General features: G+C 66.6%; 48 protein-coding genes and 1 other RNA gene (1 of these 49 cut by a window edge). 22 read left to right on the top strand and 27 right to left on the bottom strand.

The window, feature by feature from the left end; genetic code table 11:
- A protein-coding gene (locus NM961_RS15950; RefSeq protein WP_255915406.1) for a DUF6923 family protein crosses the window boundary here: on the bottom strand, window positions 1-905 show its 5' portion. It extends 13 nt beyond the left edge of the window; the window shows 905 of its 918 coding nt (coding positions 1-905); its start codon is at window positions 903-905; the stop codon falls past the left edge of the window.
- 290 nt (window positions 906-1195) lie between these two features.
- Between NM961_RS15950 and NM961_RS15945 the strand changes: the two genes are divergently transcribed.
- Entirely contained in the window at window positions 1196-3535 is a 2340-nt protein-coding gene (locus NM961_RS15945) for a DNA internalization-related competence protein ComEC/Rec2 (protein ID WP_255915405.1), read from the top strand.
- 202 nt (window positions 3536-3737) lie between these two features.
- Here NM961_RS15945 and NM961_RS15940 read toward each other — a convergent pair whose 3' ends face one another.
- The gene (locus tag NM961_RS15940; protein WP_255915404.1) at window positions 3738-4634 is read right to left on the bottom strand and encodes a LysR substrate-binding domain-containing protein; all 897 of its coding nucleotides are present in this window, start codon (window positions 4632-4634) and stop codon (window positions 3738-3740) included.
- Window positions 4635-4733: 99 nt separating this feature from the next.
- Here NM961_RS15940 and NM961_RS15935 point away from each other — a divergent pair, with 99 nt between their 5' ends.
- Both NM961_RS15935 and NM961_RS15930 read left to right on the top strand, forming a co-directional pair.
- A complete protein-coding gene (locus tag NM961_RS15935) occupies window positions 4734-5936 on the top strand; it encodes an MFS transporter (RefSeq protein WP_255915403.1) in 1203 nt (400 codons plus the stop codon).
- 104 nt (window positions 5937-6040) lie between these two features.
- The gene (locus NM961_RS15930) at window positions 6041-6535 is read left to right on the top strand and encodes an MgtC/SapB family protein (RefSeq protein ID WP_255915402.1); all 495 of its coding nucleotides are present in this window, start codon (window positions 6041-6043) and stop codon (window positions 6533-6535) included.
- Between the two features lie 61 nt (window positions 6536-6596).
- Here the strand turns inward: NM961_RS15930 and NM961_RS15925 are convergent, their stop codons facing one another.
- The gene (locus NM961_RS15925) at window positions 6597-7301 is read right to left on the bottom strand and encodes a DUF72 domain-containing protein (RefSeq protein ID WP_255915401.1); all 705 of its coding nucleotides are present in this window, start codon (window positions 7299-7301) and stop codon (window positions 6597-6599) included.
- 112 nt (window positions 7302-7413) lie between these two features.
- On the bottom strand, window positions 7414-8934 hold the full coding sequence (locus NM961_RS15920) for a choice-of-anchor Q domain-containing protein (protein ID WP_255915400.1): 1521 nt from the start codon (window positions 8932-8934) through the stop codon (window positions 7414-7416).
- Between the two features lie 213 nt (window positions 8935-9147).
- Between NM961_RS15920 and NM961_RS15915 the strand changes: the two genes are divergently transcribed.
- Complete coding sequence (locus NM961_RS15915; RefSeq protein ID WP_255915399.1) at window positions 9148-10689, top strand: hypothetical protein; 1542 nt, start codon at window positions 9148-9150, stop codon at window positions 10687-10689.
- A 223-nt stretch (window positions 10690-10912) separates the two neighbouring features.
- Here NM961_RS15915 and NM961_RS15910 read toward each other — a convergent pair whose 3' ends face one another.
- From NM961_RS15910 to NM961_RS15880, 7 genes are all read right to left on the bottom strand, one after another.
- Window positions 10913-11974, bottom strand: a complete 1062-nt coding sequence (locus tag NM961_RS15910; RefSeq protein WP_255915398.1) for a hypothetical protein — start codon at window positions 11972-11974, stop codon at window positions 10913-10915.
- Between the two features lie 197 nt (window positions 11975-12171).
- Entirely contained in the window at window positions 12172-12786 is a 615-nt protein-coding gene (locus NM961_RS15905; RefSeq protein ID WP_255915397.1) for a hypothetical protein, read from the bottom strand.
- Between the two features lie 44 nt (window positions 12787-12830).
- A complete protein-coding gene (locus tag NM961_RS15900) occupies window positions 12831-14000 on the bottom strand; it encodes a pesticin C-terminus-like muramidase (RefSeq protein ID WP_255915396.1) in 1170 nt (389 codons plus the stop codon).
- Window positions 13997-14380 carry a hypothetical protein gene (locus tag NM961_RS15895; protein WP_255915395.1) on the bottom strand — a complete coding sequence of 128 codons (384 nt, stop codon included), beginning with the start codon at window positions 14378-14380 and terminating at the stop codon, window positions 13997-13999. The genes NM961_RS15900 and NM961_RS15895 overlap by 4 nt, the downstream gene beginning before the upstream one ends.
- The gene (locus tag NM961_RS15890) at window positions 14374-15018 is read right to left on the bottom strand and encodes a DUF4123 domain-containing protein (RefSeq protein WP_255915394.1); all 645 of its coding nucleotides are present in this window, start codon (window positions 15016-15018) and stop codon (window positions 14374-14376) included. Before NM961_RS15890 ends, NM961_RS15895 begins: the two co-directional genes overlap by 7 nt.
- Window positions 15015-15362 carry a PAAR domain-containing protein gene (locus NM961_RS15885; protein ID WP_255915393.1) on the bottom strand — a complete coding sequence of 116 codons (348 nt, stop codon included), beginning with the start codon at window positions 15360-15362 and terminating at the stop codon, window positions 15015-15017. The genes NM961_RS15890 and NM961_RS15885 overlap by 4 nt, the downstream gene beginning before the upstream one ends.
- A gap of 59 nt (window positions 15363-15421) precedes the next feature.
- Entirely contained in the window at window positions 15422-17983 is a 2562-nt protein-coding gene (locus tag NM961_RS15880) for a type VI secretion system Vgr family protein (protein WP_255915392.1), read from the bottom strand.
- Between the two features lie 637 nt (window positions 17984-18620).
- Here NM961_RS15880 and NM961_RS15875 point away from each other — a divergent pair.
- Complete coding sequence (locus tag NM961_RS15875; RefSeq protein WP_255915391.1) at window positions 18621-19076, top strand: hypothetical protein; 456 nt, start codon at window positions 18621-18623, stop codon at window positions 19074-19076.
- Between the two features lie 65 nt (window positions 19077-19141).
- Here NM961_RS15875 and NM961_RS15870 read toward each other — a convergent pair whose 3' ends face one another.
- Window positions 19142-19843: a hypothetical protein gene (locus tag NM961_RS15870; RefSeq protein WP_255915390.1), complete on the bottom strand. Its 702-nt coding sequence runs from the start codon at window positions 19841-19843 to the stop codon at window positions 19142-19144.
- An 817-nt stretch (window positions 19844-20660) separates the two neighbouring features.
- Here NM961_RS15870 and ssrA point away from each other — a divergent pair.
- Window positions 20661-21013, top strand: a transfer-messenger RNA (tmRNA) gene (gene ssrA / locus NM961_RS15865).
- 233 nt (window positions 21014-21246) lie between these two features.
- Window positions 21247-22419 (top strand): DUF3375 family protein, encoded by a 1173-nt coding sequence (locus NM961_RS15860; RefSeq protein ID WP_255915389.1) that lies wholly within the window; start codon window positions 21247-21249, stop codon window positions 22417-22419.
- Between the two features lie 170 nt (window positions 22420-22589).
- On the opposite strand, the gene smpB is transcribed toward NM961_RS15860, so the two are convergent.
- A complete protein-coding gene (gene smpB / locus NM961_RS15855; protein WP_255915388.1) occupies window positions 22590-23084 on the bottom strand; it encodes an SsrA-binding protein SmpB in 495 nt (164 codons plus the stop codon).
- 153 nt (window positions 23085-23237) lie between these two features.
- Between smpB and NM961_RS15850 the strand changes: the two genes are divergently transcribed.
- Window positions 23238-23669, top strand: a complete 432-nt coding sequence (locus tag NM961_RS15850; protein ID WP_255915387.1) for a type II toxin-antitoxin system RatA family toxin — start codon at window positions 23238-23240, stop codon at window positions 23667-23669.
- Window positions 23662-23979: an RnfH family protein gene (locus tag NM961_RS15845; protein WP_255915386.1), complete on the top strand. Its 318-nt coding sequence runs from the start codon at window positions 23662-23664 to the stop codon at window positions 23977-23979. Before NM961_RS15850 ends, NM961_RS15845 begins: the two co-directional genes overlap by 8 nt.
- Before the next feature lie 24 nt (window positions 23980-24003).
- Here NM961_RS15845 and NM961_RS15840 read toward each other — a convergent pair whose 3' ends face one another.
- The gene (locus tag NM961_RS15840; protein ID WP_255915385.1) at window positions 24004-24417 is read right to left on the bottom strand and encodes an outer membrane protein assembly factor BamE; all 414 of its coding nucleotides are present in this window, start codon (window positions 24415-24417) and stop codon (window positions 24004-24006) included.
- A 249-nt stretch (window positions 24418-24666) separates the two neighbouring features.
- Between NM961_RS15840 and fur the strand changes: the two genes are divergently transcribed.
- Together fur and NM961_RS15830 are read left to right on the top strand one after the other, a co-directional pair.
- On the top strand, window positions 24667-25074 hold the full coding sequence (gene fur, locus NM961_RS15835) for a ferric iron uptake transcriptional regulator (protein WP_255915384.1): 408 nt from the start codon (window positions 24667-24669) through the stop codon (window positions 25072-25074).
- 22 nt (window positions 25075-25096) lie between these two features.
- Entirely contained in the window at window positions 25097-25498 is a 402-nt protein-coding gene (locus tag NM961_RS15830; protein ID WP_255915383.1) for a hypothetical protein, read from the top strand.
- Window positions 25499-25724: 226 nt separating this feature from the next.
- On the opposite strand, the gene NM961_RS15825 is transcribed toward NM961_RS15830, so the two are convergent.
- Both NM961_RS15825 and NM961_RS15820 read right to left on the bottom strand, forming a co-directional pair.
- Window positions 25725-26468 (bottom strand): class I SAM-dependent methyltransferase, encoded by a 744-nt coding sequence (locus NM961_RS15825; protein ID WP_255915382.1) that lies wholly within the window; start codon window positions 26466-26468, stop codon window positions 25725-25727.
- On the bottom strand, window positions 26455-27648 hold the full coding sequence (locus NM961_RS15820) for a BtaA family protein (protein WP_255915381.1): 1194 nt from the start codon (window positions 27646-27648) through the stop codon (window positions 26455-26457). The genes NM961_RS15825 and NM961_RS15820 overlap by 14 nt, the downstream gene beginning before the upstream one ends.
- Before the next feature lie 158 nt (window positions 27649-27806).
- Between NM961_RS15820 and NM961_RS15815 the strand changes: the two genes are divergently transcribed.
- The 4 genes from NM961_RS15815 to NM961_RS15800 all read left to right on the top strand — a co-directional run bounded on the left by NM961_RS15815 (window position 27807) and on the right by NM961_RS15800 (window position 32545).
- Window positions 27807-29051, top strand: coding sequence for an ATP-binding protein (locus NM961_RS15815; protein ID WP_255915380.1), 1245 nt, complete (start codon window positions 27807-27809; stop codon window positions 29049-29051).
- Window positions 29048-29575: a response regulator transcription factor gene (locus tag NM961_RS15810; protein WP_255915379.1), complete on the top strand. Its 528-nt coding sequence runs from the start codon at window positions 29048-29050 to the stop codon at window positions 29573-29575. Before NM961_RS15815 ends, NM961_RS15810 begins: the two co-directional genes overlap by 4 nt.
- A 413-nt stretch (window positions 29576-29988) precedes the next feature.
- The gene (locus NM961_RS15805) at window positions 29989-32013 is read left to right on the top strand and encodes a TonB-dependent receptor family protein (protein WP_255915378.1); all 2025 of its coding nucleotides are present in this window, start codon (window positions 29989-29991) and stop codon (window positions 32011-32013) included.
- A gap of 154 nt (window positions 32014-32167) precedes the next feature.
- Complete coding sequence (locus NM961_RS15800; protein ID WP_255915377.1) at window positions 32168-32545, top strand: VOC family protein; 378 nt, start codon at window positions 32168-32170, stop codon at window positions 32543-32545.
- A gap of 81 nt (window positions 32546-32626) precedes the next feature.
- Here the strand turns inward: NM961_RS15800 and glmS are convergent, their stop codons facing one another.
- The 3 genes from glmS to NM961_RS15785 all read right to left on the bottom strand — a co-directional run bounded on the left by glmS (window position 32627) and on the right by NM961_RS15785 (window position 37106).
- Window positions 32627-34462 carry a glutamine--fructose-6-phosphate transaminase (isomerizing) gene (glmS, locus tag NM961_RS15795; RefSeq protein WP_255915376.1) on the bottom strand — a complete coding sequence of 612 codons (1836 nt, stop codon included), beginning with the start codon at window positions 34460-34462 and terminating at the stop codon, window positions 32627-32629.
- A gap of 246 nt (window positions 34463-34708) precedes the next feature.
- Window positions 34709-35716, bottom strand: coding sequence for an NAD-dependent epimerase (locus tag NM961_RS15790; RefSeq protein ID WP_255915375.1), 1008 nt, complete (start codon window positions 35714-35716; stop codon window positions 34709-34711).
- A 94-nt stretch (window positions 35717-35810) separates the two neighbouring features.
- A complete protein-coding gene (locus tag NM961_RS15785; protein WP_255915374.1) occupies window positions 35811-37106 on the bottom strand; it encodes a nucleotide sugar dehydrogenase in 1296 nt (431 codons plus the stop codon).
- A gap of 195 nt (window positions 37107-37301) precedes the next feature.
- On the opposite strand from NM961_RS15785, the gene NM961_RS15780 reads away from it, so the two are divergent.
- On the top strand, window positions 37302-37673 hold the full coding sequence (locus NM961_RS15780; RefSeq protein WP_255915373.1) for a hypothetical protein: 372 nt from the start codon (window positions 37302-37304) through the stop codon (window positions 37671-37673).
- A gap of 123 nt (window positions 37674-37796) precedes the next feature.
- Here NM961_RS15780 and NM961_RS15775 read toward each other — a convergent pair whose 3' ends face one another.
- The 7 genes from NM961_RS15775 to NM961_RS15745 form a co-directional block, all read right to left on the bottom strand.
- Window positions 37797-39833 carry a M20/M25/M40 family metallo-hydrolase gene (locus NM961_RS15775; protein ID WP_255915372.1) on the bottom strand — a complete coding sequence of 679 codons (2037 nt, stop codon included), beginning with the start codon at window positions 39831-39833 and terminating at the stop codon, window positions 37797-37799.
- A 422-nt stretch (window positions 39834-40255) separates the two neighbouring features.
- Window positions 40256-43333, bottom strand: coding sequence for an efflux RND transporter permease subunit (locus tag NM961_RS15770; protein WP_255915371.1), 3078 nt, complete (start codon window positions 43331-43333; stop codon window positions 40256-40258).
- Window positions 43330-44442: an efflux RND transporter periplasmic adaptor subunit gene (locus NM961_RS15765; RefSeq protein WP_255915370.1), complete on the bottom strand. Its 1113-nt coding sequence runs from the start codon at window positions 44440-44442 to the stop codon at window positions 43330-43332. Before NM961_RS15765 ends, NM961_RS15770 begins: the two co-directional genes overlap by 4 nt.
- A gap of 110 nt (window positions 44443-44552) precedes the next feature.
- Window positions 44553-46319, bottom strand: coding sequence for an ABC transporter transmembrane domain-containing protein (locus NM961_RS15760; protein WP_255915369.1), 1767 nt, complete (start codon window positions 46317-46319; stop codon window positions 44553-44555).
- Between the two features lie 297 nt (window positions 46320-46616).
- Complete coding sequence (locus NM961_RS15755; RefSeq protein ID WP_255915368.1) at window positions 46617-47213, bottom strand: IMPACT family protein; 597 nt, start codon at window positions 47211-47213, stop codon at window positions 46617-46619.
- 379 nt (window positions 47214-47592) lie between these two features.
- Window positions 47593-49002 carry a hypothetical protein gene (locus NM961_RS15750; RefSeq protein ID WP_255915367.1) on the bottom strand — a complete coding sequence of 470 codons (1410 nt, stop codon included), beginning with the start codon at window positions 49000-49002 and terminating at the stop codon, window positions 47593-47595.
- A complete protein-coding gene (locus tag NM961_RS15745) occupies window positions 48999-49550 on the bottom strand; it encodes an RNA polymerase sigma factor (RefSeq protein WP_255915366.1) in 552 nt (183 codons plus the stop codon). The genes NM961_RS15750 and NM961_RS15745 overlap by 4 nt, the downstream gene beginning before the upstream one ends.
- A gap of 635 nt (window positions 49551-50185) precedes the next feature.
- Here NM961_RS15745 and NM961_RS15740 point away from each other — a divergent pair.
- Genes NM961_RS15740 through NM961_RS15720 form a run of 5 tightly spaced genes read left to right on the top strand, consistent with a single transcriptional unit; the run spans window position 50186 to window position 55716 of the window.
- Window positions 50186-52729 carry a type VI secretion system Vgr family protein gene (locus tag NM961_RS15740; RefSeq protein ID WP_255915365.1) on the top strand — a complete coding sequence of 848 codons (2544 nt, stop codon included), beginning with the start codon at window positions 50186-50188 and terminating at the stop codon, window positions 52727-52729.
- Between the two features lie 5 nt (window positions 52730-52734).
- Window positions 52735-53880, top strand: coding sequence for a DUF2169 family type VI secretion system accessory protein (locus tag NM961_RS15735; RefSeq protein ID WP_255915364.1), 1146 nt, complete (start codon window positions 52735-52737; stop codon window positions 53878-53880).
- Complete coding sequence (locus tag NM961_RS15730; RefSeq protein WP_255915363.1) at window positions 53877-54224, top strand: PAAR-like domain-containing protein; 348 nt, start codon at window positions 53877-53879, stop codon at window positions 54222-54224. Before NM961_RS15735 ends, NM961_RS15730 begins: the two co-directional genes overlap by 4 nt.
- A complete protein-coding gene (locus tag NM961_RS15725; RefSeq protein ID WP_255915362.1) occupies window positions 54224-55309 on the top strand; it encodes a hypothetical protein in 1086 nt (361 codons plus the stop codon). Before NM961_RS15730 ends, NM961_RS15725 begins: the two co-directional genes overlap by 1 nt.
- Window positions 55306-55716: a hypothetical protein gene (locus tag NM961_RS15720; protein WP_255915361.1), complete on the top strand. Its 411-nt coding sequence runs from the start codon at window positions 55306-55308 to the stop codon at window positions 55714-55716. Before NM961_RS15725 ends, NM961_RS15720 begins: the two co-directional genes overlap by 4 nt.
- A gap of 29 nt (window positions 55717-55745) precedes the next feature.
- Here the strand turns inward: NM961_RS15720 and NM961_RS15715 are convergent, their stop codons facing one another.
- Window positions 55746-55868, bottom strand: a complete 123-nt coding sequence (locus NM961_RS15715; RefSeq protein ID WP_255915360.1) for a hypothetical protein — start codon at window positions 55866-55868, stop codon at window positions 55746-55748.
- 40 nt (window positions 55869-55908) lie between these two features.
- On the opposite strand from NM961_RS15715, the gene NM961_RS15710 reads away from it, so the two are divergent.
- Window positions 55909-56964 (top strand): RHS repeat domain-containing protein, encoded by a 1056-nt coding sequence (locus tag NM961_RS15710; RefSeq protein WP_255915359.1) that lies wholly within the window; start codon window positions 55909-55911, stop codon window positions 56962-56964.
- The last annotated feature ends 172 nt before the right edge of the window (window positions 56965-57136 follow it).

The following is a 57136-nucleotide window of genomic DNA, read 5'->3' as shown; positions in this document are numbered from 1 at the left end:
AACGATTGCAGCGAAACCGGCGTCGTCGCGCCTTCGTATTCGCCGGCGAGCGGCGTGGCCACCGTGGTCGCCGCACCGGTTGCGAGATCGATCGTCGCGAAGCGGTTGACGCCGCCGCCTTCATACAGCCACGCATAGAGCACGCCCGTGGTCTTGTCGAACTCGATGCCCTGGGCGAAGTTGGCGGCGACGCCGGTGGCGCCGATCAGCGTGGCTGCGCCGGTCGCGGTATTGATCGAGTAGATGCTGTCGGTGCCGATGTCGTGGCCGTACATCTGGCCCGAGGCGTTGATCGCGATATCGATCATCAGGGGCGTGCCGGTGTTGCCGACCAGGGTGGCGACGCCGGTGGCCGGATTGAGCGTGTAGATCTGCGAATCGGTGCCGTTGGAGGTCGAGATGTAGTACGGCGAGGAGGGCGTCTGGAAGGCCAGGCCGGTGATCGACTGGCCCGAGGCGAAGCCGGTCATCGTGACGCTCGGCGTGAACACGCCGGTGGTCTTGTTCAGTTCGCCGAACTGGAGCAGGTCGCTGACCGCATAGATGCGGCCGGCTACGTTGTCGTATTCGAGGCCGTACAGGTTGCCGGTCTGTGGGCCGATGATGGTCGCGGTGTTCGCATTGGGCAGCAGGAACGACTGCAGTGAATCGCCGCCGGTGCCGCCACTACGCATGTTGAACTGATACGTCGTGTCGCCGAGATTCTTCGGCATGGCTGCAGCCTGCGCGTCCTTGGGACTGAGGGCGCCGTAGGCGTGGCCGAGGCATTTCTGCGAATACCACTCGGGCTCGCGTTTGAGGCTGTTCTTCCAGGCGGCGCAATCCTGAGTGCCGTCGTCCGCCGCAAGGGCGGGCAGTGCCGTCAGGCCGGCGAGAATGATCCCGGCAAGCTTCAATACGTGCATGTCATCTTCCCCATCATCGGATGGCCAGCCGGGCAGCTGGCCTTTCGTAGATAACGTGTTTTGCGGCCAGGCTCAAGCGCCGCCGCGGCGGCGTCCCAAGTAGCGGACGCTGCATTAGGCGGCACCCGGTGCGATTCCGGCCGCTTGATGCGCCGCGCCGGAGACGCGCACCCGCAACAGCCGCAGGCGCCGGCCGGAGATTTCCTACGCGCAGGCGCGCCGCACGCCGCTGCCTCGACGCGGATGCAAGGCCCAGGCTGTAGTCCTCAGCGAAGGACAGCAGGGAAGCCATGCCGGCAGTCATTGCCATCGGCCAATTCGCCGCGCTGCTGCGCCGGATCGCGCGCCATCCGCTGGCGCCCGGCGCGGTGCTGGCGCTGCTCGCCGGCAGCGTCTCGCTGCAGGCGCTGCCGCGGTTGCCGCCGCTGAGCTGGCTGCTGGCCGGCGGCCTGCTGGCATCGCTGCTCTGGCGCTGGCCGCTGGCGCGCCTGCCGGCCTTGTTCCTGCTCGGTGCCTGCAACAGCGGCCTGCGCGCCGAACTGGCCCTGCGCGAACGGTTGCCGCCGGTGCTGGAAGGCGTGGAACTGGAACTGCGCGGACGCATCCTCGACCTGCCGGACCGCCGCGCCGATGCGACCCGCTTCGATCTGGTCCTGCACAGCGCCAGCCGCAACGGCGAGGCGCTGCCATTGCGCGGCCGCGTGCGGCTGTCCTGGTACGGCACGCCGCCGCGGCTGCGGCCCTGCGCCAGCTGGCAGCTGCGCGTGCGCCTGAAGCGCCCGCGCGGCCTGAGCAATCCCGGCGGTTTCGACAGCGAGCGCCAGGCCCTGCAGCTGGGCCTCGTCGCGGTCGGCTATGTGCGCGAGGACGGCGCCAACCGCGAGCTGGCGCCCGCGCCCGGCTGCGTCGCCGCGCGGCGGGAACGCATCGCCGACGCCATCGCCGCCGAGTTCGGCGACACGCCAGTCGCGCACCTGCTGCGCGCGCTCGCGGTTGGCGATCAGCGCGGACTGGACGCGGCCGAATGGCAGGTGCTGCGCGCGACCGGGGTAGGGCATCTGATCGCGATTTCGGGGTTCCATGTCGGCATGCTGGCCCTGGCCGGCGCCTGGTGCGCGCGCCGGCTGTGGCGCTGCCGGCCGCAGCTGGCGCTGCGCTGGCCGGCCGCCGTGCTGGAGGCGCCGCTGGCGCTGGGCTGTGCCACGGCCTATGCGGCGCTGGCCGGCTTCGGCATCGCCACCGTTCGCACCTTGCTGATGCTGGCCGTGGTCATGCTCGCGCGCACTCTGCGCCGGGAGCTGCCGCTGCGCCAGGCGCTGGCTTTGGCGCTGGCTGCGCTGCTGCTGGCCGACCCGCTGGCGCTGCTGGCCGCGGGGTTCTGGCTGTCCTTCGCCGGCGTGGCGCTGCTGGTCTACAGCTTCGGCAACCGTCCCGGGCTGGCCTGGTGGCGCGAACTGGTGCCGGCCCAGGTGGCGATGAGCCTGGGATTGCTGCCGCTGAGCCTGTGGTTCTTCGGCCACAGCTCCCTGGTCGGGCCGCTGGCCAACCTGGTTGCCGTGCCCTGGATCAGCTTTGTGGTCGTGCCGCTGACGCTGGCCGGCGTACTGACTGCCGCGCTGCTGCCGGCAGCCGGTTCGCTCATTCTGGACATTGCGGCTTTTGCGCTGGAAGGGCAGTGGCGCCTGCTGGAATGGCTGTCCACCTGGCCGCTGGCGCAGTGGTATTTCGCCGAGGCCACTGCCGCCGCCTATGGGCTGGCTGGTCTGGGCGTACTCTGGCTGCTGCTGCCGCGCGGCGTGCCGTTGCGGGGCGTAGCTGCGCTGCTGTTGCTGCCGCTGCTGTGGCCGCCGGCGGCGCGTCCGGTCCGGGGCGGCTTCGATCTCAGTGTGATCGATGTCGGTCAGGGCCTGGCGGTGCTGCTGCGCACCGAACGGCATGCGCTGCTGTACGACACGGGTTCGCGCTTCCCCTCGGGATTCGACCAGGGCGAAAGCGTGGTCGCGCCGGCCGTGCAGGCCCTGGGCGTGCGCCGGCTCGATACGCTGGTCATCAGCCATGCCGACGGCGACCACGCCGGCGGCGCGGCCGGCGTGATCCGCAACCTGCACCCGCGGCGCATCTTCGCCGGCGAACCGGTGCCCGGCCTGGATACGGCCCAGGCCTGCGAATCAGGTCTCGCCTGGCAATGGGACGGCGTCGACTTCCGCGCGCTGCACCCGCCACCCGCGGGCGGCGGCCGCGGCAATGCCAGTTCCTGCGTGCTGCTGGTGCAGAGCGGCCAGGCCCGGCTGCTGCTCAGCGGCGACATGGTCGCGGCCGACGAGGCGCGCATCGCCGCGGCCGCGGGCGCGCAGCCGCTGGTAGTGCTGGTGCCGCACCACGGCAGCAGGACTTCATCCAGCAACGCGCTGCTGGATGCGCTGCCGATACAGGCCGCCCTGGTCTCCGCCGCTTATCGCAGCCGCTTCGGCCACCCGCATGCGGAAGTCGTCGCGCGCTATCGCGAACGCGCCGTTCCTTTGTGGAATACCGCCGATTCCGGCTGCCTGCGCTGGCGCTTCACGCCGGCCGCGCCGCCCGAACCGATCGAGTTTTGCCGGCAGCGGCGCCGGCACTACTGGAGCGAGTGAGCGCGACGGAAGTTTCTGTTCCTGCGGCTCGCAGGATGCTTCTGGCCGGCGCTGCCTCGCGCGCCGGGCGCGAGACCCCGGACATGGCGAAAGCCTCTCCCATCGCGCCCGGACCAAGCGCGCCCGGACACGGAGCGGATGATGCGCGGAATTCCCGCCAGTCATTGCTGCAACGGAAGCGCACGAAAAAGTACGCGCGCTTTCAACGCCAGCCTTCTCCTATCCGCTCGGCCAGGTAATCCAGGAAACAGCGTATCCGCGCGGCCAGCGCCGTATTGCGGTAATACACCGCATTGATCGGCTGGCGTACCTCCACCGTATCGCGCGCCAGGACCTGCACCAGCTCGCCGCGTGCGCGGTCGCCTGCCGTAAGGAAATCCGACAGGCTAGCGATTCCGGCGCCCGCCAACGCCAGGTGGCGCAAGGTCTCGCCGCTGGAAACGAAAAGATCGGGCTTGACATGCAGGCGATCGCCGCCGGCATGCCGCAGCGGCCAGTGGTTGAGGGATTCGGGCTGGCTGAAGCCGAGCAGGCTGTGGCGGGCCAGTGCCTTGACCGTGGTCGGCCTGCCGCGGCGGGCGAGATATTCCGGACTGGCGAGCAGGCGCAGGCGGCTGGTGCCCAGCGGCCGTGCGTGCAGGGTGGAGTCGCGCAGCGCGCCTATGCGCAGGGCGACGTCGGTGCGATGTTCGAGCAGGTCGGTGATCAGGTCGCTGGTGTTCAATTCCAGGGTGATCTCCGGATAGCGTTCGCGGAAGCCGGCCACCAGCGGCACGACCACGTGCAGCATGAACGGGGCGGACGTGTCCACGCGCAGGCGGCCGGCGGGTTTCTGCCGGCGCTGGGCGAGTTCATCCTCGGCCTCCTCCATCGCATCCAGGATGCGGCGCGCGCGCTGCAGCAGCAGTTCGCCTTCCCCGGTCAGCTCCAGCCGGCGCGTGGTCCGCCGCAGCAAGGTGGTGGCGAGTTTTTCCTCCAGCCGGCTCAGCGTGCGGCTGACACCGGAAACCGTCTGGCCCAGGCGCTGGGCCGCGGCGGTGATGGAGCCGGTATCGACCACGGCGGTGAAGACCTGCAGCTCGTCCAGCGTGCTTTTCATTCTTGCATCCGGCGCAAATATCTTCTGCCGGAACTCTAGTTTTTCTCAACAACGCCGGCAAGCAGACTGCGCCCCTTCCACACTGCGCAGGAACCTGCCATGCCTCTCGCCTTGCTCGCGCTGACCATAGGCGCGTTTGCCATAGGCACGACGGAATTCGTCATCGTCGGCCTGATTCCCACCATTGCCGCCGATCTCGGCGTCACCCTGCCTTCAGCCGGGCTGCTGGTCAGCCTGTACGCCCTGGGCGTTGCCGTGGGCGCGCCGCTGCTGACCGCGCTGACCGGCCGCCTGCCGCGCAAGACGCTGCTGCTGGCGCTGATGCTGCTGTTCACCGCCGGTAACCTGCTGGCCTGGCTGGCGCCGGGCTATGCGGCCCTGGTGGTCGCGCGCGTGCTGACCGGACTGGCCCACGGCGTGTTCTTCTCCATCGGCTCTACCATCGCCACCAGTCTGGTGCCGCGCGAACGCGCGGCCAGCGCCATCGCGATCATGTTCAGTGGGCTGACTGTAGCCCTGGTCACCGGCGTGCCGCTGGGTACCTTTCTCGGCCAGCATTTCGGCTGGCGCGCGACCTTCCTCGCGGTTTCCGCGCTCGGCCTGGTTTCCTTCATCGCCAGCCTGGCCTTCGTGCCGCGCGGACTGGCACAGTCGGCGCCGGCCTCGTTGCTGGCCCAGGCCCAGGTGCTGCGGCGGCCGCGCCTGCTGCTGGTCTACGCCATGACCGCGGTGGGCTACGGCGGCTCCTTCATTGCGTTCACCTTTCTTGCACCGCTGCTGACCGAGGTCACCGGCTTCAGCGCCGGCGCGGTGAGTCTGGTGCTGCTGGTCTACGGCGTGTCCGTCGCGGTAGGCAATATCTGGGGCGGTCGCCTGGCCGATCGCCTGGGAGCGCTGGCGGCGCTGCAGCGCATCTTCCTCGGCCTGGCCGCGGTGCTGGCGCTGTATAGCCTGGCCGCGCCGCACGCACCGCTGGCGCTGCTGGTGGTGCTGCTCTGGGGCGCGGTGGCGTTCGGCAATGTGCCGGGGCTGCAGGTCTACGTGGTGCAGCAGGTTGCACGCCAGGCGCCGCAGGCGGTGGATGTGGCTTCCGGGCTGAATATCGCCGCCTTCAATCTGGGCATTGCCGGCGGCGCCTGGGCCGGCGGGCTGATCGTGCAGCGGCTGGGTTTGGTCCACACCGGCTGGATAGGCGCGATCGTGGTACTGGGTGCATTCGCGCTGACGCGCTGGAGCGCGCAGCTGGATCGCCGCGACCCGCAGCCGGCGCCGGTGCTGCCGGTGGCGGTGGCTGGGCATTGATGCGCGCCGCCGGCCCGCATCGCCAGGGCAGACGTGATGACGCGGCGGCGGCCGCAGACCAGGCATTGACGTGCCATTGACGCATGCGCCGGCACTTTCGGCGCATGGATATTCTCAGCCAAGGGTGGGTGGTCGCGGGCACGGCGTATGCGATGGTGCTCGGCGGCGTGATCGGCTACGAGCGCGAGCTGAAGAATCGCCCGGCCGGATTCCGCACGCATATGCTGGTGGCCGGCGCGGCCACGCTGCTGATCGAGATTGGCGAGCTGCTGATGGCCGATACGCGCTACCGCAGCGCGCAATTCCTGACCATAGATCCGCTACGTCTGGTCGAAGCCGTGGTTTCCGGCGTCGCCTTCATCGGCGCCGGCACCATTTTCGCGACGCGCTCGGGCAACAGCGTCGCCGGCATCACCACGGCAGCGTCGCTGCTGATGGTGGCCATCGTCGGCGTTGCAGTGGGTTTCGGTTTCTATGTGCTGTCGCTGGCGATCACGCTGCTGACCTTGCTGGTACTGGCCGTGCTGAACTTCGCCGAGCGGCGCCCGCGGGCGATGGCGGAGAAGAAGGCGTCGGCGCAAGGCACCGGGGAACAGTAGCCGTACAGGCATGGCGCGCTGCGTTGGCGCATGCGGCGCCGGTGAAAATTCGTTTGCAATTTCAGTGCGCCGCCAGGGCCGCCAGCAGGGCGGCATAGGCCGGCGCCGTGGGCTCGTGCATGAAATACACGTAGACCTTCTCCCAGCGCGTGGCGCGGATGCGCGCCAGCCATGCCGCCAGCGCGGCCTCGTCATACTGTTCCAGGCGCAGGCGCAGATATCCCCAGGCGGCGGTTTCCACCAGCGGCGGCGGCGTGGCGTCCTCGCGCTCGGACACACACAGTGCGGCGCCGGCCTCGCGCAGACGCGCGTAAACCGCGGCATCGAACCAGCTGTCGTGGCGGAATTCAAACGTGGCGCGGTGATCCGGCGGCAGGCGTTGCAGGAAGGCTTCCAGCCGCGGCAGATCCTGCTTCAGGTTCGGCGGCAGCTGGAACAGCACCGGGCCGCGCTTGTCGCCCAGGTGTTCCAGCACGGTGTAGAACGCAGCCAGCATGTCGTCCGCGTCGGGCTTCAGGCGCGATTTGTGGGTGACGGCCGCCGGCGCCTTGACCGCGAAGCGGAAGGCATCCGGTACCGTCTGCGCCCAGCGTTGCAGGCTTTCGGCCTTGGGCAGGGCGTAGAAGCTGCTGTTGATCTCGACCGTGGGCAGGCGCTCGCCGTAATACGCCAACATGTCGGCGGCGGCCAGCCTGGCCGGATAGAACGCGCCTTTCCATTCCTTGAACGAATAGCCGCTGGCACCGGCGAGGATCTGTTGCGACATGGGGGCGGTTTCCGCGGGTTCGGTGGCGATTCGCCTCATGGTGGCGCAGCGCGCGCGCCTAGGCGAGCGCAAGCGCAGCAGGACCGGCGGCAGGTACGGCCGGGGCAGGTGCTTATGCTTCCACCGCGTCGAAACCATCGGCAAACAGGGCGTCGCCGCGCTCATACGCGCCGATGTCGCACCGCGCCTTGCCATTGCCGTCGCCATCCTGGGGCCGCGGCTGGCCGCGCTGGTCGGTGGCAGGGCAGTGGACGGACAGCGCGGCATCTATCGCGCCGCTGCCGGCGAGCAGGGCGTGGCTGCGGGCGAAGCCGCCGTTGCCGGCGAGCGGAGCAAGCCCGGCCTCAGTCGCGACGATATCGCCGGCGCCGGCGCGCAGGATGCAGGCATCGCCCGGCGCATGCAGCGTGCCGCCGCCGGAGACGATCACATCGTCGAACACGGTATTGCACTCGCGGCCGGCAGCCTGTGTGTTGCCCAGCACGATGCTGTTGATCAGTTCGATCGGAATGAAATCGCCGAATGCGCGCCCGCGCACGTCGAGAATCGCGCCGCCGCCGTTGGCGCCGGCCGCGTGGTTCGCACTGATGGTGCTGTGTTCCAGGCGCAGTTCGTTCTGCCCGTCGCCGAAGATGGCGCCGCCCGCATCGGCTTGGTTGCCGCTGAGCGTGACATTGCGCAGCAGCCATTGGCTCGCGCCGAGATTGGCGTGGATGGCCCCGCCCATGCCGGCGCGGTTGCCGCTGAGCAGGCAGCGCTGCAGGGTGATCGCGGTCGCGCTGCCGTCGCTGAAGATCGCGCCGCCGTGCAGCGCCGCGTTGCCGCTGATCTCGCAGTCCTGCAGCTGGACCAGGCTGGCGCTGGGCGCTATGTACAGGCCGCCGCCTATGCTGAAATCGTCCGGGCCGCGATTGTCCTCGACGCGAAGGCGTTCGCCCTGCAGGCTGCCGAATACGGCCAGGCCCTGGCCGTAGCGCACGGACGAATTGCTGCGCACATCGACGCGCTGCAGCACGGCTGCGCCGCCGTCGCGGACGAGCAGGGCGCCGCCGCTGATCTCGGCCGTATCCGCATGGCTGAACAAGGCCTGGTGGCCGTGCTGCAGGCGTAGCCGCTGCGCGGTGAGATGGCCGCCGGCGGCTACATCGAAGAGACGGTCCCGCGCGTCGCCGTCGATCACGCAGGCATTTTCGCCGCTGCCGTGGATGCGGATTTCCGAACGCACGTCCAGATCGCCGCTGGCGGCGGCGTCTTCCTGTGCGCCGGCCAGGGTCAGCGCGAAGGTGCCGGCGCCCAGCGTGATCTCGTCGGCACCGGGGAGCGCGTTGGCTTCCTGGATCGCGGCACGCAGCGAACAGCGGCCGCTGTTGTCGCGGCACAAGCCGTCGCCGGCGGTCTGATCCGTCGTGTCCGCGGTGGTGTCCACCGCAAATGTTGCCGCGGTGGCGGGCGAGAGCAGGCAGGCGACGGAAAGCAGCGGCAGCGCGCAGTACAGCGCAGCGCGCTCCGGCCAGCGCAGCGGCGGCCGCCTGTACCGCCCGGAGCGGCTTTTTCTCCACGCAGCTGCCTCATTGCTGTCGGGCTTGCTGCCTTGTCCACAACGGTGCATGGCCGGCATGGGCAACCTCGTCATTGGGCGCGGATCCGGCTGTGTGCGCCGACCCGGGCGAAAAGGTTGCATTGCCGCTGCAGCAGCCGCGGCTGTACCTTCCATTGTTGCCGGAATGGCGGTCTGGACCGGGTGGCCATTTCCGCGTCCTGGTTCGCTTAGGGGATTCTTCGCGCTCCGACGTTATCACCAATGCCGCTGCCGGCGGCCTTGGACATTGCGTGGAAAAGGAGCGTCATGAAGATTCTGCGGACCCTGCTGGGCTGCTTCACCTTGCTGCTGGCCGGCCTGGACGATGCGGGCGCGGTAGTGCTCAATTCCCGCGGCGAAGGCCAGCTGCTGATTTTCCCGTACTACAGCACGGCCGCCGGCAACAGTACGTTGCTGACACTGACCAATTACCGCCAGCAGCCCAAGGTGTTGCGCGTGCGCATCGCCGAAGGCGAGAACGCACAGGATGTACGTTCCTTCCATGTGTACATGGCGCCGTACGATGTATGGACCGGAGTGCTGTTCGATCGCGGCGATGGCGCCGCGCCGGGTCTCACCACCAGCGACGCCTCCTGCACCGTGCCGGCGCTGCGCGAGTCAACCAGCCTGCCGCAATTGCCGGGCGGACTGCGCTACGTGCCGCTGCAGGACGGGCTAGCCGACGCCGGCAGCGCTGATCCGGCGCGGCTGCGCGAAGGCTTTGTCGAAGTGCTGGAAGTCGCCAGCATCCGCCAGCCTTCGCTCACCGCCAGCGCGGTAACGCCCCGCGGCGACCGGCTGCGTGACTGCGCGGCGCTGCTGGCGGCCTGGGAGGCGCCTGGCGGCTACTGGCGCGCCGATCCGCTGAAAGACCTGGCCAATCCGACCGGGGGCATCGGCGGGGAAATATCCATCGTCAATGTGGCGGCGGGCACGGTGTTCGGGCTCGCACCGGTGGCCATCGACGATTTCCGCGTCGATCCGGCGGACCAGCCGCGCGGCAGCTTGTCCAGCGTGGCGCTGCATGCGCAGCTCATTTCGCGCGAACCGCCGCTGTCCATGCTGGCGCTGACCGATCCCGCCCGCAGCATCGTCAGCGCGGATGTGATCGCCGACGGCCGGCCGCGGCGCCTGAGCTATCCCGCGCCGCAGCGCGCCGTGGATGCGGTCAGCGCGGTACTGATGCTCAGCCGCGCCGAGGCCGTATTCGAGCAGGATGCGGCGATAGGTTCGCGTACCTCGTACGTGCTCACTTACCCGACGCGCCCGCTGTATACCGATGTGCAATACACCGGTCAGCAGACCGGCGTTGCGCCGTTCCCTGCGCGTTTCCAGGGCCGCGTACCGCTGGATCGCACTCTGGGCATGCGCTTCAACCTGCTCAATCGCGAATCGTATATCGAGGTACTCGGCGGACCGCCCGATGACGGCTGCGGCTTCACCTGTCCGCCGCCGCTGCAGGCACGCCTGCCGGGCACGGCGGTGGAAGTACTCGCCCCCGGCGGCACGCCGGATCCGCAACTGGGCACACGTCTGCACGCCGATATCGGCTACGGCGCCAACCCGCTGCCGACCGCAACGAACGGCTGGCTGCAACTGCATGCCGACCGCTTCGGCGGCCAGCACAACCAGCTGCGTCCCTCGCTGGAAGGCTACAGCCTGCGCGGCCTGCCGCTGATCGGTACGCGGGTGATCACTTACGTCAATGACGATATCGGCGGCGGCGTGCGCGCGAATTATTCGACGGCGCTGCCGATGAGCGGCTATACGCAGTGCGTGGATGCACAGGCGCAGCCTTGCGCGCCTTGAGTGCCCGCCGGAGTGCAGAAGGCATCGCATGTCGTGCGCGCTGTCTGGAACAGACCTGTCTGCGCAAAACCGGCGGGCATTGGCAGGGTGGCTGATGCCCAGGAGAGACGTCGATAGGCGCGCTTCCGGTGGCGCTTTCACACGCCGACGGCCGATGGCACGATCCATCTATCCCGATAGGGAAATGGTGCTGTGATCTGCGGTGCAGCCGGTAGCTCGTACGTCACGGAAGCGCGCTGTGGCGCGTGAGTTCTTCCAGCATGGCCAGCCTCATTCCGATCAGGTGCGCATCGACCGCGTGCCTGCCGATCTTCGGATACTGTTGTGCCGCGAACGTCAACCAGGCCTTGCGGTGTGCTTCCCAGGCGGTCTGGACCTTTTCTATGCCGGTGAAGGTCACGGAACCGGCAACGCGCACTTCCTCTTCGTCTTTTTCTTCTTCTTTTTTGGCATCTGCGACAGAGCGAAGCGAATCGAGCAACGCGCGCAGCCGCGCTTCGGCCGCGGCGGCGTCGCGCCCGGACGCGAGCGGAATCTTGCCGGCCTGGAATTCGGTCACAAGCCCGTAGTAGTGCGCAGAATTCAAATCGATGGAACGGTACTGCAACAGGACGAGCGCGTTCGCCATCGTTTCGTCCCATTCGAACTGCAGCGCCGCATCAATGAACGCCTTGGTGGCTGGAACCACGTTTTCGGCATATTGCTTCCGCGCCGCCGCGCTCCAGCTAGCCTGGTCGCGCGTGAGCGCGCGCTGGCCGTTCCGTTCTGACAGCTCCATCTCGAATTCACGGCACTCCCGGTCGCGGTTCCATCCGTCCTCGTAGTCACCCAGCGTTTTCTGCCCGCGCGGAAATGGCCAGCCGCATACGTCCAGCAGATCGGTGGAGCGCGGATCCTTCTCGATCGCGTCGATCTGTTGCAGCAGGACCGGCAGGTCTTCAGGTATCAGCGATTCACGGACTTCACAGATGAACGCACGCGCCAGCGGCAGATTGCGCTTAACACCGATGCCGTTGGCATAGATCATCGCCAGTATCGTGCTGCCTTCAAGCACGGAGTCGGATGAAGCGGATTCCCGTTCGGCAAATGCGCAATGGCGCATGGCGTCGTCGTTGCGCGCTTCCGCCGGGCCGTAGTAGTCGAATCGTGACTCGCATACGTCGGTGACTTCGGTATCCAGGTTGGCCGCTACCAGGTCCGACGAGATGTCGAAAACCGCAAGTGCCTCGCATGTGTCCTGAGCGTCGTTCGCCTTGAGCGTCGTGCTGGCAAGGCTGCAGACCAAGCACGTGGCGATCGCGTGCCAGCGGAGGCTACAGCTGCGGACTCCCGATCCGGCATGTTGTACCGGCGAGGCGGGAGGGCTGTGCGCTACAGCTACCGGTCTGGTGATTTGCCTGGGTATGGCGATGCTTAAGCAGGGCCGTAGAAGCGCCGGGCAGGTCGTCGATGGGCCGGGGTAGGCCGGCGTATCAATGTCGTTCACTTGCCGTCCGGCTTGGCTGGCGGTTTGCCGACGCGCTTGAGGATGACCATGCCGTCCATCCCCTTGTCCTTGGCCAGCACCTTGTCGAACACTACGAACGGGAAATACAGCGTGTCGGGATCGCGCATCTGCAGATACACGTAGATGCTGCGCGGTGCGCTGTCCTCGAGGACCATGTTGTAGCCGTCCGGAGCCAGCTTAGGCCAGAAACTGCTCAGCTCACGGTAGCGCGGGACGAAGAGTGGCTCCACCAGCACGGTGCGTTCGATGGGGCGCTTGGGCGCGACGTAGCTGTCGTCCGGCCCATGGTCGCAGTGCGACCTCCAGGCGTCGTTGAGACAGACACCGGGCTGTATTGGTTCCAGCAGCGTCATCAGCGGTGGATCGTCATTGCCGCGGTCGCGGAATTCGAGGGTTTGGTTGACCGGCAGGACACCCGGATCGTTCAGCAGCTCCTGCCAGCCGGATAGCGATTGGATAGGAACTTCGGCCGGAAGCTTTGGAACCTGGATGGCATCTACCCGCCAAGTACCCGAGAGTTCGTGGCCGGGGACAGGAAAGGTTGTTTCTTGCGCGTGCGCTGCGAATGGCCGTAACAGGGACAACAGCATAAGGCTCAGCGCTCCTGCAATGCGGAATGAAATCATCGTTGTGCTCAGGGTTTCGGAGGTGGCGTAGCCGTGCCAGCGGAGGGCGTTGCAGGTGCCGTTGACGCAGGTGGTGGTGCGTTGCCCAGCGCGGCCAGAAAGGGCCGTTCTCTCTTAGGGTCGAAGGATGTCGAGGCTGTTGCATAGTTGCCGGCCGCAAGATTGTCGAGGACCGCTTTGTCGGGGATTCGGCCGGACTGATAGGCGCGGCTGAGGATCACCGTCTGTGCTTCCGGCGACAAAGCGCTTAGGTCGTTGCCGGTCTCCTTCTTGTAGATAGTCGTCGCCTGCTTCATCGCCTCTTTTGCCGCACGATAGTTCAGCAGATCCGCCTCTTTCTGCGTGATGGACAGCGGATTTGCGCGCAGGTAGGCACAGGCTGCGGCTCTGCGCAGGCCGAAATAAGGCCCCAGCTTTGTCTTGAGCTGTTCGAGTTCCTCGGGCGTGAGAATTTTCGCCTGCTTGTTCAGCTCGACCAGCTCGCTCAGGAACGGATCTTTGTTTTGCGGCCCCAGGTCTACGCCCTTGGCGATGGTGACACCTGAGGCGTTCGGGTATTTGGTTCCCTTGACAATGGGGCCTTGCAGGTAGGTGCCGTCTTTGGACAGCGCCGCACTGTAGCTGCCGTCGGCATTGCGCGTCAGATCGGGAAACCAAGGCTGATAGGCATTCAGATGCACGCCGCCTTCCCACTGGCTGATCTTTGCCAGATCGACAGAAGTGCCCGCCTCCTTGTTGATGATCTTGGTTAGGTCTTCGCTCATCGTGCCCCTGGGGGGCTTGTCCGCTGGCACGCAGGCGATCCGCCCCTCTTCCAGTTTGCATTCGCGCACGGAAGTCTTGGGCTTGGGCTTTTTCTTCGGATGCTTCTTGCTCTTGTCATTCCAGTCGGCATCGATCTGCGCCTGTTCCTCGTCGCGCCTGGCCTGGTCGGCCTGGGCCTGTTCCTGGCATTTCGCGTAGCGGGCTTCGCGCTCGGCGTACTTGGCGCGGTAGTCGGCCAGGATGTCGCGGTCGGCGGGGGTGAGCTTGTCTTCCGGGCCTGCCGGCGTGGCCGGCGCTGGTGCCGTTGCCGGCGGCGGTATCGGGCCTTTCGTTTGCTGCGGCAGCAGCGGCGACGGCGCGGCCGGCGGCGTGTTCCACGGCATCGGTAGCAGCGGTGTCTGCGGATCGCTCATCGGCCTGCTTCCTCGAACGCGCATTCGGCCAGATACAGGCGCCGGTCTATCCAGTCGTGCGCAAAGGCAGGCCTGGTCTGCACCCAGGTGACGAGGAAACATGCCAGCCCCTGCAAATAACTGCGCGGCTGGCCTATCCGCGCCGCGCGCCACAGATGGAAGGTGAGGCGGATGCGGTCGCCGTCGTCGCTGAAACCGTGCTGGTCGGCGACGCGCCAGGCTTCGCGTGCAAGCTGTTCGGTCTGTTCGCGCGAGAGACCAGGCCCAGGCAACGGGAATGCTTCGATATAGGAAAACCAGTGCGGCGTCATGCGCTGCACATAGTCTTCCTCGTCCAGCCGGCGCAGGTCGGCCAGCTGGCTTTTGTCGAGACTCAGCATAGGGATTCCCGCAGAGGGACGTGTGGATCGGAGCCGTGCTGGTCTTGTCTGCGCAGATTGTCTGGGACAGGCGCGATCAGCTCATGCATATAGATATCCACCGCGCGCGGCAGGCCCAGCAGCCGGTTGCCTGCTGTCGCGGCGCCGATCTCGACCGTCATCATCCGGCGGCCGCCGTCGATCTCGCAGTGCACGGCGCGCACGCAGTCACCGAAGAAGGTATCCATCTGCGCCTGCGTGGCGATGCGGCAGAACTGCAGCCAGGCGCGCGGATCGTAGTAGCGCAGCAGTCCGATGCGCTTGTCCGGCAGCATCACCTGCAGGGATTTCTTCAGATGCAGCCGCATGGCTTCGGGCTCGGCGTCGCCGGAAACGAAATAAAGGCAGCTGCGCGACCAGAAGCGGGTGGCCAGTTCCTGCCAGTGCACGGCGTGCTCGGGCAGATAAGTCAGCAGGTACGGTGCCAGGTGACCCAGGGTGCGCTGGCGTATCCCGCCGTAGAGCGAGCTTGAGGGAATAGGGCGCTGCCGCAGCCATGCCAGCACATTGGCCGGCTGGGCCGCATCGGCGATGGCGTAGAGCGGGATATCGGCCGAGCACAGCGTCGGCAATATCCGCTGCGTGAAATGCGGGCTCATTCTTCGATGGAGGATTCCGGCACCACGACCAGCGCCCCCTGTTCAGCCGCGGCCTGCAGGCACTCGGCATCGCGGGTTTCGCCGATGAAGGTGCGGCGTGCGCCATCCTGGATCACGCCACCGCAGCCGTGCGCATCGCCTACACGGGCGGCCGGCTGGTTTTCGATCAGTACGCTGGGCTCGCCTTCCAGGATGGCGTCCTGGCCGCTGCCGCAGCTGGCCGTGTCGCCCAGCCGGGCGGCGAGGCGGCCTTCGATATGGACGCGCTTGGCCGATCCGGTAACCGGACCGCCAGTGCCGGGCCGCACATGGGGATCGCCGATTCTTGCCGCAGGTGCAGGCATGCATCATTCCTTGACGAATTGGCTGCGAGCGATCGCCGCCGCCGTTGAAAACCGGCCGTTCATTGCTTGCCGACCATGCCGGCCACGGTCTGTACCGCCCCCAGCGCCTGGCCTGCGCCGCCGAGAAAGCCCGCGCCGCCGGCCATCTGCGCGATACCGTCGAGCTGCCGCACCACGCCGAGCACGCTGCCGGCCTTGTCCATCAGATTGCCCAGCGCACCCATCACGCCGTCGCCGGCGGCGGCTTCGGCTGGCGCCGCCGCGGCTTCCTTTTCTTCCTCCGGTGGCGGTGCTGCCGGCGCGGATTGCGCCTTGCCGCAGTTGATGTAGACGTCACCGCCGTCGGCGTTCACCTCCGCGCTGCCCAGCAGATGGATCATCTTGCCTTCGAGGTAGATGGTGCCGTCGGCCTTGAGCACTATTTTTGAGCCGCCGCAGACCAGTTCGAAATGCTCGCCGACTTCGATGCGGTGGACTTTTCCCGTCTTGTCCTCCCGCCTTTCGCCGACCGTGGTTTGCAGCTGCTTGCCCACATCCAGCGTGCTTTTCTTGCCGATGCGGGTGCTTTCCTCGCTGCCGACGAAGGTGTTGCTCTTGTTGCCGACCGCGGTATTCATCATCAGCCCCACATTCAGGCTGTAGGCCATGCCGATAGTGCTCATGCGCGCCAGGCCCACCGATTCGATATTGGCCAGGCCTATGGTCTCGGTCTTGAGGCGGCCGACCTTGATCGCCCAGTTCTTGCCGATCTTGTCGTTCTCGCTCTTGTTCACTTTCTTGCTGCGGTTGCGGCGCACCGTCACCGTTTCGTTGCCGTCGACGCTGCGCGTGCGATTCTGGTGCACGGTCAGCGTTTCGTTCTGATCGACCGTCCCGGTCCGATTCTTGTGGATGGTGATGGTTTCGTGGCCATCCACCGTCTCGTTACGGTCCTTGTGAATGGTGATGGTCTCGAAGCCGTCCACGGTCTCGGTGCGGTCGTTGTGTACCGTGATGGTTTCGTTGTGGTCGACGGTTTCCGTGCGGTCGTGCTTCACATGCACGGTTTCATCGTGGTCGATGGTCTTGGCGCGGTCGTGGCCGACCCAGTGCGTCTCGTCGTTTTCGACTTCGATATCCTGGTTCTTCTCGGCGTGCAGCCAGACCTGTTCCTCGCCTTTCTTGTCCTCGAAGCGGAAGGCATTGGCATTCTGCGAATGGCCGCCCATGGAACTGCGCGACAGGAAGCCCGATTGCGTGGCGTTGGCCGGCAGGCCCCAGGGATGCGGGTTGTTCGTGTTGTAGACGCGGCCGACGATGATGGGCTGGTCCGGATCGCCGTTCAGATGATCGACGAGAACCTCTTGCCCGATGCGCGGGATATGCACGCCGCCGAAGCCCGTGCCGGCCCAGGGATGCGATACGCGGATCCAGCACGAGGAATTTTCATCCTTCTTGCCGTAACGGTCCCAGTGAAATTGCACCTTCACCTGGCCGTGTTCGTTGGTGTAGATCTCCTGGCCTGCAGGCCCCGTCACCACCGCCGATTCCGGACCCATCGTATGCGGCTTGGGTGTGCGCCGTTCCGGCCGGTACGGCTGGTCGGTCGGATGCACTTCCGCGGCAATCGTCAGGCGGTGTTCGGTACTGTCCTCGTTGCCGTCGTAGTCGTTGTCGCTGAAATCGTATTCGGCGCCGACGACCAGGTATTCCTTGTTGTAGTCGCCGACGACGTGCTTCTCCAGCGTGAACAGCCGACCCGGCGCGAGACCGCGTGCGCGGCCCTGGCCGTGGCTGCGCTTGTGGCTGGCCTGCAATTCCTCCAGGCGCACGCGCGCGTAAGGATCGCCTTCGCCCAGCGTGGGATAGCTGCCGGGATAGTCGAAAATGTCGTAGCTCGCATGTGGATGGCCGGCGGGGCGCACGCGCTGGGTGGTGAGATCCGCGGCGGGCATGACGAAGTTGTAGTCGCGGGCGAAATACTTGCCGCTTTGCACCGTGCCGGCGGCGGCCCAGCCGTGCAGGTGATCCTTGTCCGGCACGGTGGTGTCGTGCGGATAGAACGGAATCTTCGCGTAGCCCGGGTAGGGGCTGGCCAGGCCGATGTCGTCGGTCAGCACCAGCGTGTGCTCGCCGGCCGAATGCTCGAACCAGAACCAGATGCCTTCGTGCTCGAGCAGCCGCTGCACGAAATTCGCATCGGTTTCGCGATACTGCACGCAGTAGTTCCATTTGCGGTAGCTGCGCGACAGCAGCCACTTGGTCGGAAACGGATACATGGCCAGCACCTGCCTGACGATCTCCGGTGTGGTCTGGCCCTGGAAGATGCGGTAGTCGCTGCGTCGCGTGGCGTACCACAGCCAGGGCCGCAGCTGCGCGGCATACAGGTGCTGCTTGCCGCGGCGGCCGGCGGAGCGGAAGTGTATGCACTGGCCGTTGAGATGCCGTCGCGCGCCGCCTTCGAGTTCCAGGTCGACCGTGATCGGCCGGCCGAGCAGGTCGTCGGCGGAAAGGCCTTTTTCCTCGCTCTTCAGCGTCAGCTGGAAGTCGAACAACTGCGACAGTGCTTCGCGCCCCTGCAGGCTGTCGAAGCGCAGCACTTCCGGACCCAGCGGGGTGGTGACATTCAACGCACGATTCATGACGATTCCCTTCGAAACGGCGAGTGTGGCTTCACCGGGTTCGTGGCGCTGCGTAGCGGCGCCTGCCCGATATCCCCGCTGCATTCCTCAAATCGCAGGTTAGCAAATGGAAATCCCGTCGTTCCGGGATTTTTTTCACAGCTTGCCTGCTGCGATCGGACGGAACGTATTCGTGTCCTGCCTTGCGTCCCTTTGCGTGAGACTTGGGATGGAGTGTGCTTTCCGCTGTGCGACCGGAAGGCCCTTGGGTTTCCGCGGCGTACGTGCAGCTGTTCGAAGCCGGCGCAGACGCTCATGTGCCGGCATTGTGCAAATTCGTCTGATCCTGTTTTTCGCGATTTCACGATTTGGGGATAGGCGGGATCACTGCCTGTGATTTTCGTTGCGCGCACGGCAATTTGTTTGCAGGCATGGAAGGCCGATCTGGCTGCAGCACGCGGTTCGCCGCGGCCGGCCGGCGTGCATCTGCGCGCAATCCGTGGCGGAGCGCCTGGTTGCGGGTGGACGGCGGCGGTTGTCGACCTGCTTCCGTCTCAGCCAGTTCCGCATTCGCTGCGGATCTTTAGCCGACGCTTGCGGGCAGGGTAATGCCAGGTTGTCCTGGCGGGCCTGGACGGATTTGCCGGATAATTCCGCCGTGCATCTGCTCTGGCGCACTATCAGCGCGTATTCCGACGGCGCTCTTTGTCTGGGCGTATTCCGCCAGCTCGAACTGGCCGAACAGGCGAAGCGCGATTACAGCGCCGCCTTGCGCAACGGGGAAATCGCCGACCGCTGGGCGGAACAGGCGTATCGGCCCGGGATCGATGTCGATGCGGACCTGCGCACCGTTTCTGACTTGCGTTGTCGCGAAATTCTGCCATCGCAGAGCAAGGTGCTGGTCGTCAGTCATGTCGAGGAGGCTTTCGGCCAGACCCATCGCTGTTTCGTTGCGATCTGCGGCACCGGGGCGGCGGCGCAACGCGAAGAGCGGCAGATCAATGCGCAGCGGCAGGCATTCCCGTACTACGTGGATATCGAATGCCTCAGGCTGGACGAACTGGTGCTGCAGCCGGTCAGCGCCGGCGACCGGCTGCGGTACCCGGGATCATGAAAAAGCGCTGAGGGTGCCGATGCGGCTGCCGCGGTCCTGCTGCAGCGCCGCGTATCGCGCCCAAGTCAGGGCGCCCAGTCCGCATCGCAGGACAATGCCATCTGTTCCTTGCCCGGAATCGGCAGCGCTGCCAATTTTTCCTGTAGCGGTGCGACGGCGGTGCGGAAAGCCTGTTCGTCCGCGGCGGCGATGCTCGCTTTCCACGAGACTTCGATGAGTGCGCGCGTTTCCGCGGACCTGGGTTTGAATGTCCAGTATTCGATTTTCAGATCTTCCTTTGCGCCGGCGGCGGCCGTCGGCCCGTCCAGCTTGTAGCGTGTCATCGAGATTGCACAGGGCCGTGCCGCCGAGGTGGGCGCGAATGCCGCGGGCAGTGGAGAAATTTTCCGCGGATCCACACTGCAGCTGATCCCGGCGTTGCGCACATTGTTTTCCGGATTCAGCGCCAGGGCGATATCGGTTTCCTGCTCCGTCCCGATCTTGTTGCAACTGCAGGCGCGGACTTCCGGCAAGGCGGCCGGCAGCGGCGCCGGGCCGCGTACCTTGTAGGTGAGTTCGGTTTCGACCTCGCCATCTTTTTGCTGCAGCCGCTGGCGCAAGCTGGCCTTGTACTTGTCGGGCCAGTCGTTCTCGGCGACAGCGTAGTAGCTGACGGTGAACTTCCTGGCCTTGGGCAGCTCGGCCAGCGGCGCGGCGCTGTGCTGCAGGCGGCCCAGCACTTCTTTCAGCTCGCGGTCGGCCTGTTCCAGGCTGGTGCTGGAGGTCATCCAGCGCAGTGTGTACTCGGCAGCGCCTGAGGCAGGCGGGGAAGGGCTGGATGGTGCGGGCGCTGCTGCAGGCGGCTTCTGCGTCGGCGTTCCTTCACATGCGGAGGTATCTGTCTTGCAGCCGCTCAACAGCAAGGCCAACAGACAGATATTGCCGAGTAGGCGTTTCATGCGGCCTCCGTTGTGTTCCTGCGCTGCGGTCGTAGCGGGTGGATGGGCGCGCCGGTCGGCGGGCGCGTATTCGGCAATGCGTGACCAGATGGGCTGGATCGGGCTACCGATAGCGTCCACAGCGATCCAGATGCCGTGCTCCGGAAAAGCCTTGTCGTGCTGGTTACCGAAGTAGCGCGGGAATTTTCCGCGCGGATCGGGTTTCCAGCCAGTTCACAGGTACAGGTGTCGCTCGAAGCGGATTTCTCCCAGTGGAAATGCACAAAGGGAGTTTCCCGGCCAGTGTGAATGGCAACCCGGGTCTGGTGATGGTTGGGTCTGGCAGGGAAACCGGGTGTGTTCGGTGCTGCCGGTGGCGGCGGCGTCGGAACTGGATGCGGAGCGAGATTCCATGGGTCTCATGGTCTCGACCGCCGGGAGCCCCGGGGGATCGAATGCGATACGTCGGGGAATGTCGCCTCTGCGGGCCTGGCCCCGGGCTCTCCGCCAGCCGTTGCGGGCATCATGAACCGGTCCGGCGCGAACGCGCCGCTGCGGCCGCCCGGGCGCGAACGCCTTTCCGGTCGCAGCAGCCGGCCTTGAAATCCCGCCAGTCTGTCATCACATCGCCATCGACGCTGGCATCGTGCTAGCATCGCCTTTCCCCGGGGGTGTCACGGCTTCGACGGGGGTAGTGAGATAGTTGGGTGCATGCCGAGGGGGCAGCTTTCCTCGTTAATCCAGCGGCAAAAATTCAGACGCCAACGACGACGTCTACGCTCTGGCCGCTTAAGGCCTAGCCCCGAACCCACTTGTGCCTGTGCTCGTGGATGTAGGGTCATTATCACAGGATCGCTGGGACCCGCCGCCTGTCGGTGCCCGGCTAAAACTTACAGGCTGGTCCGACGGTGCGCCTTGCGCACTGTGCTGCCGGCGGACGAGACCCAACAGTGAGCTAAGCATGTAGTACCTGGCGTCAAACGCCTTCGGACGCGGGTTCAATTCCCGCCACCTCCACCATTTGCCAAGGCCCGGATGACCTCCGGGCCTTTTTCTTGGCGCAAGCGCTGCTGCACACGGCATTGATCGTGCTTTTGGCGCAATGATGTGCGGGACGTCCGCAGGCTGCCGGGGAGGAGGGACGGGGCTCCCTCATCATGGCTGTCGTGGTAGCTTGCGGGTGCGCGTCGTTCAGTGGTTTTTTCCCGAGGCTGCCGCATTTGAGACGCTACTGAAAGCCAGGCTCTTCCGCCATGAACCACGCAACCCTTGCCGCCTTGCGCGAGCGTCATCCCGCCTGGCGGCTACTGGCTTCGCCGCATGCGCCGCTGGTGGCCAGCTTCCTGTATCGGAAGTTCGTTGCGCCGAATGTGCGCGTGATGAATGAAGCGGATCTCTCAGAAGCCTTGGAAGACGAGCTGTTCGCGCTGCGCGAACAGCTGGGAGAGGAGGCTTATCCCAAAGGTGCGTCGGAGTATCTGGGCGGCTGGTGCGCATCTGACAAGGGCTGGCTGCGGAAATTCTACAAGCCGGGCACCGATGAAGCGCAGTTCGATCTGACTCCTGCTGCCGAGAAAGCTATTGCCTGGCTGGTTTCGCTGACCGAGCGGCCGTTTGTTGGCACCGAATCGCGTCTCTTGACGCTTTTCGCGCTGCTGGAACAGATCAGTGCCGGCACCGAAGCCGATCCCGTCAAACGAGTCGAGGAACTGCGCAGGAAGCGCGCGGAGCTCGATGCCGAAATTTCCCGCACCATGGCGGGCGAAGTGCCGCTGCTGGACGACACGGCAGTCAAGGACCGCTTTCAGCAGTTCCAGCAACTGGCGCGCGAGCTGCTGGCTGACTTCCGCGAGGTGGAGCACAACTTTCGCCAGCTCGACCGCAAGGTGCGTGAGCGGATTGCGTTGTGGGAAGGTGGCAAGAGCGCGCTGCTCGACGAGATCATGGGCGAGCGTGATGCCATCGGCGATTCGGACCAGGGGCGCAGTTTTCGCGCCTTCTGGGACTTCCTCATGTCCAGCCGGCGGCAGGAACAACTCTCTGAGCGCCTCGACCAAGTTCTTGCACTGCCTGCCGTCGCCGCACTGAATCCCGAACCCCGTACCCGTCGGGTACATCACGACTGGCTGGAAGCCGGAGAACATGCGCAACGCACAGTGGCGCAACTGCACTACTGGGGCGACATCGACACGCATGGTTTCGCGATTCTCGACCAGTTTCGCGCCCACTTTCCCCAGGCGGCGTCGTTGCTGATGGACCAGGAGATGCTTCGCGCTCATCGCCTGCACTGGAGCGAAGAGCCCGAGTCCCGGCATCACGACCTGCTGCGCCAGACGCCGGATGAGGTGGCGCTGTATGACGATCTGCGCTTCGATCGTTTTCAGTCCAGGCTGAGGCTGGAGCAGGAGCGTGTCGGTTTCGGCTGATTGAACGAGACGCTGCGGGGATTGCCGTGACGAGGTGAGAGAACCGCCTGGGCTGCGCACCCTGCGGATCCTTGCCGATCTGTGCCAGCAGCAAGCGCGAGGCGAAAGCATGCCGTGCAGGATTTCGTGCGCGGATGCGTTCGCGCGCCGGCCCGGATCCGCACTGCCTGTCAGGCGTCGCGGTTATGCGCCCGCATCGTCCGCTGCTTCTCCCGGTTCCAGTCCCGGTCCTTTTCGGTCGCGCGCTTGTCGTGCTCCTGCTTGCCGCGGGCCAGGCCCACTTCCACCTTGACCCGGTTGTTCTTCCAGTACAGCGCGGTCGGGATCAGGGTGTAGCCCTTGCGTTCCACTGCGCCGATCAGCTTGTCGATCTGCTCGCGGTGCAGCAGCAGTTTGCGGGTGCGGCGGTCGTCGGCGACGACGTGGGTGGAGGCCTGGATCAGCGGGGTGATCTGGGCGCCGAACAGGTAGAGTTCGCCGGCCTTGATCAGGGCATAGGCATCGCCGAAATTGACCCTGCCGGCACGGATGCTCTTGACCTCCCAGCCCTGCAGCACCAGGCCGGCTTCGTAGCGGTCGTCGATGTGGTAGTCGTAGCGGGCGCGCTTGTTCAGGGCGATCGTGCCGCCGCCGTCCTTGTCTTTCTTGTCCTTGGGCTTTGCCATCTTCGGTAGAATCCGCCGCGCTCCGTCACGGGGCGCTTTGTTGTATGTGTGAGTGAACGCCTGACATGCGCCTTGCGGCGCAGAGTTCAAGGCGGCAGCCGCTGACCGCCGCCGCGGGCAGCGCGGCCAGTTGCCCGACGCGAGACCGCCGATTTGATCCAGATCCGACGCAGCGCCCTGGTGCGCTACAGCCCCGCCCAGATGTTCGACCTGGTCAACGAGGTGGAAGCATACCCCAGGCGTTTCTCCTGGTGCGTCGGCGCCGAGGTGCTGCAGCGCGACGAGGCCAGCCTGACCGCGCGGCTGCAGGTGCGCGTGGCCGGGCTGAGCCAGAGCTTCACCACGCGCAATACCCCGGTGCGTCCGGAACGCATCGACATGCAGCTGGTCGACGGCCCGTTCCGTGCCCTGACCGGCGCCTGGACTTTCGCCCCGCTGGGCGAGGTCGGCTGCAAGATCGCCCTGGCCATGGATTTCGAGTATTCCGGCGCCCTGATCGGCTCGGCCCTGCGCCTGGGCTTCCAGGGGCTGGCCGACCGCATGGTGGACGAGTTCGTGCGCGAGGCGGCGCGTACCTATGCCTGAGACCGCGGCCGGCCTGCTGCGCGTGGAAGTGGCCTATGCCGAGCCGGGCGCGCAGTTCCTGCAGGAATTGCGTCTGCCGGCCGGCGCGACGGTGGCTGATGCACTGGCCGCGAGCGAACTGGCGCGCCGCTTTCCGGCGCTGGACCTGGCGACAGCCAGGATTGGCGTTTTCAGCCGGCCGGCGGCGCCGGCGACCGTGTTGCGCGACGGCGACCGGGTCGAGGTCTACCGGCCGCTGCAGGTGAATCCGAAAGAGGTGCGGCGCCAGCGCGCCGAGCGCAATCGCGCCAAGCCCGCGCGCCCGGGCTGAGACCGGGCGCGCGGCGCGGGTTCATCAGCCGCCGCGGCCCTGCTTCTTCTCGTCGGGGCGCTTCTCGTCGGGGAACTGGACGCGGTATTTCTTGGCGTCCTTGATCAGCTGGGCCGGGTCTTCGGGGAAGTAGTCGCCTTCGATGCGCGCCAGGGCGTCGTTCTCGAAGGTGAGGCTGAGGTTCTTGGTGGCCATCTTGCCGCCGCGGCGCTGGATCGAGGAGACGTAGTCCCATCGGTCGGTGTCGAACGGGCTGGTGATGGGCGGCGTGCCCAGCAGCAGGCTCACCTGGCGCTTGCTCATGCCCGGCTTGAGCTGGTCGACGATGGGCTTGGAAAGCAGGCTGCCCTGTTGCACGTCGGGCCGGTAGATGACGCCGCAGCCGGCCAGTGCGAAGGCCAGGCCGGCGACAGTCAGGGAGCGGGTGAAACACCTCATCACGACGATCCGGTCAGTCAGGAAAGTCCGGATGATACACTAGCCCTGCTGATCGGCCGGAACACCCGGCCAGTGCCGCGCCTCTGCCGGCACCGGCTCCGGCCATTGGCGTGCGGACCTTTGATTTGCAAGGATTCCGCACCAGGCCACCGCGATCCAGGCAGCCCCGCAACGTGAATCGCCCCGAAACGGGCAGGCCCATCGTCCCGCCGCCGGCCAACGCTGCCCGCGCAAAACAGGAGAAACATCGTGGAATCACAGGATCTGCGCAAAGTCGGTCTGAAGGTCACTCATCCGCGCGTGCGCATACTGGGCATACTCGAAGAATCCGGCGGCAAGCACCTGACTGCCGAGGACATCTACCGCGAGCTGCTGGCCCATGAGGACGACATCGGCCTGGCCACGGTGTACCGCGTGCTGACCCAGTTCGAAACCGCGGGTCTGGTGCTCAAGCACAATTTTGAAGGCGGCCAGGCGGTGTACGAACTGGACCGCGGCCATCACCACGACCATATGGTGGACCTGGATACCGGCAAGGTGATCGAGTTCACCAGCGAGGAGATCGAGCGCCTGCAGCGCGAAATCGCCGACAGGCACGGTTATGTGATCGAGGAACACAGCCTGGTACTGTATGTGCGGCCCAAGCGCAAACGCTGAGCGGAGCCGGGGAGACGACCTCATGAAGCCGCGCAGCGCACCGTGGCGCGGATCCGGTTTTCGCGGCGCTCGCACACGCGCAAGTCTGGCAGCTGTCCTCGGGATGGCGCTGGCATTCGCGGCCGCCGCGACCGTGGCGGCGCCGCTGGATGAAGCAGCGGCCACGAACCGCCTGCTCCAGCAGCTGAAACGCAGTGCGCCCTACCGCGTCCATGGCGACTGCCTCAGTCTGCTGGTCGAGGAAAGCGAGCCGGCTTTCTTCGGCATCGCGGTACACGAAAAGCACGGCGATGGCTGCCCCGGCGATCCCGCGACGGCGCCGGTGCTGGATCGCTTCCGGGTGGATGTGGCGACGGGGGCGATGCGGCGTTACGACGTGGTGGAAGACCGCTATGCGGAGTGGGCGCCTGATATGGCGCGGTGAAGCCGGCTGACGGGTTTCTGCAGGCGCTGTAGATTCCGGTGCACGAAGCGCCTGAATTTTCGCCGCCGACCCGCGGTTGAAAGCAATGACGAAAATCCAGGCGCCGATACCAGCTCGGATGTTTCCCTGGTGAGCCGGGATTTGCGATTCGGGATTCGCAAAAGCGCGCATCGCTTTTGAATCCCGGATCCCCTCATCCCGAATCCCGCACCTCTCCGAAGCCCACTCAGTCCGTGACCGGCTTCTTCCCGACAAAGCGATAGACCGGCACCTTGACCAGCGGCAGGTAAGGCACGGCGGCGTGCGCCTCGACCAGGCTGTGCTGGGGCAGGCTGGTGCGCAGGGCGGGCAGGTGGGCGGCGTCGAGCTTCACGCCGTCGTGGCCGAACCAGGCCGGCCAGAAGCGCCGCGTGAACAGGCTGTGGCAGCGCAGGCCGGCGGGCGGCGCGGCTTCGGAAACGTAGAAATCCACGATGGCCAGCGTGCCGCCGGGCTTGAGCATGGCCAGGGCGTTGACCAGCGCGGCACGCCAATCGGGGATCATGGTCAGCGCATAGGAGAGATAGACGCAGTCCGCCGGCGTGTGCGGCCGCCAGGTGGTGGCGTCGGCCTGGCTGACGCGGATGCGTGCGTCGGCCATGGCGCGCAGCTGGGCGCGTTCGGCCAGGGCGGGGCAGAGGTCGACCAGTTCAAAGCGGGCGATGCGCGACCATTGCTGCGGCGTGAAGAAATCCAGATTGCGGCCGGTGCCGCCGCCCAGTTCCACCACCACCGCATTGGCCGGCAGTTGCAGGCTGGCGATCAGTTCGCGCCGGCCCTGCAGCAGGCGTTCGCGGAAGGCGTCGTAGTGCGCGGCCTGGGGCGCGTAGAACGCCTGCAGGCGTTCGGCATGGCCGGCGTCGCGCGGCATGCCGCGCAGCAGGCTGCGCAGTACGCCGATCTCGGCGCGCAGGGACTCAAGCCGGCGCATCGGCGATCACGAAGCCGGCGTAGGTGTGGACGCGGTCGGCCTGGTGCAGGCTCTGCGCCAGGTCGTCGCGGAAGGCGAGCACGTCGCGCAGCGGCAGGTGGTCGCGGCCTACGCGCAGGTTGTCCAGATAGGCCGGCCGCGCATGCGCGCTGCGTAGCAGGATGCGTGCGCCTGGCGCGGCGCGCTGCAGGATGGCATCCCATTCTTCGGCCAGCGCCTGCGGGTAGTAGCTGCTCATCCAGTCCATGTGGTCCAGCAGCACGAAGCGGGTGATCGGTTCGTCGTGGCCGCGCAGGAATTCGGTCACCGTCGTGGTATGCGGCACGATGGCATCGACGCGGCCGGCCTTGAGCGCGGCGAAATTGTCCGGCTTGAGGTATTCCGGACAGCAGTCGCGGCGGTAGCGGCCGGCGACATAGACATGCCAGAAATAATTGTCCGACGCCGGCAGCTGGCGGAACACGTACTGCACGGCTTCGCGGATGAAGCCGGCGATGCCGCCGGCGTGCTGCGCCTCGACCAGCTTGCGCTGCGGATAGGGCACGCCCAGCAGGCTCATGACGAACTGCTGCGACAGCAGCCAGTTGACCGGCTTGTTCCACATCAGCGGGGCGACGCGGTCATCGTAGATCACGCGCTGCTCGGACAGGTCGCGCGCCTGGAACAGCGCGGTGAGGGCGTGGTTGAGCCGCGGCCGCAGGCGGAAGTAAGCGCGGAAGCTGCGCGCCACGAGGCCTGAAAGACCGTGGAAGTAGAAGCTGCCGCGCGGATTGGCGAACCAGGCCCAGTGCCTGTCCCACCAGGACTGGGCGAAGGGGCTGAGTTCGGCGCGCAGCCTGTCCTGGTACAGGCGGCGGAAATCCGCATGGAAGCCTTCGCCGAAGATGGCGAAGTAATCGTCGAACTCGAGCCGGCGTATGCCGGCGATCTTGAGTTCCAGCAATGCGGTCTGACGCGGATTGGCGTCGACCGCATGCACCCGGCGCGGGCCGGCGATGGCGTAGTCCAGTGCGTTGCACCCGGCGCTGGTGATCACCAGCACGCTGTCGTCAGGCCCCAGACACAGCGCCTGGCGGTCCACGGCCGGGTCTTCCCAGCAGGCGTTGTAGACCAGGTTGCGCGAGTAGATTGCGTTGAACAGGCCCTGGTCTATGCGGTCCCGCAGGCTGGGAGTATCCATTGGCGCCATCGGCTGCTGGTGTGCTGGCGCGCACGCTAGTGCCTGGGCATGACAAGCCCGTGACCGGGCGGGCGCCAGGGTTGCGGCACGGGCGCCGCCGCGGCCTGCGGCCGATGGTCGCAGCGCGGATGCGGCGGCGACGGCGTAAAGTTCCGCCCATGGCGACGACTTCTCCGGGACTGCTGCACAGTCTGACCACGCTGCGCTGGATCGCCGTGGCCGGCCAGGCCCTGGCCGTGCTGCTGGCCGTGCATGTGTTCGGCCTGCGGTTGCCCGCCTTGCCGCTGTGGGGCGGCGTGGCGGCGCTGGCGCTGTTCAACACCTGGGCCTGGCGCTCACGGCGCAGTGCGGCGGAGGACCAGCGCGCGGCACTGCGCCATATGCTGGTCGACGTCGCCAGCCTCACCTGGATGATCGGCTGGAGCGGCGGCGCGATGAATCCCTTCGCCTCGCTGTTCCTGCTGCCGATCGCCCTGGCCGCGGTGGCCTTGCCCTGGCGCGGCGTGGCGGTCGTGCTGCTGGCCAGCGGCGCGGGCTATGCGGTTTCCACCGTGGCCGGCCAGCCGCTGCCACATCTGCACGGCGCCTATGGCGATGCGATGGATCTGCACCTGTGGGGCATGGCGGTGAATTTCGCCATCTCGGCTGCTGTGGTGGCGTGGTTCCTGACCCGGCTCGCTCATGCCCTGCGCGAGCGCGAGCGCGAACTGGCGCGCCTGCGCGAGCAGTTCGCCCGCAGCGAAGGCATCGTCGCGCTGGCCACGCATGCGGCGGCGGTGGCGCATGAACTCAACACGCCGCTGGGCACCTTGACCTTGATGGTGGAGGATGCGCTGGACGATGCCGCGCCGGGCAGCCCGCAGCAGGCCGAGGCCGAGCTGATGCGCAGCCTGATCGACGAATGCCGCGACCGCGTGCGCCAGCTGTCGCAGCCGGCCGATGCGATGGGACAGCGGCGCCCGCTGGACGAGGCGCTGGAACAACTGGTAGATCGCTGGCTGCTGCTGCGGCCCACCGTGCGCCTGGGGCGCAGCGGCGAATTGCCGGCCGGCCTGGTCGTGGCCTGGGATGCGGGCGTGGGCCATCTGCTGCAGGCCCTGCTCAACAACGCCGCCGACGCCAGCCAGGCGGCCGGCTCGGTACAAGTGGATCTTGCGATGGAGTGGAAACAGGGCTGCCTGCGCGGCAGCGTACGTGATTTCGGCCGCGGCCTGGAGCCGGGCGCGCAGCGCCTGCCGCAGCAGTGGCTGCGCAGCAGCAAGCCCGGCGGCATGGGTGTGGGGCTGGTGCTGTCGCATGCGACGGTGGAGCGCCTGGGCGGCCGGCTGGCGCTGGACCAGGCCGAAGGCGGCGGCCTGCGCGTGCATTTCGAACTGCCGCTGAGCCTGGGGGCCGCGCCGTGAACGGCCTGCTCATCGACGACGATGCAGTCTACGCCCAGGTGCTGCAGCGTTCGCTGGAGCGCCGCGGCCTGCGCGTGCGCGTGGCTTGCGATGCGGCTGCGGCGCTGCAGCTGGTGGCGCAGGAGGCGCCGGAGTTCGCCCTGGTCGATCTGAAGATCGGCGCCAGCTCCGGCCTGAACCTGATCGCGCCGCTGCGTGCGGCGCGTGCCGATATGCAGATCATCCTGGTCACCGGCTATGCCAGCGTCGCGACCGCGGTGGAGGCGATCAAGCGCGGCGCCGACAACTACCTGCCCAAGCCGGTGACTGCCCAGGCCCTGATCCGCGCGCTGCAGGATGAACCTTTCGTCGAGGACGTGGACACCATGACGCCGCTGAGCCGGCTGGAATGGGAGCATATCCAGCAGGCGCTGCAGCAGTGCGACGGCAATGTTTCGGCCGCGGCGCGCCTGCTCGGCATGCACCGGCGCAGCCTGCAGCGCAAGCTGGCCAAACGGCCGGGGCCCGAAAGGCTGGAGCGCTAGAACCGCTCCGGTTTGCTGCCGCCGCAAAGCGGCGCGCCGGGCGCTGGTTGGCAGCGACTGCGCATCGCCATGCGGCTGCGGCTGTTTTCGCGCGCTGTTGAATTTTGTGGAACATATTCAGGCGACGGCATCGGCGAGATCGCCGGCCGGGACGCCTGCACAGCTGCCTCGGCTGTTCCGCCAGACGGCCCCACAGCCTTTCCCGCGGCGCTCGCACTGAAGCGGAGCTCCGCTGGGTGCGACAGTCGGTCGCACCCGCGCAGCAGCGTCTGCCCGTTGCGCCACGCAACGGAATGCCTTGCTGCGATGCACTCACGCCGGAATCGCCCCGCCGGCGGCTGCGACGGTCGGTCGCATCCCGCGCCGGCCGCGGCCGTGGCGTACTGGCGCGTTTGTGGAAAGGAGTGAGTTGCATGGTTTTGCTGCCGTTGTCCCAGGCCGTCGTCCTCGCACTGGTTCTCAACCCGCCGCCGCTGCCGGATGCCGGCGAGCGGCGCGAGGTGCTGCCGCGGATCGAAGTCGAGGCGACGACGCAGCGCGCTGCGGTCGAGGCCGCGCGCCGGCGCCTGGACGAGACCGCCGGCGGTGCCGGCGTGATCGACGCGGAGCGCTACCGCGAACAGCGTGCCAGCACGCTGGCCGATGCGCTGGGCTATGCGGCCGGCGTCTTCGTGCAGCCGCGCTTCGGCTCCGAAGAGTCGCGTCTGTCGATACGCGGTTCCGGTCTGCAGCGCACGTTTCATCTGCGCGGGCTGGAGCTGCTGCAGGACGGCGTCTACCTCAACCAGGCCGACGGCGGCGGCGATTTCCAGGCGGTGGAGCCGCTGGCGGCGCGCTATATCGAGGTCTACCGCGGCGCCAATGCGCTGCAATACGGCGCGGCCGCGCTGGGCGGCGCGGTGAACTTCGTCAGCCCCACCGGCCGCGATGTGGCGCCGCTCACGCTGCGCCTGGAAGGCGGCAGCTTCGGCTATGGACGCGCCCAGGCTGCCTTCGCCGGCAGCGATGCGCGGCAGGATTACTACGCCAGTCTCAGCGCCTTCGGCCAGGATGGCTTCCGCGATCACGCGCAGCAGGAGACTTATCGCTTTTTCTCCAATTACGGCGTGCAGCTGGATGGCGGCGAGACGCGCTTCTACCTCAGCCGCGTCGACACCCATTCCGCGCTGCCCGGCAGCCTGACGCGGGCCGAACTGGAATCGGATCCGCGCCGGGCCGCACCCGGCAATCTCAGCGGCGACCAGCGGCGCGATTTCGCGCTGACCCGCCTGGCCAATCGCACCGCGCTGCAGCTGGACGGCGGCGGCGAGCTGGAGTTCGGCGCGTTCTACGCCTACAAGCACCTCAACCATCCCATCTTCCAGGTGCTGGTGCAGGATTCGCGCGATGCCGGCGTCAATCTGCGCTGGCGCCACGAGGCGCAGTGGGGCGGCCGGCGCAGCGTATTCACGGCGGGCGCGGCGCTAATCGACGGCAGCCTGCGCGATCGCCGCTACGCCAATATCGGCGGTGCCCGCGGCGCCCCGACCAATGCCTTCGACAGCGAGGCCACGCGCCTGTCCGTCTTTGCTGAGCAGCAGTACTACCTCACGCCGGCCACGGCGCTGGTATTCGGCCTGCAGGCTTTGCGCAACCGGCGCGAGGCGCAGGACAGGCTGATCACGGGCGGCCGCGACGAGAGCTATGCGCGCAGTTATTCCGGCGTCAGCCCCAAGCTGGGCCTGCGGCATGAATGGGCCGACGGCGTGACCGTATTCGGCAATATCAGCCGCAGCTACGAGCCGCCGAGCTTCGGCGAACTGGCGGGCGGTCCGCAGGTGACCCTGGTCGATGCACAGAAGGCCACGAGCGGCGAGATCGGCCTGCGCGTGGAGCGTGCCGCAGTCGCGCTGGATGCGGCGCTGTACCGCGCCGACATGCGCGACGAATTGCTGTCGCTCAGCGATGCCGACGGCAATCCGCGCGGCACGGTAAATGCGCCGCGCACGCGCCACCAGGGCATGGAACTCTCCGCGACCTGGCGTTTCGCGGATTCCGCCGAACTGCGTGCAGCCTATCTGCTCAACGATTTCCGCTTCGACGGCGATGCGGTCTACGGCGACAACCGCCTGGCCGGCGTGGCGCCGCAGCTGCTGCGCGCCGAGCTGCGCTGGAGCCTGGGCCGCTGGTATCTGGCACCGACGCTCGAATGGTCGCCGCAGCGCTCTTATATCGACCATGCCAACAGCTTCGCCGCGGATTCGTACGCCGTCGCCGGCCTGCGCGTGGGCGGCGAGGCCGGCGCGCAATGGCGCTGGTTCGTGGATGCGCGCAACCTCGGCGACAGGCGCTATGCCGCAACTACCGGCGTCATCGCCGATGCGCTGGGCCGCGACAGCCGGCAGTTCCTGCCGGGCGACGGGCGCTCGGTGTTTGCGGGAATCGAGTGGCGCAGGTAGCCGGAAGCTTCTGACCGCCGATGCGTTGCAGTGATCGTTGCCTCTGCAATCGCTCGCCACAGCAACCGCAAGGGCCGCCGATGCCATTACTGCCGGCAGTTCCGGCACCGCCGCAATCCACCCAGGATGGCGGCTGGCCCCACGGAGTACAGCCATGCTGCACCATATTTCCTTTGCGGTGACCGACCTCGCGCGTTCCACCGCTTTCTACGACGTGGTGCTGGCGATGCTGGGCTATCGCCGCGTATGGACTTCGGACACGGCTGCCGGCTACGGCATTGAAGACGAAAACGATCTTTTTGCAATCAAGCAGCGTGCCCAGGTGCAGCTGCCGCCTTCCGGCTTTCATCTGGCGTTCGTCGCGCCGTCGCGTGCGGCGGTGGATGCGTTCCATGCGGCGGCGCTGGAGCAGGGTGCGAAAGATCTGGGCGCGCCCGGGCTTCGTCCGCACTACGGCGACAACTACTACGCGGCCTTTGTCTATGATCCGGATGGCTATTGGATAGAAGCGGTGATCAACCGCGCCGCGTGACAGTCCTGTCGTGGGAAACCGGCGGGAGCCTCCAGCGAAGCTCCCGCCTTTTGAGGGTGCGCCAGGAACGCGCCAGCGCGCTTATTCCACCGTCACCGACTTGGCCAGATTGCGCGGCTGGTCCACGTCCGTGCCCTTGAGCACGGCGACGTGGTAGGCGAGCAGCTGCAGCGGGATATTGAACACCGCCGGCGACACCAGGTTGTGGCCGGCGTCGATGCGCAGCAGGGCGCCGCGGTTCGGGTCCAGCTTCACATCCACGTCGGTGTCGGCGATGACGAACAGCTCGCCGCCGCGGGCGCGCACTTCTTCCAGGTTGGATTTCAACTTTTCCAGAAGCTGGTTGTTCGGCGCGACGGCGATCACCGGCATGTGCTCGTCGACCAGCGCCAGCGGGCCGTGCTTGAGTTCGCCTGCGGGATAGGCCTCGGCGTGGATGTAGGAGATTTCCTTGAGCTTGAGCGCGGCTTCGACCGCGATCGGGTAGCTCGCGCCGCGGCCCAGGAACAGGGCGTGCTGTTTGTCGACGAAACGCTCGGCCAGCGCGGCGATGGCCGGCTCCAGCTTGAGCGCCTCGGCCACCATGCGCGGCAGGGTGGCCAGCTCGCCGACCAGGGCCTGGTAGCGCTCGTCGGCGATGCCGTTGATGCGTGCCAGTTCCAGCGCGAGCAGGGCCAGCGCGGCCAGCTGGGTAGTGAAGGCCTTGGTCGAGGCCACGCCGATCTCCGGCCCGGCGCGGGTCATCAGCACCAGGTCTGATTCGCGCACCAGCGAGGATTCCGGCACGTTGCACACGGCCAGCGCGCCGAGGTAGCGCGCGCCGGCGCGGCCGCTGCGCAGTGCGGCCAGGGTGTCGGCGGTCTCGCCGGACTGGGATACGGCGACGAACAAGGTGCCCGGCGGCACCACGGTTTCGCGGTAGCGGTATTCGCTGGCCACTTCCACTGCGCAGGGCAGGCCGGCCAGGGCCTCGATCCAGTAGCGTGCGACCAGGCCGGCGTGATAGCTGGTGCCGCAGGCGACGATATGCACCTGGCGCACCTGCGCCAGCAGCGCCTCGGCGGCGACGCCGAACACGTTCGGCAGTATGCGCGAGCCGGCGATGCGGCCTTCCAGCGTGCGCGCGACGGCTTCGGGCTGCTCGTGGATTTCCTTGAGCATGTAGTGGCGGTATTCGCCGCGCTCGACCGCGTCCGCGGTGAGATCGGTTTCGCGTTCTTCGCGCGCGACCGGGCGGCCTTCGGCGTCGAACACGCGATAGCTGTCGCGGCGGATCTCGACGATATCGCCTTCGTCCAGATAGACGAAGCGGTTGGTCACGCGCAGCAGGGCCTGTACGTCGGAGCCGAGGAAATGCTCGCCCAGGCCTATGCCGACCACCAGCGGGCTGCCACGGCGCGCGCCGACGACGCGGTCGGGCTGGCGCGCCGACAGCACGGCGATGGCGTAGGCGCCGTGCAGGCGCTGGGTCGCGCTGACGACGGCCTGGAGCAGGTCCTGACCTTCGCGCTGCAGGGCGTCGATGAGGTGGGCGATGACTTCGGTATCGGTCTCGGAGCTGAAGGCATAGCCTTTTTCGGTCAGCTCCCGGCGCAGTTCCTCGTGGTTCTCGATGATGCCGTTGTGCACCACCGAGATCTGCTCGGAGGAAACGTGCGGATGGGCGTTGTGCGTGCTGGGCACGCCGTGGGTGGCCCAGCGCGTGTGGGCGATGCCGATGCGCGCCGGGGCGGGTTCGGCGGCGAGCAGCTGTTCCAGTTCGCGCACCTTGCCCTTGGTGCGCCGGCGCAGCAGGGTCTGGTCCTGCAGCACGGCCAGGCCGGCCGAGTCATAGCCGCGGTATTCCAGCGCCTGCAGGCCGGCGATCAGGATGGGGCCGACTTCGCGATCGGCGACGGCACCTACGATTCCACACATGGGCTAACTCCGGAAAACAAAGGTCTGGCCAGTTCAGCAGCGTTTTCTGGCCGCTTGCGGCGCGGCGCCGGGCCGCTTCATGGCCGGGCGCGGGCAGTATGCGGCGCGGCGGGCGCGCACTATGCGCCAGAGCCGGGCCGGGCTGCCAGCCTGGGCCGGCGGCGGCCACATTCGTTCACGCCGCTGCGGCCGTCTGCCGCCGGGCGAGGTGGCGGCGGCAGGCCGGCTGTGCAAGCCGGCAGAGGCTCAGACGCCGTAGAACTCGCGGTACCAGCGTACGAAGCGCTCCACGCCGACTTCCACCGGCGTATCCGGACGGTAGCCGGTGTCGCGCATCAGCGCGTCCACGTCGGCCGAGGTGTCGGGCACGTCGCCGGGCTGCAGCGGCAGCAGGTTTTTCTGCGCGGTCATGCCCAGGGCCTGCTCGACCAGTTCGATATAGCGCGACAGCTCCACCGGCTGGTGGTTGCCGATGTTGTAGACGCGGTACGGCGCCTGGCCGCTGGCCGGCGTGGGCGCCAGCGGATCGAAGTGCGGATCCGGTCCGGGCACGCGGTCCAGGGTGCGGATCACGCCTTCGACGATGTCGTCGATATAGGTGAAATCGCGCGTGTGCCGGCCGTAATTGAACACGTCTATGGGTTCGCCGGCGAGGATCTTGCGCGTGAACAGGAACAGCGCCATGTCCGGGCGGCCCCAGGGGCCGTAGACAGTGAAGAAGCGCAGGCCGGTGGTCGGCAGCTGGTAGAGATGGCTGTAGGTATGCGCCATCAGCTCGTTGGTCTTCTTGCTGGCGGCGTAGAGGCTGAGCGGGTGGTCCACACTGTCGTCCACCGAGAACGGCAGCTTGCGGTTGCCGCCGTAGACCGAGCTGGACGAGGCGTAGACCAGGTGTTCGACATGCCGCTCGCGGCAGGCTTCCAGGATGTTGAGGAAGCCGACGATGTTGGCATCGACATAGGCGCGCGGGTTTTCCAGCGAATAGCGCACGCCGGCCTGGGCGGCGAGGTTGACCACGCGCTCCGGGCGGAAATCGGCGAAGGCCGCGTCCAGCGCGGCGCGGTCCTCCAGTGCGGCGCGCACGAAACGGAAGCCGTCGCGCAGCAGCAGGCGGTCCAGCCGGGCCTGCTTGAGGCTGACGTCGTAGTAGTCGTTGAGGTTGTCGTAGCCCAGTACCTCGTCGCCGCGGTCGAGCAGGGCGTGGGCCAGGGCGGAACCGATGAAGCCGGCAGCGCCCGTAATCAGGATTCGCATGAAGCTTTTTCCCTAACTGATTGTCGGGTAATCGGATTTATTGTTCTTTTCGCGTTCCGCGGGAAACCCTGCGGCAGCGCATGATACGCGCGCCTCAGAGGCGCTCGTCGACGTCCTCCCGCGGCAGCAGGCTCTTGACGTCGAACAGTACCGCGCCGGCCCGGCCGCAGGCGCGCAGGCGGGCAGCGCCCAGTTCGGCGAATTCGCGGTGCGCCACGGCCAGCACGATGGCGTCGTAGCCGCCGTCGCGCGGCAGCCCGGGCAGCAGGTCCAGGCCGTATTCCGCCCGCGCCTGGGCAGCGTCGCCGCAGGGGTCGAACACATCCACGGCGATGCCGTAGCTGCGCAGCTCGGCGATCACGTCGACGACGCGGGTATTGCGCAGGTCCGGGCAGTTCTCCTTGAAGGTCAGGCCCAGCACCAGCACGCGCGCATCGACCAGGGCAATGCGCCGCCGCGTCATCAGCCGCATCACGCGCTGGGCCACATGCGCGCCCATGCCGTCGTTGATGCGGCGGCCGGCGAGTATGACTTCGGGATGGTGGCCTATCTCCTGCGCCTTGTGGGTCAGGTAGTAGGGATCCACGCCTATGCAGTGGCCGCCGACCAGGCCGGGGCGGAAGCCGAGGAAATTCCACTTGGTCGCCGCGGCCTGCAGCACTTCCTGGGTGTCCAGGCCCAGCTTGCAGAAGATCTGTGCCAGCTCGTTGATCAGGGCGATGTTCAGATCGCGCTGGGTGTTCTCGATCACCTTGGCCGCCTCGGCCACGCGGATGCTGGAGGCCTTGTGCGTGCCGGCGCGGATGATGCGGCGGTACAGCGCATCGACGAAATCCGCCGCCGCCGGCGCGGAGCCGGAGGTGATCTTGACGATATCGGGCAGGCGCCGGCTGTGGTCGCCCGGATTGATGCGCTCGGGGCTGTAGCCGGCGTAGAAATCCACGTTGTATACCAGGCCCGATTCCTGCTCCAGCACCGGGATGCAGACTTCCTCGGTGGCGCCGGGATAGACCGTGGATTCGAACACCACCACGTCGCCGCGGGTCAGGTGCCGGCCTACGCTGCGGCTGGCGGCCAGCAGCGGGGTGAAATCCGGCCGCTTGGCCGCGTCGATCGGCGTGGGCACGGTGACGATATAGACATTGCAGCCGGCCAGTGCGGCCGCATCGGCGCTGTAGCGCAACTGTGCGGCCGAGGCCAGTTCCGCCGCGCCGACTTCGCGCGTGTGGTCGCGCCCGGCCTGCAGTTCGGCGATGCGTGCGGCATTGATGTCGAAACCCAGGGTCGGCAGCTGGCGGCCGAATTCCACCGCCAGCGGCAGTCCCACATAGCCCAGGCCGATGATGCCGACGCGAATCTGCTCCGGAGCGGCGAGGGGTGCTGGATTCATGGACGGCCCGGCGGCGGAAAAGCGCACAGTCTAGCAGGCCGGCGCGCGGCACCGCCGCGGCGGGCAGGACGGCCCGGTCCCGGCCCGGACGGGCTGCGTCGCGGGCCGGGTGCACAGTTGTTGAATTGCCATACGTCGGCGTCGGCCCTTCCAATCCGGCTGTCGCCGGCGCGGGCCGGAGTGGCAGGAGGAATCATGCGGCGGATTGCGCGGCGGTTTTTCACGCGGGCAGTGCCCGCGCTGCTGTCCGGCCTGGCCGCGGCCGCGGATGTGGCGGAGGACGAGGCGCTGTACCTGCAATCCCTGGTGTATGCCGGCGTGCTGGCCTATTGCACCGAGCGCCAGCCGGCCCAGGCCAGCGCCCATGCGGAAGCCCTGGCCGGCTGGTTGCAGCGCAATCAGGCGGCGCTGGCCCGGGGCGAGGCGGCCGCGCGCGGCGGGGAGGGTGACGGCGCCGCCGAGGCCGAGGCGCGCCGCCGGATCGAGCGCGCCATCGCGGAAATCCGCGCCCTGCCGCCGGCCGCGCAGCAGGAACGTTGCCAGGATCTGCGGCGCGGGATCGGGTAGTCCGCCCAGTCCGCCGTTCCGGACTGCGCGGCTGCCGGCGGCGACAGCCATTGAAATTCCGGAGTAATTTTCGCCAGATCCGCGGGCCGCCGCCGCGCCGTCCGGTGCGGCGGCGGCCGCGGTTCAGAAGGTGATGCTCCAGCTGTCGATCTTGCCGACGTCGCCCGGGCCATTGTCGTTGACGCGCAGGTTCCAGGTGCCGTTGAGCAGTTCGCTCGACAGATTCAACGTGACCGTCTTGTTGATATTGTCGGTGCCGCCGCCGCTGCGGTTGTGGATGTTGTACAGCGTGCCGTCGGGCGCCACCAGGTCGACCTTCAGGTCGCCCTGATAGGTGTGCACGATGGCGACGGTGACCGAGGCATTGCTCGGTGCATTGCCGCTGCGGCCGGACACGAGGATGGGGCTGTTGACGGTGGCGTTGTCGCTGATGGTGTAGTCGGTGGTGTTGGTATAGGTCTGTGTGCCGCCACCGCCGCCGGTGCTGTAGTCGCCGACCAGGCTGGCGCCGGAGAAGGTCGAATAGGCTTTCAGCCGTACGTGATACGTGCCGGCGCCGGGCGTGGCGATGGTGCAGCTTTCGGCGTTGGTGGAGCCGGTCGATTTGCAGTCGTTGACCGTGTCGCTGGGCGCGCTGCCGAATTTGACGAAGAGGTCGGCATCGCCGCTGCCGCCGGAACTGGTGAAGGTCAGATTGCTCGCGCCGGCCGGCACATCCAGGGTGAAATCCAGCGCCTGGCCGGCGCTGGCGGCGAGGCCGGTCTTGGGCACGCCCTTGGTCAGTGCATTGCCGCCTGGAGGCGGGCCGCTGCCGGCGGTCTTGCCCAGCTCGCCCAGGAAGGCCAGGCCCAGCTTGGCGAAATTCGTGCTGTGGTTGGCCGTGCCGCCCATGTTGGCCAGGGTGTCGTTGGGTGTGTGCAGGTTGGGGAAGGTGGGGCCTTCGTCGTACATGGCCGCGGGGAAGCCGGCCGAGGTCCACGAGGCGTGGTCGGAACAGCCGTAGCCGCAGCTGGTATTGCTCAGCGTCAGGCCGGACGGCGCCATGTAGGCCGCGAACAGGTCGCGCAGGAACTGCACCAGCGTCGCATTGGAATAGTCCGTCATCACGCGCAGGGTGGTGGAGGCGTTGCTGGCGCGGTAGTTGGTCATGTCCATCTGCAGCACGCCGACCACATTCTTGCCCTGGCTCTTGAACGACTGGGCGATGGCGTTGGAACCGCGCAGGCCCACTTCCTCGGCCGCGTAGCCCATGAACTTCACCGTGCGTTGGGGTTTCCAGCCGCTGGCCAGGGCAATGCGTATCACCTCGGTCAGGGTGGCGATGCCCGAGGCATCGTCATCGGCGCCGGGCGCATTCATGCTCTCGCCGCTGCCGGAATTGGAGATCGAGTCCAGGTGCCCGCCCAGCACCACGATCTCGTTGGGCAGTTCGTTACCCTGCACGGTCAGGATCACCGAAGGCTGGGTGCTGCAATTGCTGCATCCGGTGAAGAGTTCCGCCGTGACGTCGCTGCGGCCGTTGGCCAGTGAAAGCCATTTGTCGCGGATCCAGGTCGCCGCATTGCGGCCGTGGGTGGTGGCGTAGTAACGGTTGGGATAGCTGGTGGACAGGTGGGTGATGCTGCTGCGGATATTGGCCTCGGTCACCTGGCCCAGCCAGGGGTTAACCGTGGCCTGGTTGTCGATGCTGTAGACGGCGAGGAACTGATTGCGCACCGCCTTGTCGGCGGCGTTGTCCTGCAGGAAGGCTTCGGCCTCGGCGCGGGTGGCGAAGGCAAAATAGCCGCCGCAGCGGTGTTCGCGTTCGTGGATGCGCTGGCTGATGTCGGCGAGGCGGAAATTGTCCACCTCAACCAGCACCAGTTCGCTGCCCAGCCGGTCCTGCAGCGGCTTGGGTGCGCGGGCGAATTCGGCCACGCTGCGCAGGTAGCTGTCGCGCGAGGTCACCAGGTAGACCGGTGCGAACGGATCCTCGCCGCGCTGCTGCATGGCGGCGATGCCGGCCGGGCCGTCTTCGGCCGGGCCATGGCCGAACACGCCGCCGGCCAGCAGGGCGGCGATGCTGCCGGCCAGCAGGCGGGCGTGAAAAGTGCGGCGGCGAAGGGTGCGCGGCGAAAGCGCGCGCGCAGCGCCGCCGTCACCCGCAAGAGTCTTGCGCATGAGTCATCTCCCCGTAATGGATCACTGCCCCCCGGCAGCGGCGCCGCGACGGCGGCGCGGCGCAAGAGTAGGAAGAAAATGCGCTTGTTCCACAAGGGTATTAACTATTGCATCGCAGCAGCCGGCGCGGCGCCGCCAGGCGAACTGTGATGCGTGCACGCTGCGGGGCGGCAGCGGCAATTTGCAAAAACGCGGCAATTTCCCGGCGATTCGCCGCCGGCGCCGTAGCGGCAGCCGGATTGCCGTCTTTTGCTGCGAAGCACGATGCACGCCGGCGCACTGGCGGCGATTCCGGGGCTTTGCACCGCTGTTGCGCGCAAACGACGCGAGGGGAGGCCGGGATTCGGGATTGGAGACCCGGGATTCACTGCAGCCGGCGACGCCAGCTTTCCGAATCCCGAATCCCCAATCCAGGCCCACGCTCAAGCCGCAGGCGCCACCTTGGCAGCACGCCTGCGCCGATGCTTGACCTTCTCGCGCAGGTCGTCGAGCACCGTATAGGCCGCCGGGATCACCACCAGGCTGAGCAGGGTGGAGGTGATGAGGCCGCCGATCACGGCAATCGCCATGGGCGCGCGGAAGCTCGCATCGGCGCCGAAGCCCAGCGCGATGGGCAGCATGCCCGCGCCCATGGCCAGCGTGGTCATGATTACCGGGCGGGCACGCTTGCGGCAGGCGTCGACCAGGGCATCGTGCTGGCTCAGGCCGTGGTCCTGTTCTGCGATCACGGCATAGTCCACCAGCAGGATGGAGTTCTTGGTCGCTATGCCAATCAGCATCAGCAGGCCTATCAGCGCCGGCAGCGACAGGTAGTTGTTGGTCAGCAGCAGCATGCCGAAGGCGCCGCCGGCGCACAGCGGCACGGCGATCAGGATGGTCAGCGGCTGCAGCGCGTTGTTGAACAGCAGCAACAGCACGGCGTAGACGCAGAAAATGCCCGTGCCCATGGCGACGAGGAAGCCGACGAACAGTTCCACGAAGATTTCCGCATCGCCGGTATTGCCCATCTTCACGCCCGGCGGCAGCTGCTTGAGCGAGGGCAGCTGCTCGATCTCGGCCATGACTTCGCCCAGCGGACGGCCGTTGAGTTCCACGTTCATGGTCACGTTGCGCTGGCGGCCGTAGCGGTCGATCTGGGCCGGTCCGCTGTCCAGGCGTATGTCCGCCACCGCAGCCAGCGGCACCGGGCCGTCGCGGCCGGGCACGCGCAGCAGCGCGATCAGCGCGGGCTGGTTCAGGTTCTGCTCGGCGATGCGCACGCGGATCGGGATTTGCCGCTCGGGCAGGTTGAGCTTGGCCAGGCGCTGGCGGAAATCGCCGGTGGTGGCGATGCGCGCGGCCTCGGCGATGTCGGCCGTGGCCACGCCCAGGTCGGCGGCCCGCAGCGGATCCGGCGTAATCACCACCTCCGGCCGCAGCAGCGAGGCGGTCGAGGTGACGCTGCCCAGGCCCTTGAGGTTGCGCAGATCGCGCTCCAGCGCCTGGGCGGCGTCGCCGAGCAGGCGCGCGTCGTCGCCGGCCAGCACCAGCTGCAGCAGTTCACCGGGCTCGCTGCTGATGAAGCTCACGCGCACGCCGGGCAGGTCGGCCAGGCGCGCGCGCACTTCGCGCTCCAGCACTTTCTGGTGGCGCTGGCGGGTGTCGGGCTTGCCCCAGTCCAGGGTCAGGGTGGCCTTGCGCACGTCGCCGACCAGCGACTGGTTGGGATCGCCCATGTCCAGCACGCCGCCGACGGCGGTATAGACCAGCTTGAGTTCGGGCAGGTCGGCCAGCTTGGCGCGCGCCAGTTCGGCCACTTCGGTGGTCTCGGCCAGGCTGGCGCCGGGCGGCAGTTCCAGGCTCAGATTGCTGCGGCCCAGGTCCGCCGGCGGAATGAAGGTGGCCGGGATTAGCGGCACGATGGCGAGCGAGCCGATGAACAGACCGAAGGCCAGCCACAGGGTGCGCGTGCGGTGCGCCAGCGCGCTCTCGACCAGGCGCAGGTACCAGCGCATCAGCGGGCCTTCCTTTTCCTCGTGCGCCTGCGGCTTGAGCAGGTAGGCCGCCATCATCGGCGTGAGCAGGCGCGCGACCAGCAGCGAAAACAGCACGGCGGTGGCCGCAGTCCAGCCGAATTCGCGGAAGAACTTGCCGGGAATGCCCGGCATGAAGGCCACCGGCACGAAGACGGCAGCCAGCGTCAGCGACGTGGCGATCACGGCCAGGCCGATCTCGTCGGCCGCATCGGTGGCCGCTTCCTGCGGCAACTTGCCCAGGCCCAGATGGCGCACGATGTTTTCCACTTCGACGATGGCGTCGTCGACCAGGATGCCGACCACCACCGCCAGGGCGAGCAAGGTGATCATGTTCAGGCTGAAGCCGAACCAGTGCATCACCGCGAACGTGGGAATGATGGACAGCGGCAGGGCCAGCGCCGAGATCCAGGTCGCGCGCCAGTCGCGCAGGAACAGCCATACCACCAGCACCGCCAGCAGCGAGCCTTCCCACAGCATGGTCATGGACGAGGAATAGGAGTTCTCCGCCTCTTCCACGGTGGAGCTGACTTCGGCAAAGCGCAGGCGCGGATAGGTGCGGCCCAGTTCCTCCACTTTTGCGCGCACCGCGCGGCCAACGCCGACCTCGCTGGAGCCGCGCGTGCGGGTGATGGCGAAGCCGACCGCGGGCTTGCCGTCGAGCAGGGCGACCTGGCGCTGTTCCGCCGCGGCGTCGCGCACGTCGGCCAAGGCGGAAAGCTTGATCTGGCGGCCGTCGGGCAGGGCTATCGGCATGTCGCGCAGCTGCGCGACGGCTTCCACCGTGCCCACGGTGCGCACCACCTGTTCATTGCCGCCCCAGCTGGCCTTGCCGCCGGGCATCTCGACCTGGATGCGGGCGAGCTGCTGCGATACTGCGCCGGCGGTGATGCCGTGCGCTTCCAGCGCGCCGGGGCGCAAGTCGATGCGCACTTCGCGGTCCACGCCGCCGGTGCGCTTGACCTGGCCCACGCCGGGCACGCTGAACAGGGCCTTGGTCACGGTGTCGTCGACGAACCAGCTCAGTTCATCCGGCTGCAGGCTGTCGGAGGCCACGGTGAAGCTCAGCATGGTGCCGCCGACCATGTTGACCTTGGCCACCACGGGTTCTTCGATGTCCTGCGGCAGGTCGGTGCGGATGCGGGTGATGGCGTCGCGCACTTCGTCCAGGGCCTCGTCCAGGTCGCGTTCGAGTTCAAATTCGATGCGCGTGCTGGAAACGCCTTCGTTCACGGTGGAAACCAGCTTGTCGATGTCAGCCAGGCTGGCCACCGCGTCCTCGACCTTGCGCGTGATCTCGGTCTCCATCTGGCTGGGCGCGGCGCCCGGCAGGGTGATGGTGACCGTCACCATGGGCAGGGAAATATCCGGGAAGCGCGACACGTCCAGCGCGCGGAAACCGGCGAAGCCGGCGGCGCACAGCAGGATGAACAGCAATACCGCCGGCAGCGGCCGGCGTATCGCCCAGGCGGAGATATTCATGCTCATGGGGCCTTGGCCTCCGCCACCACGCGCACGCGGTCGCCTTCACTGAGGAAACCGGCGCCGCGGGCGACCACGGCATCCTCGGCGGTGAGGCCCTGCAGCACCTCGACCTTGTCGCCATCGACCCGGCCTATCTCGATGCGCTGGCGCGTCACGCGCTGTTCGGCGCCGACGCGGAACACATAGGAATGGCCGTCGCGCTGCACCACCGCGGCCAGCGGCAGCAGCAGGGCCGGGCTTTCGCCCAGCAGCAGTTCGCCTTGCGCGAACATGCCGGCGCGCAGCTTGCCGGGATCTTCCAGTGAGGCGTAGACCACGCCGGTGCGGCTGGACGCTTCCAGCGCCGCCGCGACGCGGCGCACGCGCGCCTCGGCGCGGCTGCCGTCGGGCGACTGCACCAGCACGGCGGTTCCTTCCTGCACGCGGATCAGCTCGGCCTCGGGCAGGTTGCCGCGCCATTCCAGTCGCCCGTGGCGGATCAGGCGCAGCAGCTCCGCGCCGCTGGAGACGACCTGGCCGGGCTGCACCTCGCGGCGCGAGATCACGCCGTCGTCGGGGGCGCGCAGCTCGGCGAAGCTCAGCCGCAGCTGCACCGCTTCGCGCTGGGCACGGGCGGAATTCAGGCGCGCTTCGGCCTGGGTGGCCGCGCCCCACATCTCGTCGGCATCGCGCGCGCTGATCAGGCCTTTTTCGCGCAGCGCGGCCATGCGTTCGTTATTGCGTTTCGCCACGGCCAGGGCGGCCTCGGCTTCGGCCACGGCAGCGTCGGACTGGCGCTTGTCACTGCTGAGCGTGCGCGTATCCAGGCGCAGCAGCACCTGGTCCTTCTTCACCGTCTCGCCCACATCGACCAGCACTTCGGCCACGCGCACACCGGAAAGCTCCACGCCCAGCAGCATTTCCTCCTGCGCGGCGATGCTGCCCGAGGCAATGAGGCGGCGCTGCAGCGACTGGGCCGTGGGATGGACGAGATTGACGGTGAGGCTGGTGCCGGCGCCTTCGGGCGTTGCCGGGCCTGTGGCCTGGGGATCGGATTTGCAGCCCGGCAGGGCGGCAAGCCCCACCAGGCAGATCGCGGCCGTCAGGCCGCGCAGCAGCAGTCGCTGGGTCATGGGATGTGCTCTTTTTTGGAAAGCGGAAAGCCCGGCGCGCAGGCGCAGCCAGGGCGGAATCAATGCGGGGCTGCCGTGAGGCGGCGGACGCGCGAAGGCGCGTCACCGTTTCAGGTGGCGAATTGCAGGCGGGCGAGTTCGGCATACAGTCCGTCCTGGCGCAGCAGCTGTTCGTGCGTGCCCTGGGCGACGATGCGCCCGCCTTCCATCACCACGATACGGTCGGCCTGCTGCACGGTGGCCAGGCGGTGGGCGATGACCAGGGTGGTGCGGCCGCGCATCAGGCGTTCCAGCGCGCCTTGTATGGCCGCTTCGGACTGGGCATCGAGATTGCTGGTGGCCTCGTCCAGCAGCAGCACCGGCGCATCCTTGAGCAGGGCGCGGGCGATGGCGATGCGCTGCTGCTGGCCGCCGGACAGGCGCACGCCGCGCTCGCCCAGGTACGTGGCATAGCCTTCGTTCTGCGCGCTGAGGAAGTCGTGCGCCTCGGCGGCGCGGGCGGCGGCGATCACGTCGTCTTCCGGCGCGTCGCTGCGGCCGAAGCGGATGTTGTCCAGCGCGCTGGCGCCGAAGATCACCGTGTCCTGGGGCACCAGGGCGATGGCGCCGCGCAGCTGCGGCAGGGCGACTGCACGCAGATCGCGCCCGTCCAAGGTGATGCGGCCGGACTGCGGATCGTAGAAGCGCAGCAGCAGCTGGAATACCGTGGATTTGCCGGCGCCGGAAGGGCCGACCAGGGCGACGGTTTCGCCGGGCTGCACGCGCAGGCTGAAATCGTGCAGCGCCGCCGTATCGGGCCGCGAGGGATAGCGGAATTCGACGTGTTCAAATTCGATCGCCCCCTGCAGCGGCTGCGGCAGCGCCAGCGGCTCTTCCGGCGAATGAATTTCCGGCCGGGTCGCGAGCAGCCCGGTGATGCGTTCCAGCGCGCCGCTGGCGCGCTGCACCTCGCCCCAGACTTCGGTCAGCGCGCCGACCGAACCGCCGGCCATTACCGCGTACAGCACGAACTGCCCCAGTACGCCGGCGCGGATCTCGCCGGCCAGCACCGCCTTGGCGCCGGCCCAGAGCACCAGCACGATGGCGCCGAACACCAGCAGTATGGCCAGCGCCGTGATCAGCGCGCGGGCGCCAATGCGACGCCGGCTGGTGGCGATGGCGCGGTTGATCGCGGCGGCGTAGCGCTGCTTCTCGGTGGGTTCGCGCGCATAGGCCTGCACGGCGTGCATGGCGTTGAGGGTTTCGTTGGCCACGGCCGAGGCGTCGGCGATGCGATCCTGATTGTCGCTGGAGAGTTTCTGCAGGCGCCGGCCGCTCAGCACCATGGGCAGGATCACCAGCGGAATCACCAGCGCGGCGTAGGCGGCCAGGCGCGGACTGGTCCAGACCAGGGCCACCGAGGCACCGATGAACGTGGCCGCGCTGCGCACCGCCACCGACAGGCTGGAGCCGACCACGATCTGCACCAGTTCGCTGTCGGCGGAAAGGCGCGAGGTGATCTCGCCGATGCGGGTGCGCTCGAAGAAAGCCTGGTCCAGTGTGAGCAGATGGTTGTACAGGCGCTGGCGCAGATCGGCCACCACGCGCTCGCCGAGCAGGCTGACGCAGAAATAGCGCCCCGCCGTCGCGATCGCCAGCACCACCGCGACACCGAACAGGGCGAGGAAGCTGGCATTGATGCTGGCCGGATTCGCGTCGGCGAAGCCCGCGTCGATCATATGGCGCACGGCCACCGGCAGGGACAGGGTCGCCGCGGAAGAGATCACCAGGAAGATCAGCCAGCCCGCGAGCAGGCCGGTGTGCTGGCGCAGCAGCGGCAGGATCAAGGTCAGCGAGCCCAGGCTGCGGCGCGGCGAATTCGGGGCGGAGTCGGTCATGGAGTTTTCTGGTAAGGGTTGGCCGGCTGCCGCCGTGAACTCACGGTCAGCGGCGTTGTCATGGTGACGCTTGGGCGCGATTCAATTGCCCCGTTGACGGCTCGAGGAGTGGGATCGTGCATGCGCTTGCCGGATTGGACCGGCGGCGGGCCGATGACCGGCCGGTTCGCTGCAATCGGCTGCCAGACCAGAGGCCTGCGGCTGTTCACCAGGCGGCTGTTCAATCGGCTGGGCGCAGACGGCGGCGCGGTTGGCCCGCCGCAGCGGTTCCCGTATCGGCCTGGCGCAAGCAAGGCCTCAGTCGATCCGCCGCAGACGGCTGCGGCCGCGCGTGAGATCGGCCAGCAGGCGTTCCAGCGCCGCCATCTGGGGATCGGGCAGGGCCAGGCGCAGCTCGGCGCCTTCGGCAGTGAATTCCTCGGCGAGAAGATCGGCCTCGAACTCGGCCAGCCGCGCCTTGAGGATAGCCAGACCGGCGAAGGGCAGGGCGAAGCCGACCTCGGTCTTGTGCACCAGGACGATCCTGTCCGCCAGGCGCAGGCACTCCGCGGCCACGCCGCCGTAGGCGCGCATCAGGCCGCCGGCGCCGAGCTTGATGCCGCCGTACCAGCGCGTGACCACCAGCATCACCGCATCGAAACCCTGGCCGTCGAGCGCCTGCAACATGGGCTTGCCTGCGGTGCCGGCCGGTTCGCCGTCATCGGAAAAACGGTAATTCTGGCCCAGGCGGTAGGCCCAGCAATTGTGCGTGGCCTGGGGATCGGCGACCTGCTGCAGGAAGGCCAGCGCCGCGGCCGGCGAGGACACCGGCGCGGCCTGGCAGAGGAAACGGCTTTTCTTGATTTCCTGCAACGCCGTCGCGGGCTGCGCGAGGGTGCATAAGACGGGACTCATGCGCCGATTATCGCCAAAGCCGGGGCGGTGCGGCAGCGTGGAAATTGTGCGGATGGGCGGTGTGGTGTGGGCAGCGGCAGTGACAGCGCCGGAGCCTGAGGCGTGATCGCCGATTGCACGGCGGACAGTGGATCGCAATGGCAGGTGTGCGGCAGTGATGGTTTCGGACATGCGCACGGCCGCCGCCGGCGCGGCTCCCACGAAACCCGCCGGTGGTGTTGGCGGCGGCGCCGGGCGATTAATGGCGGCGCAGATGGCGATGCCAGCGAAGTCCTGGGCCGCGTGATGCCGGCGACGTGTTCCAGACGTGGCACCGGTGACTGGCACCCGCTGGCGGTCGGCGGTCTGATCCAGGCGCCGCCGACCTGCGATCCACGGCTTATTTCAGTTCGCGCAGCTCCGCCGGCAGGACGTAGTCCGGATGACGCTTCCTGAACAGGTCCAGGTTCTCCCTGGCCTCGTCACGACGCTGTTCGCGCAGCAGCAGCTGGATCTGTTCCACCCACCTGGCCGGCGCCAGTTTGGCGTTGTGTTCCAGCGCGGCGGCGCGGCGCGCGGCCGCGTCGCTGCTGCGCCCGCTGACACCGCCCAGCGGTGGTGTGCCGGCCGGCGGCGTCGCCGCGGTCGTTGCCGCAGGCGCGGCCGCTGCGGCCGTGGCACGCGTATCGGCCGCGGGAGGTGTGGCAGGCGCAGACGCTGCGGCGGGTTCGGGTGTGCTGACGGCTTGCGTCGCTGCGGCGGGCAATGTGGCGGCCGTTGCGGGAGCTTCCGCGAGTTTTGCGTCTGCCGCCGGCCGCGGCGGCGTGGCGGCTGCGGCTGCCTTCTTCGGCACCTGCCCTGTGCGGCGCAGCGTGTCGGCTACGTCGCTGGCGGCCTTGTCGGACTCTTCGCGCACCACCGCCGCGCGCTGGCGGATTTCCGGCCGCGCCAGGGCTTCGCCGGTCACGGCTTCCTCGGCGCTGAGGCCGTATTCCTCGCGCCGCGATCCGCTGGCGATGGCCGCCTTGCGTTCGACGGAATTGTGGTCGGGCATGCGGTCGCTGTCGGCGAAGGGCTGGGGAGCCGCGGCGGTGCCGCCCTTGTCGCTGCGCGCGGCCAGCTCGTCGTTGCCGGCGCCTGCGTTGGCGGACTGGGCCTGTATCTCGGCTGGGCTGGCCTGTACCGGCGCCGGCGCAGCGGCGGGTGCCGGTGCCGGCAATGGTTCAGCCGCGACCGGCGTGACCGGTGCGGAGTCCGCGGCGGCCTCGGTCTTGGCCTTGGCCAGTTCCGCATCAGGCCGCGGCGCGGCGGACTTGGCCAGGCGCTGGCCCGGCGCCTGCGGCTTGGCGGCTGCGGCACCGGATACGCTGTCGTTGAACGCGGCCGGCGGCGGAGGCGCCGGCGGTGCGGCAGGCGCGGCCGGGGCCTCGGCTTCGACCGGCGGCGTGATGGCGCTGATCGGAATGACCTCGCGGCCGGACTGGGCGCTGGGCGACGGCGGCGCCATGTTTGCCGCCGGATGGCCGTCGAAGCCGTGGCGCATCTGCCAGGCGATGCCGGCGGCGAGCACCACGCCGGCGGCACTGCTCAGACCGACCAGCCACCAGGGCCGCGGATGGCGCGACTTGGCGTGGCGCAGGGCATTGACCCGCTGCGGCTCCACCGCGGCGCGGGCGAGACCGAGCACGGCGGCGTCGAGCTTGGCATCCGGCTCGGCCTGGGGCAGGCGGCGGTACAGGCGCGCGAGTTCGGACTCTTCGCCGGCGAGGAAGGCTTCGAATTCGCGCTCGTGGTGGTTTCGGTGAGTCATTCGGCAAACCTTGCGCGGATCTTCGCGAATGCATAGCGCAGCCGCGATTTCACCGTTTCCTGTCCTGCTCCGGTCACTTCGGCGATTTCTTCCAGTCCCAGCCCATTTTCCATGCGCAGCACGAAGGCCGTGCGCTGCTCGTCGGGCAGGTCCTCCAGCGCCAGTTGCAGGCGGCGGCGCTGCTCGAATTCGCTGAGTACCCGTTCCGGGCGCTCGGCCTCCGGCGCGTCGAGCTGGCGGAAGACCAGCTCGGTTTCCTCCGCCCCCGCCTGGGGTCTATGGCGGCGCACCAGATCGATCGCAAGGTTGTGCGCGATCTGCAGCAGCCAGGTGGTGAATTTGGCCTCGGGCCGGTAGCGCTCGCGGGCGACGATGACGCGGCTCCAGGTTTCCTGGAACAACTCGTCGGCGCTGGCGCGCTCGCGGCAGTGACGCAGCAGGAAGCGGTACAGGGTGCCGCGGTGGCGCGTGTACAGGGCTTCAAATGCGTGCGCGTCGCCGCGGCCGTAGGCGAGCATCAGTTCTTCGTCCGTACACTCCTCCCTCATGCGGGAAGACCCTTCACTAGGTGCTTGATCTGTAAGGGGCGATTCGGCATGGGAAAGGCTATGCAGGAGCGGTGCGGTAATTCCGGAGGAAGTCGGGTCGGCCAGAGCGGCGCCATTCATCGCAGATGGGCGCCCAGGCGTCCAGCTCGATTCTCGTTCAGGACGGTACCTGGTCGCCATAGGCGCAGGGCGATAAGCGGAGACCTGGGGCGCAGCGCTGGACATGGCGGTAAGTGCTGACGTTCGGGACAGGCGTTTGAACGCAGCAGTTCCGGTCCTAGGGTCAGGTGAGTGCGGCCCGGTGCCATTCCGTTGCCGGGAGCCTGCGCCCGGCGGCGGTCGATGGCGTTCGGGCCTGGGGCCAGAGACTCGCCTAGCCATGCCCAGACGGGGATTTAGCGCGGGCTGAGAGCATCCGGCCTGGAGTGACAGTGTCCATGAGCAGACCGGGAATTGGGTTCGCGGGAGCTACGATGGACTGATGATCTTTTTAGCGTCCCGGAAGTCATGTTTCGGTGCGGAAGATTGTCACAAAATGTTTCTGCTAAGCTTGCCTCCGGGGTTTTCTCTGTCTGTCAACACGCCTTGCGGGAAGTGCAAGGTGCTCCTGTTCGTATCCGTCGAATGGACTCGCCATGAACCGCACCCTGAACGTCACCACGCCCCTGGGCCCCGAAGTGCTGCGTTTCGACAGCCTGCAGGGACGGGAATCGCTGTCGCAGCTGTTCGATTTCCAGCTCACGCTGACGAGCGAGGAAAAGGGCCTGGCGGCGCCCGCGCTGCTGGGCCAGCCGATCACGGTGGATTTCGAGTTGGAAGGCGGCGCGCGGCGCTATCTCAACGGCCAGTGCGTGCATTTCCGCTCGGCCGGCAGAGCCGGGCGGCGGCATCTGTACGTGGCGCAGCTCAAACCCTGGCTGTGGTACGCGACGCGGCGCAGCGACTACCGCATCTTCCAGCAGATGACGACACCCGACATCGTCAAGCAGGTGCTGGCGATGTACCCGTTCCAGACCAAGTGGCTGCTGTCGCGCAGCTACCGCAAGTGGAACTACTGCGTGCAGTACCGCGAGACCGATGCGAATTTCGTGCAGCGCCTGCTGGAACACGAAGGCATCTGGTACTGGTTCGAGCATTCGGCCGGCGAGCATACGCTGGTGATGACGGACGACATCGGCCTGGCCACGCCGTATCCGGGCTATGCCACGATTCCGTTCTATCCGCAGGATGTGTCGGTCCCCGACAAGGATCATTTCAACGGCTGGGCCGCCGGCGGCAATGTGCAGAGCGGCAAGTACGCCGCGCGCGACTACAACTTCGTGATGCCGAGTGCGGATCTCACGACCCAGCGCGCGCAGCCCGCCGGCCATCCGCACGCGAGCTACGACATTTTTGATTACCCCGGCAGCTACCCGACGCTCGGCGAAGGCGACCCGTACGCCCGCGTGCGCCTGGAGGAACTGCAATCCAGCCATCTGCGCAGCTTCTCCCAGGGCCGCGCACGCGGCGTCGCGCCGGGGCGGCTGTTCACGCTGGAGAAGCATGTCGTTGGCGATTACAACAAGGAATACCTGGTCGTCGGCGCCGAATACGATTTCAGCGACAACGACTACGAGGCGACCGAGGACAGCGGCGAGCACCGCCTGACGATTGCGGCGGAAGTGCATCCGACCGACCAGCCGTACCGGCCGGAACGGCGCACGCCCAAGCCGCACACCATGGGCCCGGAATCCGCGGTGGTCACCGGCCCCGCCGGCCAGGAGATCTACACCAACGAACACGGTCAGGTGAAGGTGCAGTTCCACTGGGACCGTTACGGCAAGAAGGATGAGAATTCGTCCTGCTGGATCCGCGTATCGCATCCTTGGGCCGGCACGGGCTTCGGCGGCGTGCATATCCCGCGCATCGGGCAGGAAGTGCTGGTCGATCACCTGAACGGCGATCCGGACCAGCCCATCATCGTCGGCCGCGTCTACAACACGAACAACCCGCATCCCTGGGGCCTGCCGGCCAATGCGACGCAGTCGGGCTTCCTCACCCGCAGCTCCATGGGCGCGACCTGGCAGAACGCCAATGCGCTGCGCTTCGAGGACAAGAAGGGCGAGGAACAGGTCTGGCTGCACGCCGAGAAGAACCAGGACATCGAAGTCGAGAACGACGAGACCCACTGGGTCGGCCACGACCGCACCAAGACCATCGACCACGATGAAACCGTGCATGTGAAGCACGACCGCACGGAAACCGTCGACCACAACGAAACCATCACGGTGCACAACGACCGCAGCGAGCGCGTCGACCATAACGAGAAAATCAGCATCGGCGACAACCGCCGCGAGGACGTCGGCAATAACGAGACCGTCAGCATCGGCAACAACCAGACCCACAGCGTCGGCGACAACCGCACGCGCCGCGTCGGCAAGAACGAATCACTGACCATCGGCAGCAGCCGCACCAAGAAAGTCGGCAAGAACGAGAGCGACAAGATCGGCAAGAGCTGGTCGATCAAGGTCGGCAAGTTCAAGACGGAAACGATTGGCATGGCGTCCATGCAGAATGTCGGCATCGTCAAAATGGTCAATATCGGGATGGTTTATTCATTCAATGTGGGAATGTTGCGCAACAGCGTTGTTGGAATGAACGACACCACGACGGTAGGCAAGGCTCAGAGCACCAACGTCGGCAAGAAGTACTCCTTGGCTGTTGGAGGCAGGAGCGGCAGCCATATTGAGCTGGACGAGGAGACAATTTCGCTTCGTGTCGGTCGAAGCATTCTGCAACTCAAGGCGGATGGTTCCATAGCTATCACCGGCAAGAGCATCAACATCACGGCGCAAGGCGATGACGTCACCATAAATGGCGAACACATTTGGCTTAATCCGGTGAATGGCAGTGCAGCAATTCAGCCGGACTCAGTGCCTACGCCACCGACGATCGAGCCGATAGACAGTCCTGCAAGCAAACTCGGCATTTTGTTGGACAAAGCCGGCAGCATTCTGGGCAAGGTAAAGCAGCTATTAGAGTTGGCTGGACAACTGGCATCGATGGCTGGCAGCGGAAAGGCAGCGCGGAAACTCAAGGCCATGTCCACAGCGGCAGGCACGATTGATGCCGCTGCCAATAGCGTCCGCACGTCGACGAGCGGCGGTGCTGCTGGCCCTGTTCGCAGTGACGGCCGGTGACACAAATGACAGCGATCCCCGCGCCACGTCTTCGGCAACTGCGTAATGCCACTCCGTTTCCGCATCTGCAGTTCGACAAGATGGGGAAGGGGAGGCGCTTCCATGATGTAGTTATCGTCTGTGCCAGTTTCGTACTAGGGAATGGGCGGTTACAGCCTGCTGCCGCGCATCGGGGTCCTGTCATCGCCGACCGCGTCTGGGATGAAAGCAATGCCGCAGTATCCAGTTTGCGGTGCGCCACTGATATCTTGCTGATCAAGCCGGGTAGCGATGTCTACGTCACCGGCACGGTGCGAGCGCTGGACGAACGGCCTTGCCGCGACTGGCCTGCGCTACTGCGCGTAACTCGCGACGAGCAGATGCTGATCCAAAAAATGCTGAGATTCACCGGCCCGCGTCAGTGGACGCGTGGACTGCTGGGCTGGTCATTGTCCTCACCTGCTGTGACCACGGACGTATCGCTACGCTACGAGTTGGCCTATGGTGGGTGGCGGTTTAAGAAACACGGCTCGCCCAACGCGCAGATGCAAATTTTCGAGGAAAATCCCAGCGGGACGGGATGGTTCGGTTTTTCCGGTTTGCACGATAGTGGCTGCTCGCGCTACAGGGACGAGCGTGCTGTACCAGGGCCCCAAATTGAGTACATTGATGCACCGATCCGCTCCGCCAATCGGCTCCACCGTGTTGCGGGTCTCGGCCCAATTGCGCGGCACTGGGCACCGCGCCATCGTTTCGCCGGTACGTACGGCGCAAGCTGGCTGGCACAATTCCAGCGGGAGGAAATTCCCGACTATCCTACCGACTTCGATGAGCGTTATTTCCACTATGCACCGACAGACCAGATCGTGCCTGGGGGTTTGGTTGGCGACGAAGGTATCCAACTGGCGGGCTTCTTTGCCGATGTTCCGGCGATCAGTGCGCAGCTACCGCAGGTCTGGATGGAGGCTGTCTGCCGTGATGGCGCGGGCAATTGCACCCGCGAAGCATTGCGCCTGGATACTCTACATGTCGATCTGGATTTGATGCTGGTGCACCTGACCTGGCGGCTAGTGCTCGATCAAAGTCGGGATATCGTCGACGTCGAGATTTTCGACCGGCTAATCGCGAACGGTCGGCGCACACAAGCCGCTTTCCGCGGAGTCTATTCATGAGCATGGAGCCGCATATCGCTGATGCCGAGAACGCATTCATGGTCATCAGCGTGACACCGGATTTCTGTCGCGTCGGCGACAAGATCGTCCCTTACGACATCGTTGCCCTGCTACGACCGGAAAAGGCGAGCTACGCCCGCAGCGTATCGGCACGCAGCGAAAAAGTGCTGATGATCGATAGTATCGTTGCGGGTATCATCGGCAACGCTGGTGCCGGGGTCCAATCGGCCGTGTCGCTTGCCCAGGGAAATGTCAGGGTCACTTCGGGTTCCGAAAGTGTTTTCGTCGAAAGCCGCAAGGCTGCACGTCACGGCGATACCTGCGAAATGAATGGAGCGGTGTGATGGCCGAGAGGATCTCATCCGGCGTGAAAGATGCGCAATCTCCGCTCGACGGCTTCCTCGGTAACAAAGTCTATGGCCGACTGGTAACGTTTACGCAGCGATCGCCCGCGCCGAAATTACTGCGACGCCGTGCCGGTCGCTGCAGCGAACCGCTGGAAAAGGTTCGGGAAGCCTACGAGGCGAAAAGCCTGTGGGAAAAGCTGCTGACCGAAAAAGACGCCTGGGGTTATCCCAAGGATCAACTTGGGCCGAGACTTTTCAGGCAAGAATGCGAGCAATGGCCCGATCAGATTTCCGAATCTATCCTGGATGAAAAGCAACAGCGGCTCAATGAACACTTGAATGGCAAGGTGCCGCTACCGCCGGAGGAATCGTTACGGCTGCGCCACGATCTTTCGCTGCTCAATGATATTTACCGACCCGGTCCGCGTTTCGAAGCCGCATTGTCGGATGCGGAGTTTGCGTGGTTGGAGGAACGCAATTTACGCTTCGGCAACACTCTGTCGATGACGCTGCTGGGACCTCTTTTTGGAGGACCTGCGGCGGTAACGCGAGTGCTCGGCGGCACCGAGCAACAGGTGGCTGCGGCGAATCAGATGGGGGCGGTAGTGCTTGACTTGGCGACTGCCCATGCCGCGATGGGCAGGAGGGCGATTGAGCCTGCTACTTTGTATCGACAGAGCTACGGTCTGTACATTGGCCCCAAGAGAATCTACAACTACAGTCCGCCGCTGAGTTCGCGGCATAGCATTCGGAGTATTAGGCAAGGCGGAGTCAAAAAGACAAAGAACACCGTCGCGGAACCAGAAATCGACATGAGGGCTGATGTAGAAGCCATCAACAAAGGGCAGGGCGTCAGAGATGGTGATTTTTACACAGTAAACGGCAGAACTTATCAGCGTTTTGATGATCATCTTGTGCCACATGACGGCCCGGGATTTCACAACCTGGATCGCGGCGAGTTCGATGCGCTCGGTATTTTTAACCGATTTGGTGATACTCCGCAGGCTATGGAGATCGCAATCCGTGTTGCGGGTCCGGAAGGGGCATCCCATGCGTTGGATGTTTGGAGATTAGGGCAATGATCTGGTTCGACTTGATGCCGGAGAGAAGGCTTGCTGACGACGAAATACATCGTGCCCTCGCCGACATGATCGGCTGCGCGTATCACGAAGTTGGGGTAATCAACGACATCGCGGACTTACGTGATCTTCCCGCGACATGCTTGGTTGTCAGGCAGTCATGTGGTGACTACGGACAACAGCTTTCGATTTATTTGAACGACAGTGTCGGCGCGCAAGTGCGCACAGCTTCAATTGTCGATGCCGCTGCTTATTTGGCCCGTATCTTCGGTACCGATGTGCTGATTTCTGACGATAAGACAGCAAATCCTTATAGGATGCTTCGTATAAGTGGCGATGGTCGGCAGGAAAATGTCGCCGTCGATAGCCAAGTGTTTGATGAGCAGGGCGTTATTCGCATAATCGGCTGACTTGATGTGCCTGGGGCAACCATCCGCTCTCAGCCATGGGCGAGGCCGCTGGTGCGGCTTCCCGATTCGACCGGAATGTACTGTTCACCGATGACCATGTCACCCGCGAGCAGCACGCTGGCGGCGATGTCCAGACCTTCGATTGCGACCATGGCAACTGCCGCGCCACGCTGGCCGATGCCAGCAGCCAGCTTGCCATGTCACCACCACAACGCCGATCAGCGCTATACCGGCTATACCGATGCCGAGGGCGCAAGCGTGCGCTTCGTGCTCGACGCCTACGGCCAGCGCACCGCCACCATCGACGCGCTTGGCCGCCGCACGCGCTACGACTACGACGCGGTCGGCAATCTGATCACGATAGCCCAGCCGGATGGCAGCCGCTACACGTTGGGCTATACCGCTGAACGCAAGCTCGCCTGGATCACCGATCCGCTGGACCGCACCACGCGCCACCGTTACGACGCGCGTGGCAATCGCATCGAGACGGTGACGCCCGACGGCGCCGTCACGCGCTACGAAATCGGTGCACAGGGCTGGCCGCTGCGCATCACCGATGCCCGTGGCGGTACGGCGGAACTGAGCTACGACCTGGCGGGGCGGCTGATCGCCTACCGCGACTGCGTCGGTTCGCTTACGCGCTACACCTATGACGAGCGCGGCAATCTGCTGCGCGTCACCGATGCGCTGGAGCAGATTACACACTACCAGTACCAGCGCATCAATCGCGAAGACCGTCTCGTCGCCCTGACTACGCCGGATGGTGCGACCGAGCGCCTGGCCTACGATGCGCTGGGCCGTCTCGTCGCCCATCACGACGCCAACGGAGCAGTCACGCGCTATGCGCTCGATGCGGAAGGACGCCCGCTGCGGCGGGAAAACGCACTGGGCCATACGCTGCACTACCAGTACGACGTGCATGGCCGGCTGCTGGCGCTGACCAATGAGAACGGCGCCATCTACCGCTTTGCCTGGGACAAGGCCGACCGGCTGGTCGCCGAACTGGGTTTCGATGCGCGGCGGCAGGACTATCGCTACAACGCCGCGGGTAAACTGATCGAAGCCGCCGACGGCGTGCCCCACGCTGCGCCGCTGCTCGCGACTGGTATGGCCGGCGTGCTGCGCACGCGCTTCGAGGACATGCGAAGTATTTTCGGGATCCTAAAGATGGTGCTTGGTACTCTGTGGATCAGACTGGGCATGGTGGCAGTGCTTTCAAGCAATTCGAACAGAAGGGCGATAATCTGATTCACAGCTTCGACTTTGACGAGTTTGGTGATCGTATGGGTAAGCATAATGATCCTGCCCCTGCTTTTCGGACACCCGGATAAGCGATTCAATATCGCAATCCGGAGTGAGACAGATGAGCAGGAAGAAATCAGAAGGCAAGACGGAACGCAAGCGCTTCAGCGCGGAGTTC

The sequence above is a fragment of the Tahibacter harae genome (genome assembly GCF_024437735.1).
Lineage (GTDB): Bacteria > Pseudomonadota > Gammaproteobacteria > Xanthomonadales > Rhodanobacteraceae > Tahibacter > Tahibacter harae.
This window is presented reverse-complemented; position numbering and strand designations above follow the sequence as displayed.

Bases quoted from the DNA above. Each gene is read 5' to 3' on its own strand.
- NM961_RS15745 (WP_255915366.1), bottom strand. From the start codon at position 49,550: ATGAGGGAGGAGTGTACGGACGAAGAACTGATGCTCGCCTACGGCCGC.
- NM961_RS15720 (WP_255915361.1), top strand. From the start codon at position 55,306: ATGATCTGGTTCGACTTGATGCCGGAGAGAAGGCTTGCTGACGACGAA.
- NM961_RS15765 (WP_255915370.1), bottom strand. From the start codon at position 44,442: ATGACCCAGCGACTGCTGCTGCGCGGCCTGACGGCCGCGATCTGCCTG.
- NM961_RS15890 (WP_255915394.1), bottom strand. From the start codon at position 15,018: ATGAGCCCGCATTTCACGCAGCGGATATTGCCGACGCTGTGCTCGGCC.
- NM961_RS15770 (WP_255915371.1), bottom strand. From the start codon at position 43,333: ATGAGCATGAATATCTCCGCCTGGGCGATACGCCGGCCGCTGCCGGCG.
- NM961_RS15925 (WP_255915401.1), bottom strand. From the start codon at position 7,301: ATGTCGCAACAGATCCTCGCCGGTGCCAGCGGCTATTCGTTCAAGGAA.
- NM961_RS15870 (WP_255915390.1), bottom strand. From the start codon at position 19,843: ATGACCTCCAGCACCAGCCTGGAACAGGCCGACCGCGAGCTGAAAGAA.
- NM961_RS15935 (WP_255915403.1), top strand. From the start codon at position 4,734: ATGCCTCTCGCCTTGCTCGCGCTGACCATAGGCGCGTTTGCCATAGGC.
- NM961_RS15800 (WP_255915377.1), top strand. From the start codon at position 32,168: ATGCTGCACCATATTTCCTTTGCGGTGACCGACCTCGCGCGTTCCACC.
- NM961_RS15730 (WP_255915363.1), top strand. From the start codon at position 53,877: ATGAGCATGGAGCCGCATATCGCTGATGCCGAGAACGCATTCATGGTC.
- NM961_RS15880 (WP_255915392.1), bottom strand. From the start codon at position 17,983: ATGAATCGTGCGTTGAATGTCACCACCCCGCTGGGTCCGGAAGTGCTG.
- NM961_RS15830 (WP_255915383.1), top strand. From the start codon at position 25,097: ATGAAGCCGCGCAGCGCACCGTGGCGCGGATCCGGTTTTCGCGGCGCT.
- glmS (WP_255915376.1), bottom strand. From the start codon at position 34,462: ATGTGTGGAATCGTAGGTGCCGTCGCCGATCGCGAAGTCGGCCCCATC.
- NM961_RS15920 (WP_255915400.1), bottom strand. From the start codon at position 8,934: ATGACGAGGTTGCCCATGCCGGCCATGCACCGTTGTGGACAAGGCAGC.
- NM961_RS15905 (WP_255915397.1), bottom strand. From the start codon at position 12,786: ATGCTGTTGTCCCTGTTACGGCCATTCGCAGCGCACGCGCAAGAAACA.
- NM961_RS15825 (WP_255915382.1), bottom strand. From the start codon at position 26,468: ATGCGCCGGCTTGAGTCCCTGCGCGCCGAGATCGGCGTACTGCGCAGC.
- NM961_RS15805 (WP_255915378.1), top strand. From the start codon at position 29,989: ATGGTTTTGCTGCCGTTGTCCCAGGCCGTCGTCCTCGCACTGGTTCTC.
- NM961_RS15785 (WP_255915374.1), bottom strand. From the start codon at position 37,106: ATGAATCCAGCACCCCTCGCCGCTCCGGAGCAGATTCGCGTCGGCATC.
- NM961_RS15790 (WP_255915375.1), bottom strand. From the start codon at position 35,716: ATGCGAATCCTGATTACGGGCGCTGCCGGCTTCATCGGTTCCGCCCTG.
- NM961_RS15915 (WP_255915399.1), top strand. From the start codon at position 9,148: ATGAAGATTCTGCGGACCCTGCTGGGCTGCTTCACCTTGCTGCTGGCC.
- NM961_RS15895 (WP_255915395.1), bottom strand. From the start codon at position 14,380: ATGCTGAGTCTCGACAAAAGCCAGCTGGCCGACCTGCGCCGGCTGGAC.
- NM961_RS15715 (WP_255915360.1), bottom strand. From the start codon at position 55,868: ATGGTCGCAATCGAAGGTCTGGACATCGCCGCCAGCGTGCTGCTCGCG.
- smpB (WP_255915388.1), bottom strand. From the start codon at position 23,084: ATGGCAAAGCCCAAGGACAAGAAAGACAAGGACGGCGGCGGCACGATC.
- NM961_RS15845 (WP_255915386.1), top strand. From the start codon at position 23,662: ATGCCTGAGACCGCGGCCGGCCTGCTGCGCGTGGAAGTGGCCTATGCC.
- NM961_RS15755 (WP_255915368.1), bottom strand. From the start codon at position 47,213: ATGAGTCCCGTCTTATGCACCCTCGCGCAGCCCGCGACGGCGTTGCAG.
- NM961_RS15725 (WP_255915362.1), top strand. From the start codon at position 54,224: ATGGCCGAGAGGATCTCATCCGGCGTGAAAGATGCGCAATCTCCGCTC.
- NM961_RS15780 (WP_255915373.1), top strand. From the start codon at position 37,302: ATGCGGCGGATTGCGCGGCGGTTTTTCACGCGGGCAGTGCCCGCGCTG.
- NM961_RS15750 (WP_255915367.1), bottom strand. From the start codon at position 49,002: ATGACTCACCGAAACCACCACGAGCGCGAATTCGAAGCCTTCCTCGCC.
- NM961_RS15820 (WP_255915381.1), bottom strand. From the start codon at position 27,648: ATGGATACTCCCAGCCTGCGGGACCGCATAGACCAGGGCCTGTTCAAC.
- NM961_RS15760 (WP_255915369.1), bottom strand. From the start codon at position 46,319: ATGACCGACTCCGCCCCGAATTCGCCGCGCCGCAGCCTGGGCTCGCTG.
- NM961_RS15885 (WP_255915393.1), bottom strand. From the start codon at position 15,362: ATGCCTGCACCTGCGGCAAGAATCGGCGATCCCCATGTGCGGCCCGGC.
- NM961_RS15740 (WP_255915365.1), top strand. From the start codon at position 50,186: ATGAACCGCACCCTGAACGTCACCACGCCCCTGGGCCCCGAAGTGCTG.
- NM961_RS15940 (WP_255915404.1), bottom strand. From the start codon at position 4,634: ATGAAAAGCACGCTGGACGAGCTGCAGGTCTTCACCGCCGTGGTCGAT.
- NM961_RS15860 (WP_255915389.1), top strand. From the start codon at position 21,247: ATGAACCACGCAACCCTTGCCGCCTTGCGCGAGCGTCATCCCGCCTGG.
- NM961_RS15900 (WP_255915396.1), bottom strand. From the start codon at position 14,000: ATGAGCGATCCGCAGACACCGCTGCTACCGATGCCGTGGAACACGCCG.
- NM961_RS15815 (WP_255915380.1), top strand. From the start codon at position 27,807: ATGGCGACGACTTCTCCGGGACTGCTGCACAGTCTGACCACGCTGCGC.
- NM961_RS15840 (WP_255915385.1), bottom strand. From the start codon at position 24,417: ATGAGGTGTTTCACCCGCTCCCTGACTGTCGCCGGCCTGGCCTTCGCA.
- NM961_RS15735 (WP_255915364.1), top strand. From the start codon at position 52,735: ATGACAGCGATCCCCGCGCCACGTCTTCGGCAACTGCGTAATGCCACT.
- NM961_RS15775 (WP_255915372.1), bottom strand. From the start codon at position 39,833: ATGCGCAAGACTCTTGCGGGTGACGGCGGCGCTGCGCGCGCGCTTTCG.
- NM961_RS15945 (WP_255915405.1), top strand. From the start codon at position 1,196: ATGCCGGCAGTCATTGCCATCGGCCAATTCGCCGCGCTGCTGCGCCGG.
- NM961_RS15930 (WP_255915402.1), top strand. From the start codon at position 6,041: ATGGATATTCTCAGCCAAGGGTGGGTGGTCGCGGGCACGGCGTATGCG.